The sequence below is a fragment of the Caldalkalibacillus mannanilyticus JCM 10596 genome, from assembly GCF_000615945.1.
Taxonomy (GTDB): domain Bacteria; phylum Bacillota; class Bacilli; order Caldalkalibacillales; family JCM-10596; genus Bacillus_AT; species Bacillus_AT mannanilyticus.
Window position 1 is genome coordinate 1 of sequence record NZ_BAMO01000004.1, and the last position, 57,671, is coordinate 57,671.

The following is a 57,671-nucleotide window of genomic DNA, read 5'->3' on the forward strand; positions in this document are numbered from 1 at the left end:
AAACCTTATCTCGTGAGCTGCCTCAGTATATGATCCCAGCTTATTTTGTTCAACTAGAGCAGATGCCGTTAACGCCTAATGGTAAGATTGATCGTAAAGCTCTTCCAGAGCCGAAAGATAGTATTCTATCAGGAGTTGAGTACGTTGCGCCACGAACGGAAACGGAAGAGAAGCTAGTTTTAATTTGGAAAGCCGTATTGAATCTAGATACCATAGGAGTGAAGGACAACTTCTTTGAACTCGGAGGTCATTCTTTAAAAGCAACCACTCTGGTATCAAGAATTCATAAGGAAATGAATATCGACCTACCGTTACGAACGGTGTTTCAATCTCCTACTATAGAAGATATGGAGGAAGTAATTTCAGAGATGGAACATCAGCAACATGTTTCCATTCCTTTGGCAAATAAAATGGATGTGTATCCCGTTTCATCTGCACAAAAGAGATTATATATCTTGCAACAACTAGAAGGTGCTGAAATAAGCAATAATATCCCAGCAACGCTAATCGTTCATGGTGCATTAGATGTGGAGCGCTTTGAGCATGCCTTCAGACAATTGATTGCTCGACATGAAATTCTGCGTACTAGTTTTGAAATGGTAGATGGAGAACCTGTGCAACGGATACATTCAGAAGTTTCCTTCTCAATAGAACATACTCAAGCTGGAAAGGCAGATGAGGAGCAGGTAATTGGTAGCTTTGTCCGTGCCTTTGATTTAGAACAAGCACCATTACTTCGAGTCGGACTACATGAATTAGAAGAAGAACGTCATATCTTAATGTTGGATATGCATCATATTATCTCGGATGGCGTTTCTATGGAAATTCTAATTCAAGAGTTTGCCCAGTTCTATGAAGGGAAAGAATTGCCTCCACTATCTATTCAATATAAGGATTACGCTGTTTGGCAGCAATCGGAGGTACAAAGTCAACGAATGCAGAAACAAGAAGCCTATTGGTTAGATACTTTTGCTGGGGAAATTCCAGTGTTAGAAATGCCAACAGATTATTCGCGTCCTGCTGTACAAAGTTTTGCAGGGGAAACCATTGAGTTTGTCATAGATTCGTCAATCAGCAAGAGCTTGAGAGAAATAGCTAGCAAAACCGGAACAACACTCTATATGGTCTTTTTAGCGGCATATAAGTCCTTATTATACAAATATAGTGGGCAGGAAGATGTGGTCGTAGGAACCCCGATTGCTGGAAGAACAAATGCAGATTTAGAACCGCTTATTGGGATGTTCGTAAACACATTGGCTATTCGAAGCTATCCATCAGGGGAAAAGACGTTCATGGAGTTTCTTGAAGAAGTCAAGAAAACAACATTACAAGCCTATGAAAATCAAGAGTATCCGCTGGAAGAGCTGATCGAAAAGTTAAATATCGAACGCAGCTTAAGCCACAATCCATTATTTAGTACCATGTTTGTTCTGCAAAATATGGAGCAGGATGAAGTGGAACTTAAAGGTATAGACCTCCAGCCTTATCCACATGAGCATCATGTTTCAAAATTTGATCTGACTCTTAATGTAGTCGAAGAGGAAGAACAATTTGTATGCAGTATTGAGTACGCAACGGCTTTATATAAGAAAGAAACCATTGTTCATATGGCGGAACATTTTATTCAATTGGTTCAGAGCTTGGTCAATCATCCACAAGAGAAGCTGATGTCCTTGGAAATGATCACAGCAGATGAGAAGAAGCTGCTTCTATCAGAATTTAATGATACAGCAACTGCATATCCAAGAGAAAAGACCATCTATCAGTTGTTTGAAGAACAAGTAGAGAGAACTCCAGAGGCGATTGCTCTTGTCTTTGAAGGACAACAACTAACCTATCGTGAACTTAATGAACGAGCGAATCAGCTAGCTCACAACTTAAGAGAATATGAAATACAAGCGGATCAACTCGTTGGAATTATGGTAGAACGTTCGCTAGAAATGGTCATTGGAATTTTCGCCGTTCTAAAAGCTGGAGGAGCTACTTACCAATTGATCCAAGCTATCCTGAGGATCGTGTGCGTTATTTACTCGAAGATAGCCAATGCAGTTATATGTTAACTACATCCAAGTGGAAGGAAAAAATAGTTGGTGAAGTGACAACAATTGATCTTCATTCATTTGATTCTAGTAAATATAGTACTAGCAATTTAGAGTCGATTAACACTTCTGAACATTTGGCTTATGTCATTTATACATCGGGTACTACAGGTAATCCAAAAGGGGTTATCGTAGAACACCAAAGTGTAGTGAATTCTCTACTATGGAGGAATACAGAACTAGGATTAAACGAGAAAGATAGAGTATTGCAGCTGTTTTCTTTCTCATTTGATGCTTTCGTTGCGAGTTTGTTTAGCCCGCTGCTGTCAGGAGCAAGTGTTTATTTGCTTGGAGAACAAGAGGCACAGGACCCCATAGCTTTAGCTGGGACCATTACCAAGCAAGGGATTACTCTTTTCTTAAGTGTACCTAGTCTCTATACTGCCTTATTGGATATTTTAGATCAGAAACAGGCACCAAATCTTCGAGCTATCATTTTAGGAGGAGAAGGCATTAGTCAGTCATTAATCGAAAAGAGCCATCATTTCCTACCACAGGTACAATTGGTTAATGAATATGGACCGACAGAAAATAGTGTCGTCACAACCTTTGTTCGCAATATCAGTCAAGGTGAAAAGCAAATCATTGGTACTCCAATCTGGAACAATCAAGTCATGATCATGAGGGGACATAAAGAGCTGCTGCCTGTCAATATCCCAGGTGAGTTGTGTGTAGCTGGTGTAGGTTTAGCCAGAGGATACTTAAATAAACCTGAATTAACTGCGGAAAAGTTTGTCGAGCATCCATTTAATCAGGATCAGCGTATGTATCGTACTGGTGACTTAGCACAATGGCTGCCAGATGGGAGCATTGAATATTTAGGTCGTATCGACCATCAAGTAAAAATTCGAGGATATCGTATTGAACTTGGGGAAATCGAAGCACAGCTATTAAAAATAGGCGTATTAAGGGATGTTGTTGTCACTGATTTAGAAGATGAAACAGGTCAAAAGTATCTATGTGCCTACTACACTCTGAATCAAGAATACAGTGTGAGTCAATTGAGATCAACCTTGGCACGAGATCTGCCAAACTATATGATCCCATCCTACTTTGTACAGCTTGAGCAGATGCCATTAACTCCTAATGGAAAAATTGATCGTAAAGCCCTGCCAGAACCAGATGGAGCGATCCAAACAGGTGCGGAGTATGTAGCACCTCGAACGGAGGTAGAAGAAAAGCTCGTCGAAATATGGAAAACAGTGCTTGGTCTACAGATGATAGGAGTAAAGGATCATTTCTTTGAACTCGGAGGGCATTCCTTACGAGCTACGAACTTGGTTTCTAAGATTCACAAAGAAATGAATGTGAATCTGCCACTAAGAGTCGTCTTCCAATCACCTACTGTAGAAGCCATGGGTGAAGTCATTACAGGAATGGAGCAACACACACATATATCAATACCAAGCGCAGAGATAAGGGATGTCTACCCTGTTTCTTCAGCACAAAAACGCTTATATATCTTGCATCAACTAGAAGGAGCAGAATTAAGCTATAATATGCCATCTCACATGATTCTAAAAGGTTCTTTAGATCGTGAACGCTTAGAAGAAGCATTTAGGAAATTGATCGTCCGTCATGAAACCTTACGAACGAAATTCGAGATGGTAGGTGGAGAACCCGTACAAAAGATTCTTTCAGAAGTTCCTTTTCACGTAGAATATCTTCAGGCAAGTGAAGAAGAGGCGGAAGATTGGTTGATCGCTTTGTTAGAGCTTTTGACTTAGAAAGAGCTCCATTACTACGAGTAGGAGTGATTCAGCTTGAAGTAGATCGGCATATCCTGATGCTAGATAAGCACCATATCATTTCCGACGGTGTATCGATGGAGCTTCTTACTCAAGAATTTATGCGCTTGTACGCCGGAGAAGAATTGCCATCTCTTAAAATTCAGTATAAAGATTATGCCGTATGGCAGCATTCGCAGGTACAAAGCGAACGTATGAAACGTCAGGAAGCCTACTGGTTAAAAGCTTTTGCTGGAGAGCTTCCGGTGTTGGAATTGCCTACAGATTATGTGCGTCCAGCCGTGCAAAGCTTTGCTGGAGATCTATTCGAATTTACAATTGACTCAACCATTAGTGCGGGGCTTAAGCAGATCGCCACAGAAACAGGGTCAACCTTGTATATGGTCCTATTAGCCGCCTATAAGTGTCTATTGCATAAATATAGTGGTCAAGAGGATATTATTGTGGGGACCCCCATTGCTGGAAGAGCTCATGCTGACCTTGAACCATTGGTCGGAATGTTCGTCAACACCTTAGCGCTTCGAAGCTACCCATCTGCTGAGAAAACATTCATGGAGTTCCTGCAGGAAGTGAAAGAAATGACACTGCAATCATATGAGAACCAAGAGTATCCATTTGAGGAATTAGTAGAGCATTTGAATGTAGAAAGGGACTTAAGTCGAAATGCCTTGTTTAACACGATGTTTACACTCCAAAATACGGGTCAGGAAGAAGGAGAGCTCCAGGGATTGCGATTACAAGCATATCCACAAAAGCATACCATCTCAAAATTTGATCTAAACATTAATGTAGTAGAGTCAGAAGAAGGAATGTTGTGTAGTATTGAATACGCCACTTCATTGTATATGAGAGAAACAATAGAGCTTATGGCGGAACATTTCACTCAATTAATGAAGGATGTTATCAACGATCCACAAGAGAAGCTATTAAATCTGGAAATGATAACAGCAGGAGAAAAGACTCAAATTCTGTCTGTATTCAATGATACAACAGCAGATTATCCAAGAGAGAAAACCATTCATCAGATGTTTGAAGAACAAGTGGAACGAACTCCTGACGCTATAGCTATCGTCTTTGAAGATCAAGAAATGAGTTATCGAGAGTTGAACGAAAGAGCCAATCAGCTTGCACGAACCTTAAGAGCGAATGGGGTATGTGAAGACCAACTGGTGGGAATTATGGCAGAACGTTCTCTAGAGATGATGATTGGAATCTACGCTATCTTGAAGGCAGGTGGAGCGTATGTTCCTATTGACCCGACACATCCAGAAGAACGTATTCGCTACATTATGGGGGATGCAAATGCCGATATCCTACTTGTTCAGAAACACTTACTAAATAAAGCGGCATTTGATGGACTTTGCATCATCTTAGAAGACGAAGCATCCTATCATGAGGATCGCTCAAACTTGGGTACTATGAATCTTTCAAGCCATCTTGCCTATGTCATCTATACTTCTGGGACCACAGGAAATCCAAAAGGAGTTATGGTGGAGCATCATTCTGTGATAAACCGAATTTTGTGGATGCATGAGCAATATCCAATTTCAGCAAGTGACACGATTCTCCAAAAAACAGCGATCACCTTTGACGTATCTGTTTGGGAATTGTTCTGGTGGTCAATGGTCGGTTCCAAGGTCTGCTTACTCTCTGTCGGAGGGGAAAAGAATCCTAAGGTCATTCTAGATACCATTGCTCAGCATAAGGTCACAACGATGCACTTCGTCCCTGCTATGCTTCATGCTTTCTTAGAATATCTAGAGCAACAAACAGGACAAGAACTGCAAGAAAAACTGATTTACTTACGCCAAGTGTTTGCTAGTGGAGAAGCTCTAACGCCATCTCATGCAAATCGCTTCCAGCAGCTTGTCACACCGATCAACCAAACCAGATTGATCAATTTATATGGACCTACAGAGGCGACAGTGGATGTTTCCTTCTTCGATTGTCCATTAGATGAGAAGGTGGAGAGTGTTCCAATAGGGAAACCAATTGACAATATCCAGCTCTATATTGTTAACGCGAATAATCAATTACAGCCGTTTGGTGTTGCCGGTGAACTATGTATCGCTGGGGTGGGACTTGCACGTGGATACTACAACCGTCCAGAGCTTACAGCGGAGAAGTTTGTACAGAACCCGTTTGTTCCGGGAGAGCGTATGTACCGTACGGGAGACTTGGCTCGTTGGTTATCAGATGGAAACATCGAGTATTTAGGACGGATCGATCATCAGGTGAAAATTCGTGGATTTAGAATTGAACTTGGAGAGATCGAAGCCAAAATCTTAAACCTAGCAAGCATTCAAGAAGCGATTGTGACTGACCAAGCAGACAATACAGGGCAAAAATATCTTTGCGCATACTTCACTGCTACCCATGAATGGAATGTCAGTGAGCTTAGAGCGGCATTGGCTCAAGAACTACCAAGCTACATGATCCCATCCTATTTTGTACAGTTGGAGCAAATGCCATTATCACCAAATGGGAAGATCAATCGTAAAGCCTTGCCAAAACCAGAGGGAAGCATACAGACAGGAACTGAGTATATGGCTCCTCGTTCAGCGGTAGAAGAAAAACTAGTTCAAATCTGGCAGGACATACTAGGAGTAAAAACGGTAGGGATCAAGGACAACTTCTTTGATTTAGGAGGACATTCCTTACGAGCAACCACTCTAGTAACTAGAATGCATAAAGAGCTTAATGTAGATGTACCGCTTAGGGTCATTTTCGAATCACCAACTGTGGAAGCCCTAGCGAAGGTGCTTCCAGCAATGGAACACCATGCGCATATATCCATTCCAATTGCTGAAGAAAGAGAATTCTATCCGGTATCGTCAGCACAGAAACGATTATTTATTCTTCATCAGCTTGAAGGAGCAGAATTAAGCTACAATATGCCAACCATTATGAAGATAGAAGGGGCATTAGACCGAGCAAGATTGGAAAAAGCATTCCGTCAGTTGATGGTACGCCATGAAACATTACGCACTGGCTTTGAAATTGTAAGTGGAGAACCGGTACAACGTATCCATTCAGCGGTATCCTTTGAGATTGAATATGTAGAAGCTAGAGAGGACGAAACCGCAGAAATTTTTGAACGTTTTGTCCGTGCATTTGATCTAGAGAAGCCACCATTACTAAGGGTAGGAGTGATTGAAGTAGGAGAAGAGTATCAGCTTCTCATGCTGGATATGCATCATATTATTTCCGATGGGGCTTCTACAGATCTTCTGGTTCAAGATTTTGTTCGCTTTTATGAAGGGGAAGAGGTTGCACCACTACGTATCCAGTACAAAGATTATGCAGTATGGCAACAGTCTGAGGAGCAAAGTGAGCGGTTGATAAAACAGGAAGGCTACTGGTTGAATGCTTTTAGCGGAGAGCTCCCGGTCTTAGAAATGCCTACAGATTATGCTAGACCAAGCGTGCGTAGCTTTGAAGGAGACACCTCTAAGTTTGTCATTGATGCCGAACTCACAGAACAAATAGAGAAATTGACAGAGAGTCATGGGGCGACAATGTATATGACGCTTCTAGCCGCCTACAACATCTTGCTTGCTAAGTACAGTGGTCAAGAAGATCTTGTCGTAGGAAGCCCAATTGCCGGTCGAACACATGCAGATCTAGAGCCGATTATCGGAGTATTTGTCAATACGTTAGCCATGCGCAATCAGCCATTGGCTGAAAGAGCCTTTCATGAGTTTTTAATGGATGTGAAGCAGAATGCCTTACTAGCTTACGAAAATCAAGAATATCCATTTGAAGAACTTGTAACGAAACTAAATCTACAACGTGATGTTAGTCGCAACCCATTGTTTGATACCATGTTTTTATTGAACACTACTGATGAACAAGAAGTACAAGCTGAAGCATCGCTTTCCGTTGTTCCATCCTATAATCAAACCTTTGCTAAATTTGATCTTTTACTAGGGATGAGCATAGAGAATGGAGAGATTAACGGAGAATTTGAATATTGCACTAAGCTGTTCAAAAAGAATACAGTAGAAAAAATGTCCCAAGATTTGTTGTTCATATTAACGCAAATTGCTCAAGATCCACAAATCAAATTAAAGGATATCAAACTAAGTGGCACTGAAAACAATAGTGAAGATTTAGTAGAGTCAGTTGAATTTATGTTTTAGATAGTAGAGTGTGTAAAATAGAAAGAATTACAGGAGCGAAATCAATGCAATGTTATAGTTGCATAGGTTTCGCTCCTTCTAGTTTCATTACTCTGTCTACCTGCTTATGCTGAAGAAACTGGAGAAGGTGTTTCATTTCTAAGAAAATCGTAGTCATTGGATCATAGAGTAGTATTTTCTCATGTTATAATTGTAGATAGTCAAACATACTAAAGATAAAACATGTATAGGAGTTGTTAGAAACCGTGTGGGAATTATTAATAGTGATGATTGAACGTTTAGGGTTAATTGTCGCTGTAGCCTTTATAATGACTCGTTTTAAATCTATTCGCGACTTAATTGAATACAGGGAGATTTCGAAAAGACACCAAATAAGTGTTATTATTATGTTCGGAATATTTGGTATCATCGGAACTTACACAGGTTTAACTGTTAACGTAGAAACTGGAACATATAGCCGATGGGTTTTAGAATTAAGTCAAGAAGAGGCCATAGCCAATGCCCGTGTTATTGGAGTTGTAGTCGCAGGCTTATTAGGCGGGTGGAAGGTAGGCTTAGGGGCAGGGTTAATCGCTGGGGTTCATCGTGCTTTTTTAGGTGGTTTCACAGGGATTACTTGTGGCTTAGCTACAATTCTATCTGGAATTCTGGCTGGTTACTTTTATAAAAAAAATAAAAAGAATAATCGGATGTTATCATTACAAACAGCCTTATTTGTTGGAATGCTTGCGGAAACATTACAAATGGGATTAATTTTACTCATTTCAAGACCGTTTGAACAATCATGGAAACTAGTTGAAAGCATAGGGTTACCCATGATTATTGCCAATGGGATTGGGGTGGCCATATTTATATTGATCATCCGTAATGTCATTAATGAGGAAGAAAGAATGGGTTCACTTCAAGCACAAAAAGCACTTAAATTAGCAGATTTAACGTTAAAATACTTACGAGGTGGATTAACAGAAATGTCTGCCCAACATACGTGTGAAATCCTATTGAAGGAAATTAATGTTGTAGCTGTTTCTTTTACAGATAAAGACAGAGTATTAGCCTTTCTAGGCATAGGTGCAGATCATCACTTGAAAAGTGAAGTAATAAAAACAGAGGCCACTAAAAGAGTGTTGAGAAATGGACAACTAGTGATCGCTAACTCTGAGGAAATTAATTGTTCGTTTAATGACTGTCCGCTACGAGCAGTCGTGATTGCCCCTTTAAAAATTAAAGAGGAAACGATAGGAACCATTAAATTTTATTTTAAGTCGGAAAAAGAAATTTCACCTATGATTGTCGAATTTAGTAAAGGGCTCTCTACGTTATTAAGTCATCAGCTAGAACTTTCAGAAGTTGACCGTCATTTAGAACTAGCCAAACAAGCAGAAATTAAGGCGTTACAAGCACAAGTAAGCCCTCATTTCTTATTTAATGCTTTAAATACAATCGTTGCTTTAGTACGGACCGATCCCTTGAAAGCTAGAAAGCTATTAATTTCGCTTTCCCATTTCTTTAGACAAAACTTGACTGGGACGGATGTTACTGAAACCACCTTAGAAAATGAATTAAAACATGTTAGCGCGTATTTAGAAATTGAAGAAGCCCGCTTTTCTGATAAATTAACTGTTCAGTATAAGATTGATCAAGGAGCATTATCTTGCAAGGTTCCACCCATGACATTACAACCTATAGTAGAAAATGCGATCAAACATGGAGTGAAAAAATTAACTGATCAAAGCAAAATCGTGATAAAGATCATAAAAGAAGAAGAGAATGTGTGTATTTCTATCATTGATAATGGCATCGGAATTGATCATGAGCGTTTACGTCATCTTGGAAAAGAGAAAGTAGCTTCACAAACTGGGACTGGGATTGGCTTGTATAACATCATTCGCCGCTTACAAATGATGTATGGTGATGAGGTGAAATTAGAAATTAATAGTGACAAAGGGATAGGAACAACAATTTTCATTCAAATTTCTCAAAAGAAGGGGGCTTAATCTGATGAAACAAAAAATTACTACAGTCATTATTGATGATGAGCCATTAAGTAGAGATGAATTGAAGTTTTTACTAAAACAATATAGTGAAGTAGAGATTGTTGCTGAAGGAGATTGCGGTGAAAAAGGATTAGAAAAAATTATTATTAATGAACCAGACGTTGTTTTTCTTGATATTGAAATGCCTCAGATGTCAGGGATCGATTTAGCGAAAGCGATTCAAAATATGAAGAAAGTGCCGTTAATCATTTTTGCAACGGCCTATCCAGCGTATGCTGCCACAGCCTTTCGTGTCCAAGCTCTAGACTATTTACTAAAACCATTCGATGAGCAGCAGGTAGGGGATACCATCAAGAGAATTAAGGAGCGATTACAAATTACGGATACAAAAGAGCCTCCCCCTTCGATAATAGCCAAATTAGCCGTAGAAGATGATGGTCGAATTGTTTATTTATCTCCTAAAGACATTACCTACCTCTTTCGTGAGGAGAGGGAAACAGTCATATGTACTGAAGATGGAAATTTCAGTTCAAAAATGACAATCAAAGATTTAGAAGAAAAGTTAAAAGGATATCCTTTCTTTCGCACCCATAAAAGTTATCTTGTAAACTTGGACAAGGTAGAGCAGCTCATTCCTTGGTTTAACCGAGCTTATCAATTGAAGGTTATTGGGAAAAAAGAAGTGATTCCAGTTAGTCGTAATTACGTAAAATCATTAAGAGAGCACTTGGAATTATAAGATAATTATGAAATAAAATTGTGCATGATAAACAGAGCAAAGAGCATGTTAGCAACCACTTCATACACGTTGACACGAAAACGTCACATTTCAGCTGTGTAATGCTACAATGTAAGCGTATTCAATTCATGTATTGGAAGAGGTGCTGGCTAATGATAACGTTTTTAGTTTCAATTGTACTTTTAATTGTTGGTTATTTTACGTATGGCAAGGTAATTGAGAAGCTTTTTGGTGTAAAAGAGGCTAGGCAAACACCGGCATATTACATGAAGGATGGAATTGATTATATTCCTATGGGAACAAATCGAAACTCGCTCATTCAACTTCTAAATATCGCGGGTGTCGGTCCGATTTTTGGTCCAATTATGGGGGCTCTATATGGTCCAGTAGCCTTTATTTGGATTGTTGTAGGCTGCATTTTTGCCGGGGCTGTCCACGACTATTTAACCGGAATGATATCTATTCGTAATAACGGAGCCCACTTACCACAGCTTGCGGGCAGATTTTTAGGGGCTACTATGAAGCATGTTGTGAATGCCGTTGCTGTTTTACTTTTACTTCTTGTTGGAACCGTATTCGTAACGGCTCCTGCGGGACTTTTATTTAATTTAATGAATGGTGCAGTTGCTTTAGCTATTATTGTAGGTGCTATTTTTGTTTATTATATTCTTGCAACCCTATTACCAGTTGATAAAATTATCGGTAGATTCTATCCGATTTTAGGAGGACTTCTATTAATTAGTGCTGTTGGTATTGGAGGAATGCTTGTCATTACCGGAGCTCCTATTCCTGAATTAACGTTACAAAACATGCATCCCACAGGAGCGGCAATCTTTCCATTGTTAATGATCACCATTGCTTGCGGAGCGATTTCAGGCTTCCATGCAACACAATCACCCATTATTTCACGAACACTTCAAAATGAGAAGAATGGAAGAAAAGTATTTTATGGCATGATGATCGTCGAAGGAGTTATTGCTATGATTTGGGCAGCAGCTGCCATGAGTCTTTTCTACGGAACAGACCTGAGTGCTCTTATCGCTCAAGGTGGAGCTGGACTTGTTGTAAGGGAAGTTTCATTCACATTACTAGGTGCCATCGGTGGAACGTTAGCTATTCTAGGAGTCATCGTACTTCCGATCACTTCAGGAGACACCGCATTCCGTTCTGCACGAATGATTATTGCTGAGTATATCAACGTACCACAAATGAAATTAGCAAGTCGCTTATGGATTGCCTTACCTTTATTTGCAATTTCATTCGTCTTGACAAAAATGGATTTCACCATGCTCTGGAGATACTTTGGAGTAACAAATGCGGCAATTAGTGCAATCGCTTTATTTGTTGGAGCTATGTATTTAGCCATTCAATATAAAATGCATTGGGTTGCTACTATTCCTGCTACGTTCATGACAATGGTTTCCTTAACCTTTATTTATAATGCGCCAATTGGTTTTGGGTTGCCAATGTCAACAGCATATATGGCTGCAGCAGTAAGCACAGCTGTGATTCTGGCGTTATTCGCTTACAAAGTTAAATTAAATCGTCAAGAAGCAAACTTTAAAATTGATGCAGATGAAAAGAGAGCCGCTTAATAAATAGAAGTATTATATTTGGAACATCTTAGCTTTAGATTAAATCTTATAGATTTGTTTGCTGTAATCCTTTCAGTATGAAATAATATGTTTTATCTCGATACTTGAAACAAAAGAGCGCATGAAGAGTTATTCTGTCTTATTTTGCGCTTACCCAGGAAATGATAAAGGGAAATGACATGATAGGAGTCAAACAATCATGATTGTGATTCTAGCAGAAAAACCAAATGTAGCTGAAATGATAGCAGCAAGTCTAAAAGAGATCCGTCTATCCAATGGGGAAATTCTAGAGAGTAAACATTTAGATCAGCCTAAATACCAAAAACTCATCAAAGAAGCTAGAAAAGAAGGGTACTTTAGAGGCACTAAACACATTGTGACTTATGCTTATGGACATCTTCTTACCTTAAAGGAACCAGATGAAATTGATAGAAACTTAGCTAAATGGCAGATGGATACCCTTCCATTCCATTTTAATGAGATTCCCATTAAAGTGAATTACGGTCCAAGAGGAATAAGTAAAAAGCAATTGGATATTATCAAAAAGCTACTGAATGATCGAAGTATTACGAAAATCTTTGTTGCCACTGATCCAGATCGAGAAGGGGAGAATATCTTTCGTTTAATCTATCAGTACACGAAATGTATAAAGCCTTTTGAAAGACTTTGGATCAAGGATTGGAACGAATACGGTATCATCGAAGCGTACAAAAACCGTAAACATGGGCAGGATTATCATGGTTTAGCAGATGCGGCAAGATGTCGACAGGAAGCAGACTATCTAGTAGGAATGAATCTGACACGTGCTATGACTCTCAAATACGGAGGATTTAAGAATGTTTTAAGCATTGGAAGAGTTCAGACCCCAACCTTAGCGATTCTAGTTAACCGTGAAAAAGAGATCCAACATTTTATTCCAGAAGACTTCTGGACCATTAAAGCTGTTTTTCAACATCCTCATGGCAAATATGAAGGAGGGTGGTTTAAGGGAAAAGAGGATCGTTTTACTGAAAAGGAAAAGGGGGAAGCCGTTCTTCAGCAATTGAAAGGGAAGGATGGAATCCTAACAGAAGTGAAGGTAAAAGAAGAGCGGGAGAGAAATCCACTGCTTTTCAACTTAACAGGCTTGCAAAAGGCTGCTGGTAAGGTAACCGGGTTATCACCTGCCAAGGTACTAGAGGTTGCACAAAAGTTATATGATGAGTATAAACTCATTACATATCCACGTTCTTCTAGTAATTACATTGCGACAGGTACAGGAAAAAGTCTGCGAAAGAGACTCGAAGTCCTTGCCACCGCCTTTCCACACTACACAGATAAAGCTTTACAAAATAACTGGAATATGCAGGCTTATTTTATAAATGACAGTAAAACAACGTCCCATGAAGCGATCATTCCAACTCTTCGCTCACCTCAATTAGCGAAGCTTTCCAAACAAGAGCTTGCTGTCTATGAAGTGATTGTAAAACGTTTTGTGTCAAGCTTTTATCCAGTCTGTATCTGGGAGCAAACAACCGCAACGACAAGTGTAGGTAGTGAAACCTTTAAATCTAGTGGAAAAACACTAAAACAAGCAGGTTGGCGAGAAATAGAAGGAATCCCTAAATCCAATGTCTTACCTTCGATACAGGTACATGATGCAGTAAAAGCTATAAAATTTAACTTAGAGGAGAAAAAAACACAGCCACCCAAAAGAATTCTGGAAGAGGACATGCCTAGCATTATGGACAATGCTGGGAAGTTCATTAACGATGAAGAGTTAAGAGAGCAGTTAAAGGGAACAGGAATTGGCACAGAAGCTACTCGATCCTCTATTATTGAAGAGCTTGTAAAACGTGGATACGTTCGGCGAGAAAAAAAATACCTGGTTCCCACCGAGGAAAAAGGAATGGCATTATTTAAAGTTCTACCAGTAGAAATTCTAAAATCTGCTGAAATGACGGCAGTCTGGGAACAAAAACTAGCAGATGTAGAAGCAGGAAAAATAACCAGAGCTCAATTTATGGAAGAGATGAAAACAGCCATTTCTCAAATGGTTAATGAAGTCAAAAGTTCTGAAGGAAGCAAGCTGTCTAGTGTAACCTCCACCTATACAAAAAGAGATGTAAAGGCTGGTAACAAGCCACCCTCCAATAAAGGGACAACGACTCGCACACCAAAATCACCTACTGAGAAAAACACGCTTTGTGTCTGTCCCAGCTGCGGAAAGCAAGTTCTAGAACTAGAAAAATCGTTCTCTTGTACAGGCTGGAAAGAGGGATGTAAAGTAACGATTTGGAAGAATGCAATGGAAAGGTTCGGGAAAAAGAAGATAACGAAAACAGAGGCCAAGCAGCTGCTAACGAAACAGAAAACAACAAAAAAAATAAAGCTCCATTCTCCTACAAAAAACAAGGATTATGAAGCCTATCTTATTCTGGATCAAGACTACCGTGTGAAGCAGTCCTTTGATTAAAATATAAACAATGCTAGTCATATGAATATTGGACCTTATCACAGCAGAAATGTTCAACTCACCTGCTTGAATAGGAGGGAGGGCGCTTTCTAATTGAAAGGATGCTGCTTGATATGGGACTGGTCCAATCCTTGGAATTTCCTCTTCTACTTTCAGTGGATATCTATGGAGAGTTCCTCCTAATGAGGTTGCGATCGTCATGGCTTTATTTCTTGCGTTTTTTACAGCTAGAGAGAGGGCTTGATGATAGTAACCATCAGAATTCGAAACTTTAAATTGAATCATAGACACGGAATTAGCCCCACTATTGACTGCTGTATCAATTACCAGTCCTGTTTTCTCCATATTGTCTATCGTTACTTGAAGAAGATGTGTTACTTGATAGCCTATTAAGCTAGATTTTCCTTCCTCATAGTGATACTGTGGCTCGATTCGATAAACCGCGGTTTGAATTTGTTCCTTCGCTATGTTTAACTTGAATAAGGATTCCAGTACATTTGCTATGATCTTTGAGTTTTCTGCTTGAGCTATGCTTAGTCTTTGATTCTCAGTAATGGCTCCAATCATAATTTCAGCTAGGTTTGGAGTAACCGCAATGCTTCCTTCGCCAGTTACCTCAATCACCTTTTCTTGATTATGTATCATAGAAGGATTTGATCTTGATTTAAATGAAGAGTGTTGTTGAAAATACATATGTGAAGCACTCCTTTCTAGAACGAAAGTAATAGGTAAATCACACTGACATATCTGATGTTTCAGATTGGACAACATTCTTATCTACTTCTGGGACAAAGGACAGAATAGCAAAACCTATAATGAACAGAATGACTAGACTAAATACACCGCTGCTTGAATGACCAGTAAGCTGAGCGGTCATGGCAACCAATAAAGGCCCCATGATGGAAGCGAATTTGCCAAAAATATTATAAAACCCAAAATATTCACTAGACTTTTCCTTAGGAATCAACTTGGCAAAATAAGACCGGCTTAACGCTTGAATCCCGCCTTGTGAGGTGGCTACAAGCATGGCTAATATCCAGAAATCTAGAGTTGTTTTTAAAAAGTAAGCATAGATACAAACGCCAATGTAAACCAATATTCCGACATACAGCATGATCTTGCCACTAAATTTCTGAGCTAATCTCCCATAAAGGATAGCGAAGGGAGCAGCAACAACCTGTGTAACAAATAAGATAATCAGCAGATTCGTCGCACTGATTCCTAAATCACTGCCATATGCTGTTGACATCGTAATAATCGTGCCCACACCATCAATATAGAAGAAATAGGCTAACAAAAACAAAAATAGGGCACGTTGTTTTCTAATTTCTTTGAAGGTTTTAGCTAAGCGTTTAAAGCTATTAACAATAGGTTTAGCTTCTCGCTCGATATAGTACTTCTGTTGAACGTTTCTTAGCATTGGAATGGTAAATAGCCCCCACCAGACAGCGGTAATAAGAAAAGCAAGTTGACTAGCTAGTGTTGTTGAAATGGGGATCATCCATTCTGTGCTAAGATGATAATCAAAATACTTATAATAAAGGGGATGGTACTTCCTATATAGCCGATGCCATAACCGCGAGCTGACACTTGATTCATTCGTTTTTCTGACGATACATCAACAAGAAAAGCATCATAGAAAACGTTAGCACCAGCAAAGCCAATCGTCGAAAAAGTATAACAAATGAGCAATAAGATCCACTGATCACTTGGAATAAAAGCTAAGGAAGCTGTAGATAAAACTCCCAGTATCAGAAAGAATACAAAAAACTTCTTTTTATAGCCTCGATAATCCGCAATAGTACCTAATATGGGCCCAAGCATAGCCAAAATAAAGGTAGCAATTGCAATGGTGTAGCCTAAGTAAGCAGTCGAATTCGCTGCACTCACACCGGCACTAGTTGCAGATGCTTTATAAAATAGGGGAAAGACAGCAGTAGTAATAATAATTGAATAAGCTGAATTTGCCCAATCGTAAAGCATCCAACTATTCTCTTCTTTTGTGTATCCTTTCATCAACATAGCCTCCTTAGAGAAAACAAGTATATCTAACATTGTACTAGAAAAAAGGGGAGAGTGATTGAAAATTCTAAATTTTAATGGATTCTTTACAAATAATGAATGGACTTGTTCTTGACTAGAGGTAGGCTACATGATAAGTATAGTGTAAGAATATGATCAATTTTTCGATAACAGTACTCACTTGCTTTCTTTATTTATCTAAAAGCTTGTATTGAATGGATTTTTACTAGTATGAAGTTATAGGAAGGGGAGAGTTAGACATTAAACATATGCATTCACCTTTTAATAAAGTGATAGAATCAGAACAAGTGCTGAGAGAATTAGTAGGATTTCCTAGTGAGATGGTCAGTAAGAAAGTCATTTCCAAAATAGATGAGCATTGCCGCCGTTTTATTTCTTTATCTCCATTCGTAACCATGGCTACATCCGACCAAAATGGATTGTGTGATGTTTCTCCACGCGGGGATGGACCAGGCTTTGTTTATGTTATTGATGAACAGCATCTTGTCATTCCAGAAAGACCTGGGAACAAGCGAATGGACTCCTTAGTAAATATTCTAAAAAACCCTCATATTGGACTCTTATTTTTCATCCCTGGTTTAGGAGAAACCTTAAGAATCAATGGAGAAGCAACTTTAATTCAAGATGAAGAGTTCCTGAAAAAGATGGAAGTAAAGGGGAAGCGCCCTTTATTAGGAATTGGTGTAACCGTGAAGGAGTGTTATATTCATTGTGCAAAAGCTATTTTGCGCTCCAATTTATGGATTCCAGAGTCTTGGTATAAAAAAGAGCAACTACCCTCAGCAGCACAAATATTAAAGGATCATGTTAAACTTACTGAATATAAAACGGAAGAAATTGAAGCCATGCTTCAAGAAGGGTATAAGAAGAATCTATATTAGTCAGTATTTAAACATTTGTTTAAATTGAAAGATATCGTTTCTATGCTTAATCGATTGAGTAGAAAGAAAATAATCTTGCGAATAGGTGAATATCAGGTAATAAGAAGAGGGAGCACTGATTTAGTATTAGTGCTCCCTTTATGGTGCTATATAGAAAAAATATCATTTAGCTTAGGTAAACTTACTTGCAGGATAGTGACACTCTACGGAGCGTTTATTGAGTAAGTCATGATGAACCGGTACTCTGGTAATGAAGGAGAGATATAAAATTTAGAACCATAGGAGGTTTGTCAAAAGTGAAAAAGGCTCTAGTGATTATTGACATGCAGGTAATGCCTTTTGTCTGGAAAAAGTACGGTGGAAAAACTCTTTATCAGGAAGAAAAATTAATAGCTAATACAATGCTCCTAATTGAAAAGGCTCGAAAAAGTCATTCTCTAGTAATATATATAATGTTTACGGAGGCGGAGGGATCTTTACGGTCTGAAAATCAGCCATTATGGCAAATAATAGACCAGATTGCACCTGCTGCACAAGATCATCTTATTATCAAACATCATGCGGACTCATTTCTTGAATCTGAACTCAATATATTACTACGCAAACATGCTATCGACACTTTGGTTATGTGTGGAGTTCAAACTGAGTATTGTGTGGATACTACTGTAAAAAGTGGGTTTTCACATGGTTATAAAGTGGAATTAGCATGTGATTGTCACAGTACCTATGATTCTGAGGTATTGACTGCGGAGCAAATAATACGCCATCATAATAGCATTCTTGCTCAATTTGCTACTATACTTCACACCAATGAAGTTCTGTTTTAAAAGACCAGATTATAATTGTTGTTGGAATTAACGGAGCATATTAGTTCAACAAATAAGCGGCAGTCTTGGACCCCATCATCAAGTCCTAGGCTGCCGTTTATTTTAAGTACTGGTCAGATTTTTGTAAAAAAACAAATTTTTTTACGGTGAAATTTTACCTATTTTACCTAACTGAAAAGCTCGTAGTTCCCGAACTTCCTGAATAACCTGACTTGGACGATGTCGCTTGAACTTGGTACGTTCCTATTGCCGTATAGAACGATGTACTTACTGTCCAAGAAGCCACTCCCGATGCATTTGTCGTTGCTGAGCCCGATAATGTCGTTCCATTTGGACGAGTAATGGTAAATTGTACGGTTGCTCCCTGCAATGCCTGATTGTTATGATCTTTTACTGTAGCAGAGAGTGTCACGTTTTCTCCTCTCGTATAAGAGCTTTTATTTGTCGTCGCGGTAGTGGTAGTAGTATTAGGATCTTCATTATTACCTCCCGCGGCTAGTACTGCTGCATGAGCATCGACAATCCCATAACCATACTCGTTGAATGACCCTGCATTTTGAGCCGTATTTCTTAAAATATTGCGTGCGTCATTAACAGAAATGCTAGGGTTTACTGATCTAATTAATCCTGCTACACCTGCAACATGTGGTGTAGCCATCGAAGTACCAGAATAGGTTCTGTATTGGTTATTTGGAAATGTGCTGTAAATATTAGAACCTGGTGCCATTACTTCAAGTCCTGTGCCATAGTTAGAGAAGGAAGATCTTGTTCTATTAGATGTTACAGATCCTACGGCAATTACACTGCTATATGCAGCTGGATAGGAAATGGTGCCTCTTGAATCATTTCCAGATGCTGCTACTACAATCGTTCCTCTTGCCACAGCCGTAGCGCAAGCCTCATCCATTCCTTGATTATAGCCGCCACCGCCTAAAGACATGTTGATCACATCTGAGCCAATGCTGGAAGCATACAAGACTCCTTGTTGAACCCCATACGTTGATCCTCTACCGTCGTCCCCTAAGACCTTTACAGGGATTAATGTTGCATTCTTCATCACTCCAGAAACAGAGCCATAACTAGCAATCGTTCCAGCTACATGCGTTCCGTGCCCTTGAACATCCATTGTTGTACCGCCTACAAAAGTTCTTCCTAAACCTGTATTAACAAAGTTTCTTAAGTCAACATGATTATGATCAATCCCAGTATCTAATACAGCTACTTTTACATTGCTAGATCCTTGATTAATGGTCCAAGCTTGAGGGGCTTTGATCATCTCATAATGCCATCTTTGGTTGTTGTGCATTTCCATTCCAATTTCTGATGTTGTGATCTCATCTGTTACTTGGTCTAAAGAAGTAAGCACTTCATAAGCCTCCATCATGTAGTTCTCAGATACATATCGAACCTTGTAACCTAAATCTTGTAAAACATGTGTTAAGTATTTTTTTGCTTCTTCGATAGATTTATATTCTTTATGAGAGTACTCTACTAAATAGACTAACCCCATATTCTCGATAACTTCAGCCTGAAAATCATTACTGAAAGCTTGAACGGAGAAATCATCTCCTTCTGCTAGAAGAGAGTCTACTATAGCAAACCCTTTATCTTTTAAGGTTGTCGCTTGCATAGTGACATCGCCTGTACTAGCCAGTGAGAAACTAGCATCTGCCTCTACTGAAAAGATTAACTGGCCTTCAACAAAATCTGCATTCTTTAACTCTGAGGATAATGTCGACTCATTAGCAAAGGAAAATCCCGTAAACATGGATAGAATAAGAGTAGCGATCAAAACAAATGAAAACCATTTTTTCATTTATATTTCCTCCTCAAATTAATTAAATTATTTTGCTCTAGCCGCTTGGACTGCTGCATAAGCATCGACAATCCCATAGCCATATTCATTGAAATTACCAGCATGATGCGCCGTATTTCTTAAAATAGTGCGTACATCGTTAACAGATATATTTCGATTCACAGACCTCATTAATCCAGCGATCCCAGCAACATGAGGAGTAGCCATGGAGGTTCCAGAATCTGTATAGAATCGATTATTTGGAAACGTACTATAGATATTTGAACCTGGTGCCATTAATTCTAATCCAGTACCGTAGTTAGAAAAATCAGATCTTGTTCTATTTGCTGTTACTGAACCTACAGCAATCACACTGCTATAAGCTGCTGGATAAGAAATACTGCCTCTATATTCATTTCCAGTAGCTGCAATGACAATGCTTCCTCGAGCTACAGCTGTACGGCAAGCTTCATCCATTCCTTGATTGTAGCCACCACCACCTAGAGACATGTTAATGACATCTGAACCTATGCTAGAAGCGTGTAAAACTCCTTGTTGGATTCCATATAATGACCCTCTGCCATCATCACCCAATACTTTTACCGGAATTAGGGTCGCATTTTTCATCACTCCCGATACAGAACCATAACTAGCAATCGTTCCAGCTACATGCGTTCCATGCCCTCGAACATCCATGGTCGTTCCACCTACGAAGCTTCTTCCTAAGCTCGTATTGACAAAGTTTCTTAAGCTTCCGTGATTGTGGTCAATCCCGGTATCCAATACAGCGATTTTAACAGCACTTGAGCCTTGAGTAATGTTCCAAGCTTGTGGAGCCTTGATCATTTCATAATGCCATCTTTGGTTGTTATGCATTTCCATCTCAATTTCTTCAGTTGTTATTTCTTTCGTGATTTGGCTTGCTCTATCGACCGCGGGACGAGCATCAAAAGCCTGCATCACATAGTTTTCAGATACATAACGGACCTTGTAACCTAAATCTTGTAAAACATTGGTTAAATACTTTTTTGCTTCTTCAATAGATTTGTAATCCTTCTCTGAATACTCCACTAAATAGACTAATCCCATATTCTTGATAACTTCAGCCTGAAAATCATTACTGAAGGCTTGAACGGAGAAGTCATCTCCTTCTGCGAGAAGAGAGTCTACTATCGCAAAGCCTTTATCTTTTAAAGTTGTCGCTTGCATGGTTACATCGCCCGTACTAGCTAGTGAGAAACTAGCATCTGCTTCTACTGAAAAAATCAATTGTCCTTCAACAAAGTCAGTATCTCTTAACTCTAAAGAAAATTCAGATTGATCTGCATAAGAAAATCCTGTAAACATTGTCACAACTAATGCCATAATAAGTACTGTACTGAACCATTTTTTCAATGACACAACCCCCATTGTTAATTAATAGTTAACCCAATCGCGAAGAACACCACTCAACACGGATTAAAACCTGTTTCGTTACCCATATGTCCCACGGTGTTGAAAGAACTCAAACATGCAAATCCCTCCTTTTGAATAATTTAGAAAATATGAAATATACTTTCAACTAAATTTTAACAAAAGTCGATGGATTTCGTTATTGGGAAAATATGTGACTTTTCTACTTCAAAAAACATTATCACAAATCCAAATTTTCGCAACATTTGTTAAAAAAGAAGAAGAGCACTAACTTTAGGTTAGTGCTCCGTGTAAAAAGCAGGAGTAGATTAATATCCTCTTGCTCCTCGTACAGCAGCTTGCGCATCAACGATACCATAGCCATATTCATTGAAGTTACCAGCATATTGAGCTGTATTTCTCAAAATCGTACGCGCATTAGCAACAGAAATGTTTCTATTTACTGATCTCATTAATCCTGCAACTCCAGCTACATGAGGTGTAGCCATAGAAGTACCAGAAAGTGATCTGAATTGATTATTTGGATAGGTGCTATAGATCCCTGATCCTGGAGCCATGATTTCAAGACCTGATCCATAGTTAGAGAAAGCTGATCTTGTTCTATTAGATGTTACAGATCCTACGGCAATAACACTGCTGTATGCAGCTGGGTAAGAAATGCTTCCTCTATAATCATTACCAGTAGCTGCCACAACAATGGTTCCTCTAGCAACAGCTGTACGGCAAGCTTCATCCATTCCTTGATTATAACCGCCACCGCCTAAAGACATGTTGATAACATCTGATCCAATGCTAGAAGCATATAGAATTCCTTGTTGAATTCCGTATAATGATCCTCTACCGTCATCTCCTAATACCTTTACAGGGATTAATGTAGCATTTCTCATAACTCCAGATACGGAACCATAACTAGCAATTGTACCAGCTACATGTGTTCCGTGTCCTTGAACATCCCTTGTTGTACCACCAACAAAACTTCTTCCTAGGCTAGTATTGACAAAGTTTCTTAAACTACCATGGTTAGCATCAATTCCAGTGTCCAATACAGCGATTCTTACAGCACTTGAACCTTGAGTCATAGTCCAAGCTTGAGGAGCTTTAATCATCTCATAATGCCATCTTTGATTGTTATGCATTTCCATTTCAATGTCTTCTGTTGTGATTTCATCTGATACTAGGTCTAACGCTGGAGCAGCCTCAAAAGCCTCCATCATATAGTTCTCAGATACATAACGAACCTTGTAACCTAAATCTTGTAAAACATTGGTTAAGTATTTTTTTGCTTCTTCAATAGATTTATAATCTTTGTGAGAATACTCTGTCAAATAGACTAATCCCATATTCTCGATCACTTCAGCCTGAAAATCATTACTGAAAGCTTGAACTGAGAAATCATCTCCTTCTGCTAGAAGAGAGTCTACAATAGCAAAGCCTTTATCTTTTAAAGTGGTCGCTTGCATAGTGACATCGCCTGTACTAGCCAGTGAGAAATTAGCATCTGCTTCTACTGAAAAGATTAACTGTCCTTCAACAAACTCATAATCTTTAAAATCTATCGAAGCTTCTGGTTGATTCGCATTCGAGAATCCTGTAAATAATGTTAATACCAATAGAATACTTAGCGCTGTACTGAACCATTTTTTCATGTCATTTCCCCCTAATAATTAATAGATTGATAAATCTACAAAATAAAACAAGACATTTCTACAAGACTTTCTTCTAGCTATCCAAAACCAAAAATATGAACAATCAAACTATTCATATAGATCTCTCCTTTTGAATAATTTTGAAAATATGAAATATACTTTCAACTAAATTCTAACAAAAGTCGATGGATTCCGTTATTGGGAAAATATGTGCTTTTTTTATATTAATAAATATTAAAAACAATCCAAATTTTCACAACTTTTTACATTAAAATATTTGTGTTGCTAGACATTACCATTTTACTTATGATTAATTTATAGATCTCTGTAAATTTCAAATCTTAAGAAATAATAATCTAAAATCTATGATGGAGGTTCCTATGTTTGGACAAAAAATTCATTATTTTAGGAAATTAAAAGGACTGACTCAGGAACAACTAGCTCATGGTATATGCTCTGTATCACACTTAAGCAAGATAGAAAATGGACATGAAACACCTAGCCCTCATATGTTAGATCACCTGTGTAAGCGACTGAATATATCTCCAACAGAAATAGATTCTCAGGGGGATATAGAAACTATTACACAGAAGCTTCAAGAATGGTATATTTTCCTAGGCAATAGAGATCTTAAAGAGGCTGCTCACAGATATCCACTTCTAAAAGAACAAATCTATCAGATTCAAGACCCAAATCTCTTGCTTAAATTCAAAATCTTCACATTACACTATCAACTTTTGCTGCGTGATATCAAATCAGCAAGGAGAATCGTTAAAGAAATCGAGCCATTTGAAAAAAAGCTTAATTCTGACCTCAAGTACTATTACTACCTATTCTATGGATTTTACTCATTTCTGAACGAAAATTATTTTGAAGCTCTCAAATTATACAAGCTGGCAGAGAAAATACGTGATGAACAATTCATCCAAGAGCCCGAGGTATATTACTACTTATCTCTAATTAATATGCAGCTGCATAGGACCTTTCAGTCGTTCAAATATGCTGAAATGTCACTAAATATTTTTCAGAGAGATTGTAATTATATTCGTAGCATCGATTGTCAGATTTTATTAGGAGTAAATATGACTCGTACTCATCAATATGATCAAGCTGAGAAATATCTATCTAATGCCTTGCAGATGGCTGAAAAGCTAAGTAACTGTGAATTGATGAGCTACAGCTATCACAATCTGGGTTACATGTATTTAAGCCAAGGCAACTATCAAAAAGCTATCCATAATTTTCTGAAAAGCTCTGAATGCTGGGAAGAGGAGCATTATGAAAAAAAAGTGAGGACCTATTATTGCTTAGCCAAAGCTTATATTGAATTGCATGATTACCCTAAAGCAATGAAGTGGATTGATCGGGGGGTAACAACAGCAAAGCAAAATAATCTGAAAGAATTTGTTCTTCATTTTAAATACTTAACCTTCAAAATCTATCCCACACACCATATTCAATTGGAAACCTTGCTGAAGAATGAATTGATACCATATTTTGAAGCTAAAAAAGACTGGTATAATGTTGCCAATTATGCAGAAGTTCTTGCTGAATATTATTCTAAGAAGTTTAAATACAAAGATTCTAGCTACTATTATTTCTTAGTAAATGAATCCAGAAAAAAGATGTATAGCGAGGAAAGCTAATCATTGCTACAGATTAAATTTTTGAATGGAGAACAATGAAACTGTAAACTTCCTTTTTGTAAGCCGATATTATTTAGAGAGTCAAAGTATCTCTAATATAAATAAAGAAGGTGAAGCTATGAAAAGTCATCCAGAAAAAAATATAGGCTTAAGGAAAGGAAGCTTGAAAAACCGAATTATCGCTGTCACACTCATTTTATTTTTAGCTATCATTACCATTAGCACGTCCATCAATATTATGACAGTCCAAAGCAACGTTTCAGAAGCGGTTCTAGATAAAAGCATCAATCAGGTTCATGAGATTGCCAGACAAGCAGAATTTTTACTCAAATATGGAAGTCCTGCTGAACTCCAATCTTTTGTCGAACAAAAGACAGAACAGGAAGAAGTAGCTTATGCCATCGTTATCGACAAAACAGTTACAGCAGTCGCACATAGTGATGCAGAAAGAATCGGAAGAAATTATCAAGATGACGCCTACTCGGTGGATGGTGCACAAAACGGAAACATTATGACCTCTAAATTTTTTGCCGATCTACAGAATAGTTGGACATACGATATTATGGTTCCTATCTATATTGACGGACAATTATATGGGGCAATGGATGTAGGAATTTTTGAAGGAAACATTAATCAAGTCACAAATAGTATTCTCCTCAGACAAATTACTTCTGTGGCTATCGGCTGTATTCTATTTATTATATTTATGTTTGTATTTCTAAGTAGAATGTTTAAACCACTATCATTAGCCGTGGATAAATGTAATGAGATGGGGGAGGGACGTTTTACTGATTTCATTGATTCAAAGTATACAGAAAGAAATGATGAAATTGGAAAGATGGCACTTGCCTTAAACAATATGCAAGAGAATTTCATGGCCCTTATCACTGACATTGGAAGCACTTCGAAAGCAGTGGCTTCTTCATCTGAAGAGCTAAAAGCAAGAAGTCAAGAATCATCCTATTCTTCAATTGAAGTAGCAAAAGCTATCGAAGAAATTGCTAAGGGAGCAAGTGAACAAGCAACAGATACTGAACAAGGAGCCACTAGTATTGGAGATCTTGGAGAATTAATTGAGAAAAATCAAGAATATATTCGCACGCTTAATACTTCTGCGGATGAAGTAAGCAAAATCAAGGATGAGGGCTTACTGATTCTTTCCGATCTTGTGGAAAAGACAAAAGCTAATAATACAGCGGCTAAAAAAGTTCATGAAATCATTGTTTCAACAAATGAAAGCTCAGAAAAAATCGAGAATGCCAGTCAGATGATTGGAAACATTGCAGAGCAAACAAACTTATTAGCACTTAATGCAGCTATTGAAGCTGCAAGAGCAGGTGAAGCTGGAAAAGGATTTGCCGTTGTAGCAGGCGAAATTCGTAAGTTGGCAGAACAGTCTAATCAATTTACCAAGGAAATTGCGGAGGTTATCCAAGATTTAACGGATAAAACAGGACATGCGGTAAATACTATTCAAGAAGTGAACGAAATTGTTACTTCTCAAACAACAAGTGTTGATACAACCAATGAGAAGTTTGAAGGAATTGCTAACTCCATCGAAAGAATTAAAGAAATTATTACTGACTTAAATCGATCAGGTAGCAATATGGAAACCAAAAAGGATGAAATGATTCAAATCATTCAAAACCTATCTGCCATCTCTGAGGAAAATGCAGCGGGTACTGAACAAGCTGCCGCTTCAGTCCAAGAGCAAACAGATTCTGTTGCTGAAATTGCTAACGCGAGTGAAACGTTAAGTGATTTAGCGAAGAAAATGGAGGAGAGCGTTTCTAAATTTAAGTATTAATTTTTGATTTATATTAATAAAAAGCCTAATTTCTTAGAAAAATTAAGAAATTGGGCTTTTCCTTTACAATGTTACAATTCTATCGTGGCATTACTCCATTTTCGAGACAGTGGTCTATAAATGTTTCTACAATAATAAATGCTAATCCTATTTTTATGCAACAAATCCACCCATTATAAATTTTTGAATGGTCAAAAATAAGCCCCATACAACAATTCCTAATAAAATCGAAATAGATACATGAAGAGAATATTTTATCCCAATATAAATCACCAGCAGCATGGCAGCAGTAGCCGGAAAACCAGCTAGAACTCCCATGGTGAAGCGGGTTATACTCTGAGTGGATTCCCCTTGAATGGTTAACCATATGATACTTAGTATGCTGATTAAAGGCAGGGCAGCTATAATGCCTCCGTATAAGGGGAAGCGCCTGGCTAATTCAGTAACAAGACCGATAATCACTGCAGAACTAATAATTTTTATGATCAGATACATTATTTTGAAACCTCGCTTAATAAGCCTAATGCTTTAACTACCTCTTGCTTTTCACTAGTGGTCAATTTACTAAGGGCACCTTGTAGTTTTTCCTCATCTAATTCCGTGTTCTGTTTTAATACGGCTAAACCTGCTTCTGTTAAATGTAAATACACTTTTCGTTGGTCTTCTTCGGACCTCTCTTTATACAGCCATTTCTTATCCACTAGTTTTTTCACATGTTCGGAGGCTGTATTGTGCGAAATCGATAAATGCTCGGCAATGTCACGTATCATGACATATTGCCTTTTTTGTACTATTTGTAAAATACGGACACCTTGGTGTGAAATACTTTCCTCCTGTGAAGGATGTAGATTGAAATAAATATCAGTAAAGTATTGATTAATTTCTTTAATCATGAAGACACCTCCAATAGATCGATTAAACAGATTATATCTTATTTAACGATATATATTCAACAAAAATATGTTGTAGATCCTAGTTTAGTTGGAGGACTTCTTTGAAAAAATCATAGAAGTATCCTTAAAAATATTGTAAGATAAGGGTTATGTTACTATTTATTTAACAGATGAGGTGTGTCATGTTCTATTTATCCAAACTAATGAGGTTTTTGAAACAATGAAAATGAGAAAAGTAACTCTAGCATTGTCAATCGTCATTGTGACTATATTATTCGCTGTCCTGATCTATAAAAAGGGGATTATTTTAGACCATATAGGGATTCATTTTGAGTCCCCATTTACCAAGAAAGTTCATGTTCCACAAATCTACTCTACAATCGATAACAATCATAATGGCATTCCAGATCCTCTTGATATTGTCAATGCGGCTAGGAAAGAGGTCGAACAAAAAACAAACTATAAAAGTGTTTATTATGATGGGGGTTATCCTCCTGATTCTGAGGGTGTATGCACAGATGTAGTTTGGCGTGGGCTTCTTGGGGCAGGAATTTCATTCAAAGACCTCATTGATCAAGATATTGCCGAAAATATTGATCTATATCCAAGAGTAGGGGGAAATCCTGATCCTAACATTGATTTTCGACGTGTACCCAATCAATACGTCTATTTTGAAAGATTCGCTGACTCTTTACCAACAGAACTCATCCCTGGTGATGTCGAGAATTTAAAAGAGTGGCAACCAGGAGATATTGTTGTTTTTTTAGCTAAAGGCTTTCATCATGTAGGAATTGTTTCAGATAAACGAGCAAAGGACGGAACTCCCTATTTTATTCACAATATTCATCCCTTTGCTGCAGAAGTGAAATTAACTTCCTTCAGCACCCCAATAAAAGGACATTATCGTTGGAGATATAGCGGGGTTGAACCAGAAAGGAGGTGAATGGCTATTTCTACTATTAACCTTAAGTTTATGCTGATCGCAATATTTTCAAGTTTCTTTGTGCATAAAACATTAGGATCATTAGGGATAATAAACCTAAATTCTTTAGTGGTAGACTTTCTAAGCTATGTCATTATTCTTTTCGTCATCTACGCTGCTCTAGACTTTCGCAATGTAAAGAAGATGTTAATAAAGAGTAACTAAGCATACCATATGAAATCTGCTGGCGAGTTTGTGTATATTACAGTAAACGATACTGTGTTATAACTCTGAAAATGAAAGCAAGATGGAAAACCGAATTGTTTTCCATCTTGCTTTTTTTTTCAACTATTCTTTACACTGTAATACTTTTCACAGCAAACATAACACATAAAAAAATAAATGTAATATACTATATTGCCAAATTCGGTTAATTAGTATAACATATTAATAAAATTATGATGTTAAAAAATAATTGTGGTGGGAAGAGGGAGAGTGTAACAGATGAAGAATAAATATGTTTTTTTATTTGATGAAGGTAATCAGCAGATGAAAACAATTTTAGGGGGCAAAGGAGCAAATCTAGCAGAAATGACTCGTGCTGGATTACCTGTACCCGAAGGATTTACTGTTAGTACGGACGCTTGTAAAGCCTACTATGAGTTTGAACGTCAACTAACGGCAGATATTCTCCAGCAAATGAAAGAGGCTTTACATCAACTTGAAATGCGTTCTGGAAAAAAGCTTGGAGATCAATCCAATCCATTGTTAGTATCTGTACGCTCTGGTTCCGTGTACTCAATGCCCGGGATGATGGATACTGTATTGAATCTTGGTCTTAATGATGAAACGGTAGAAGGGCTAGCCCAATTAACAAATGATAAACGTTTCGCCTATGACTGCTACCGGCGTTTCTTACAAATGTTTGGTGATGTAGTGCTAGGTATCCCACACTATTTATATGACAACGCTCTATTAGAAATAAAAAGAGAGGCAGGAGTGACCTCTGATCCGGAGCTGACATTTGAACACTGGATGAGAGTCATTACAGCATATAAAAACATTACAATAAAAGAAACGGGAGAGGGATTTCCTCAAAATCCATTTGATCAGCTAGAATTAGCTGTTAAAGCTGTATTCGATTCTTGGAATAACCAGCGCGCTAAGGTGTACCGTAAAGCTCATCAGATTCCTGAACATCTAGGTACAGCTGTCAATATTCAGCTAATGGTCTTTGGTAACATGGGCAATGATTCAGGAACAGGTGTTGCCTTCACCAGAAATCCCTCAACAGGTGAAAACACATTATATGGAGAGTACCTCATCAACGCACAGGGAGAAGACGTCGTGGCTGGAATCAGAACTCCTGAACCAATTGAACGTCTTCAAGAACAGATGCCCGAGGTATATCATCAGTTCCAGAACATTTGTCAACAACTAGAAAATCATTATTTAGATATGCAAGACATTGAATTTACTGTAGAAAAAGGAACTCTATATATTTTACAAACAAGAAACGGAAAACGAACGGCTAAGGCGGCGGTGAAAATTGCAGTGGATATGGTTCAAGAAGGACTTATTACACGAGATGAAGCGATCATGCGTATCGACCCAAATAGTCTAGATCAAATTCTGCATCGCGGGTTAGATCAGAATGCTCACATGAATATCATTGCGAAAGGATTACCTGCTTCACCAGGAGCCGCAACAGGGAAGGTAGTCTTTGATGCGAATCTGGCTCAAAGACTCGCACACCAAGGGGAAAGCGTCATTTTAGTTCGACCAGAAACCACACCGGATGACATACATGGAATTATTGCCTCAGCTGGTATATTAACAAGCCGTGGGGGAATGACTTCTCATGCCGCTGTCGTTGCTCGTGGTATGGGAAAATCATGTATATGTGGCTGTGAAGAAATAAAAATAGACCTGCAAGCTAAACAATTTAAGGTGCACAGTTATACAATTCATGAAGGGGATATCATCACCATCGATGGTGGAACAGGGCGAGTCATTTTAGGAGAAGCTGCTCTTGTTGATCCAGAGTTCACAGACGAGTTCAAAACCTTATTACTATGGGCTGAAGATATAAAAGAAATTCATGTTCGTGCCAATGCCGACAATCCTCAAGATGCAAAGATTTCCAGAGGATTTGGTGCTGAAGGAATTGGTCTTTGTCGAACCGAGCATATGTTCATGGACAGCACACGTATCCCGATTGTACAAGAAATGATCCTAGCAGAATCAACTCCAGAGCGTCTCAAGGCTTTAGAACGATTATTACCTATCCAGCAAAATGATTTCTATGGCATTTTTAAAGAGATGCAAGATTTACCTGTTACGATTCGTCTCTTAGATCCTCCATTGCATGAGTTTTTACCTAGTGTCGAGGACTTATTGGTTAAAGTCACCTTATTGCGTGAAAGAAAAGAGAATCCATCTGATCTTCTGCAATTAGAAGAATTATTAAGGAAAGTACAAACGTTGCATGAGTTTAATCCCATGCTTGGTCATCGAGGATGTCGTTTAGGAATCATTTATCCAGAAATCTACTCTATGCAAGTAGAAGCCATTCTTCGAGCGGTCATTCAATTAAAGAGAGAAGGGATTCAATGTTTTCCAGAAATCATGATTCCTCTAGTGGGGCATGTCAAAGAATTAAGTATCATGAAAAGAGTCGTACATCAAACTGCTCAAAGATTGATGGAGGAGGAGAAAGAGCATGTAGAATACACAGTTGGAACGATGATCGAGGTTCCACGCGCAGCATTAACGGCTGATGAAATTGCCTTAGAAGCTGACTTTTTCTCTTTTGGCACAAATGATTTAACGCAGACTACGTTTGGATATAGTCGGGATGATGCAGAAGGGAAGTTTCTAAGCTACTATGTAGATAGTCAAATACTAGACCATAACCCATTTGAAATCCTTGATCAAAGTGGTGTAGGAAAATTGGTGAAAATGGGAGCAGAATTAGGAAGGAAGACGAAGCCGAATCTAAAACTAGGAATTTGTGGAGAACATGGTGGTGAAAAATCCTCTATCCGTTTCTGCTATGAAACTGGCTTGGATTATGTCAGCTGTTCTCCCTACCGTATACCAATTGCTCGCTTAGCCGCGGCACAAGCGGTGCTTCAATCAGGAAGAGCTAAAACAGAAACATCTCAGCTTTAGTATATTGTGAGATCAATCCCTTTTAAGTAGAGAGGCATGAAAGCATTCCCTTAAGATGAATGTTACTCTTCTACTTTAAAAGGGATTTTCTATTCATTGTCGAAATTAAAAAAGTAATGAGAACATATCATACTTTTTCGGGTAAAATAGTAAGATAAACAAATGAAACAGAGGAAGAAAGGTGTTTATGATTTTATGCAGACATATATTGTAGTGGGCGCAGGGATACTCGGGGCTTCTACTGCTTATCACTTGGCAAAAGCAGGAGCACAGGTCACATTAGTAGATCGACAAGACCTTGGTCAGGCTACCGATGCAGCTGCAGGAATTATTTGTCCTTGGCTGACCCAACGTCGAAACAAAGCATGGTATCAATTGGCGAAAAACGGGGCAAAATTCTACCCTTCTTTGATCAGAACATTGGAAACAGAGGGGATTGAAAACACTGGTTATGCTCGAGTTGGGGCGATCAGTCTGCACACCGATCCAGAAAAGTTAGATAAAATGGAAGAAAGGGCGAACCTTCGACGAGAAGAAGCTCCAGAAATAGGTGCGATAAAACGGCTATCAGCGAAGGAAACAACTCAGATGTTCCCACCATTAGATCCTAAGTTCAGTTCCTTATATGTTAGTGGGGGAGCGCGGGTAAATGGTCGAGCATTAAAAAATGCTCTAGTGAAGACAGCTCAACGGTATGGAGCTTCTCTAGTAAAAGGAAGCGCTTCCCTCATCTATAATAATGATCAAGTTAGCGGGGTAGAGGTAGAAGGGAGAAGGTTAGAAGCAGATCAAGTCATTGTAACCACTGGTGCTTGGGTAAAAGAGTTATTACAGCCTTTAGATGTTCACTTCTTAATTACACCTCAAAAGGCTCAGATTATCCATCTTGAAATACCACAAGCGGATACAAGTCACTGGCCTGTTGTCATGCCTCCCAATAACCAGTACATCCTAACCTTTGATCATGGTCGCGTTGTGATCGGAGCCACCCATGAAGACGAGATGGGATTTGACACAAAAGCTACAGCAGGAGGAATGTATGAGGTCTTACATAAAGCATTGGAGGTTGCACCTGGTTTAAAGGATAGTACTTTTCTTGAAACAAGGGTTGGCTTTCGCCCAGTTGCACCGGATTTTCTCCCTGTGATAGGTTCCCTTCCTAAGGTAAAAGGTCTCATGTTGGCCAATGGATTAGGTGCCTCAGGTTTAACAGTGGGGCCTTACCTTGGCTTTGAATTGGCTAAGCTAGCTCTAAATCAAGCAGTAGACATCGAGCTTACAAACTATGCAGTAGATACCGCCATAAAAACAGAAGAAAATTAATTTCTAGGTGTCATAATTCATCAAATTTTTCAGGATTTATTTGCTATAGTAAAGTCATTAATGATATTTTGCATGACTTAAGATCACTGCTATTAAATTAAATCCACAATCAAGTTTCGTGGTATTTAATAGAGAGGCACCTTTATTTCCTAAACATCAGAGTCTAGACTCATAGGATGTACTATGTCTGAGGAGGAAACTGCTTTGGAAGTAAATCTTGAAGAACAGAAAAGAATACTAGCTATGTGTCAAACTGTCTTTGAACAATTTATGCATGCTTATTTAACAGAACGAGATTTAAAGAAGTGCTGTGAAATGGCTTCTGCAATAGGAATTACTAGCTTTGGCACTGGACGTGACGAGAAAATTTGGAATCAAGATGATTTTATCAAGTTTTATACAAGAGATATGGAAAGTGTACCCGATCCGATCCCTTTTCATATAAAGAACCACCATTTGTATATGCCTGCACCTGGTTTGGTTATTGCACAATCTATCATTGATCTCCATCCTTACATTCAGGGATATGAGGTTACTCTTCGTGATATTAGACAAACGATGGTTTTCGGATTTGAAGAGGGCAAACCAGTGATTTGTCACATACATACTTCCTTACCAACCAATGTTCATGAGGATGAAGAATCTTATCCTCTCAAAGAAATCCAAGCTGTTTCAGAGGTGGTCAATCGGCTAGTGTCTGAAAAAACGCAGGATTTAAAAGAAGCCTACCACGAATTGGAGGAGGTTGTTGTACGTGATTGTCTGACGGGTTTATTTAATAGAAATAAATTTGATGATGTCTTATTACAGGAAATAAAACGTTCAAATCGTTATCTTTCAACATTTAGCCTTATTATCTGTGACATTGATCATTTTAAGCATATTAATGATACTTATGGGCATTTAAAAGGGGATCAAATCCTGAAATTATTGGCACAAATAATCTTGAATCATACCCGCGAAACGGACCTTTGCTGTCGATGGGGAGGAGAGGAATTTGCTATCATCTTGCCTGAAACGGGGCCTAAAGAAGCCCAGATTATTGCCGAAAAAATCCGTTTGTCTATTTTCAGAAATCAATGTATAGAGTCCGAACATATTACGGTTAGTCTTGGAATCGCTTCATTCCATTCTGGGGATTGTCCTAACACACTTTTTAGCCGCGCAGATTGTGCACTATATCGAGCAAAGCAGAGTGGTCGAAATAAAAGCGTGTTTATAGATGAGATTAAAGTAAAAGAGAATTAATCTACCGTAATAATATTATGTAAACTAAAGGAGATCCATCACCTACATGAAAAAACATACATTCATCGCCTTAATTTTTACATTTATTTTTCTTCTTTCTGGTTGTGGGGAGGGGAGTAAATCTGGAAAAAGCTATGAGAAAGACATTCTTCGTCACTTAAGCTATAGCTACAATGAAGATTTTGAAGTGGTAGACCGAATAGGGGAAAATACTCAAGGCTACGAAAAACTAATTCTATCACCAGTCAATAATGCAAATATAACGTTTCATGCAGAAATCGGATATTTTGCTAGATTAGGTGACATCATGAAATCACGTCATGTTAGTCATAACTATATTGAAGCTATTTTCTATACCTATTCTCCTGAACCATATCGTACTTATTTGGGTCAAGCCATTTCAGACGATCTGATAGCTGAAATGAAGGCAGTCGGATTCAGTGTTCTTACTAAATATGATAAGGCAAGGGACAACCCTTATTTAATCGCAAATATTACAGAAGATGATCTTATCCCTCTATCTCAAAGCCTTTTTAACATCATTTGTGAGCTTTATGAATATAAACCGCCGAAAACAAGCTTTGGTATGTTAGGAGATCGTTTTGTGATCCCTATTCAATTTGAACAAAGTACTTATATCTATCATTATACTTTTGAATTAGCTGGTAAATTACCTTACGATTCTTATGAAGTATATAGCAAGCTTAGAAGAGAGTATGAGAGTCAAGAAAGGAAGCGCAATGATGAAAAAGAATAACTTCTTAGTATGCTTAAGTCTTTCATTGTTACTTCTTCTCGCTGGATGTATGGATAGCAAGCCAAAATCAGGAGAAACCTATCAAAATAAGACAAAAGATTTACTCAAGTCTATCTATGGTATCGAATTTACCTTTTCAAAAGTGGTAGGAAAAAATGAAGACGGCTTCGACATTCTAGAATTTTATCCAACTATTAATCCAGATATTACCTTTAGATACCACTCGTTTGTAAATGAAGACTATCCAAATTCAAGTTCAAAATATCATTACGGTGACAATTATCTTGGAACTTTAGCTATTATTAAATATCCTGAACTTTATACAAAGTATTTTGGAAAAACAGTAGATTCTTCTGCTATATTAGAAGAGTTTCAAGCCTACGATACGCGAGAAGTTGATCTGCGAGATTTTATGAGAACAACGGATTATGTTCTTGTCATTACAGAGGACAATTTGCTACAAATAGCGGAGGGAATGGCAGAGATTATTAAAGAGGTTTGGGGATTCCCTGAGTTAGCTCGTTATGGCGGTTATAAAAGAGCCATTTTACCCTTCCGGTTTGCCAATCAAAAAAATCAAGATGCAGCATTCTATCTCTCAGATTTCATTTATGGTGTTCATTCAGATCAATTAACCACTGAAATTATGAACGACATCACCCAACGATACGATTATATGAAAGCAATCGGAGAGATCTCTGAAAGCAACTAACTCTTTTTAACATCAAAACCCCACCTGTTATCAGAAAATAGGTGGGGTTTCGATCCTTTATGGCGAATCGTCTTTCGTTTCGGTTTCGCTGTGAAAGTTAAGCCTGATCCAAATCGACAGCAGGTCCAAAAAACTCAAAATGAATGTTTTCTTGAGGCACGTTCCAATCAAGCAAAGCTTGACGAATGGCTTTCATGAATGGAAGCGGACCACAGAAATAAAAATCTGCTTCATTTGATGGTAGAATTTCCTTCAGCCAAGCAAGATCAATATACCCCTCCTTATCGAATTTTCCATCCACACGATCCTTTTCCGTTGGTGCCTCATAACAGAAGAAGGATTTCACATTTTTATGATCAACGGCCAGGTTTTCCACATCATCCCTCATAGCATGGTAATCTCCATTAATCGCAGCATGAATAAATGTAACTTCGCGTTCAGATTGACTTTCTACTAGTGTCTGCAACATACTCATCATAGGAGTAATACCCACTCCACCACTTATAAGAACAACAGGCAAACGACTACTCATATCTAATGTAAAATCACCGGCTGGGGCACTTATCTCTAAGGTATCTCCTTCATTTATTTGATCATGCAAATAATTAGATACTTTACCATCTGGAAGATCCTTCCCCTGCTCACGTTTTACACTAATACGATAATGGGATTTACCAGGAGAGTCAGATAAACTATATTGACGAATGTGTGTGTACTCATCGTTAGAATCTTTGATTTTCACACTAATATATTGACCAGGAAGAAAAGAAGAAACCATCTGACCATCCCGAGGCTTGAGATAAAAGGAAGTAATTACCTTGCTTTCTTGTACCTTCTTATCGACAAAAAAAGTACGAAATTCAGCCCAGCCCCCTTCTTGATGTTCAGTTTCTTCATACATTTCTTTTTCTACATCAATAAACACTTGAGCTATAACACCATAAGCCTCAGCCCAAGCCTGAATAATCTCTTCTGTAGCGGCATCTCCTAATACATCCTTAATCGCCATTAATAAATGTTCTCCAACAATCGGATAGTGTTCCGCTTTAACTCCAAGGCTTCGATGTTTATGACCAATTTGTTTTACTACTGGCAGAATTTTTTCTAATTCATCAATATGTTTGGCTGCTGCATAGACCGAATTAGCAAGTGCCGTTTGTTGTCTACCTTGTTTTTGATGGGCATGATTAAAAATATTCAAGAGTTCGGGGTGGTTCGAAAACATCATTTCATAAAATCGTTTTGTAATAGCTTGACCGTGAACTTCCAATACTGGAACAGTTGACTTGATCACTTTAATCGTTTGAGCGCTCAGCATAATAATAACCTCCATAAGCTGTTTAAATTCAGCACTAGATATTCTCGTACTGATATTAAAAGTGGTATTTTAAATACTACTTTATTGTAGACCCAATTTTTCACTGAAAGCAATATGTAAAATGCATCTTTAATAAAGATGTCACAATTGTGCTAAATATCATTGACAAAACGAATCATTTGCTTTCTTTTTTGGGGAGGCAAAAAATATGATAGAATAGAGGCAAGATCCTAAGCAATTGAAAGAGGTATAGGAGATGCGTTTAACATTATATACTGATTATTCACTAAGAGTACTCATTTATTTAGCCGCTCAAGAAAGCAACCGTCTCGTTAGTATTCAAGAAATTGCAGAAAGCTACAGCATCTCAAAGAATCATTTAATGAAAGTAATCTATGGATTGGGAAAACTAGGATACATTGAAACAATAAGAGGGAGGCAAGGTGGAATTCGGCTTGCCTTAAAGCCAATGGACATTTCCATAGGACAGGTCATTCGAAATACGGAGGAAGATTTCTATCTTGCTGAATGCTTCGATTCTGATAAGAATGCTTGTATTATTAGTTCGAGCTGCCGCTTAAAACATATCTTATATGATGCATTACAAGCTTATTTTAGCGTTTTAGATCAATACACTCTTGCTGATGTAGTCATAAATGAAACCAAATTGAGACAGCTATTCCAGTTCTCAGAGGAGCAGAATAAATGACCTCAATAGCTATGATGACGTAGCTGAGCAGCTTTTTTGTTGTATGCATCATCACCCATTACTACATAATAATGGGTGGTGATGTTTTTATTTTTTTTAAAAAAGTGGTTTAGAAATGACGATCGGTTGGGAACATTCATAGTGCCGTACCACAATTTCCCACCCGTCAAAAAAGTTTGACTAAGCATGAAGAAAACATGAGTTTTAACTTGAACATTTAACAAAAAGAAAGAGGAGAGAGATAAAATGACATTACTAGAGATTATTTTATTTGCATTGACAACAGTGTTGATTTACAACTATGTTTTTGGCTCAATCGTAAGTAGAACAAAAATAATTCGTCTTATTCCCATAGCTGGTATCGTCTTGATTCTCCATTTCATAATGGAAGGCTACAGAATTCAGATGATTCCTGCATACTTATTGTTTGCAATAACTGCAATAAGCTACATCTATTCACACTATCGATATAGTCAGTTAAGCTCAGGTGAAAATTCTAAAATGTGGAAAAGAATGACTGTCGGTATCCTAGGTACTCTTAGCATTGCTGCTGTATTTTTTGTCACCTTTTATTTATTCCCAATTGTCAAGCTAAAGGAACCAACTGGTCCCTATGCAGTTGGTACGGTAGACTATCATTGGGTTGATCCAGAAAGAAAGGAAACATTCACTTCAGATCCAAACGACCTACGTCAGATTATGGTGCGTGCCTGGTACCCAGCCGAGCTAACAGAAGACGCTGTAAAAGCACCTTATGCTTATGAAACTGATGTGATCAAGCAAATTCGAAAAAATGAAACGTCGCTAAAAGATCGAATCTTAGTACAGTCATTAGAAAAGGCTAAAAATTACTCATATACAAATATACCCATCTCCAATGAAGAAGAACAGTATCCTGTTTTAATTATGTCCCCAGGGTATGGCCTATCTCATTTCATGTACTCAAGTATGATAGAAAATTTGGCGAGTCACGGCTATATTGTATTCAGTATAGACCACACATACTACACGGACCTGCCGACAGTATTTCCCGATGGAATGATGTCAGAAGGTCAGGTAGAGATTGATTTAGATATGGACATCGATGAAGAAATCAAGGTTTGGATTGGAGATGCCTTACTAGCTATCGAAAATATTCACAAATTAGCTGAAAACGACCCTCATCATATCATGACTGGTAAACTAGATACATCTAGAATAGGAATGCTTGGTCACTCTTTAGGTGGCGCAGTAGTCGCTCAAATCATGCACCATCATGCTAAACTTGACGCAGGAGTTAATATGGATGGGTTCTTATTTGGAACTCCCATTGAAAACGGCTTAAATAATCCTTTTCTATTCATGAGAGGTTCTGAGGAAGCTGATGCGGGTGTTCCTCCGGAAGAGTTACCACAGGACATGATCGAATTAATAGAAGAAGATAAGAAACGAACTCAAGGTGTACTCAAGAACGGCGGGCAGCTTGTCGTTTTAGAGGAAGCAGATCACGATAGTTATTCAGATATCATGCTATACTCACCTCTGCTGACAGAACGCAACCCCCATTTATTAGATGAGATTAACGAGATCCTGCTCGAATTTTTCAACAAAAATGTGAAAGCTACCAATCCAACAACAACTTTATTAGACACTCGCAAAAAATGATACACTTGATGTATAATATGAGTTAGTCATTTTCTATAGATATAAAGTTGAAAGCGAGTGGGACAAATGGGTCGTAAATGGAATAATATTAAAGAAAAAAAAGCGTCAAAAGATAAAAATACGAGTCGTATTTATGCTAAATTTGGACGCGAAATTTATGTTGCTGCAAAGCAGGGAGAACCAGATCCAGAATCAAACCGCGCTTTAAAAGTGGTTCTTGAACGTGCGAAAACCTACAGTGTACCAAAAACGATTGTAGATCGAGCACTTGAGAAGGCAAAGGGTGGGGTTGAAGAAAACTATGATGAGCTCCGTTACGAAGGATTCGGCCCTAATGGTTCAATGGTAATAGTCGATGCACTAACCAATAATGTAAACCGCACAGCAGCAGAAGTACGTTCAGCCTTCACAAAAAATGGAGGAAATATGGGAGTAAGTGGTTCTGTAGCCTATATGTTTGATTCAACCGCTGTGATTGGAATTGAAGGCAAGACGGCTGAAGAGGTTCTCGAGCTTTTAATGGAAGCAGATGTCGATGTACGTGATATCCTAGAAGAAGATGAGGGTGTTATTGTCTATGCTGATCCAGAGCAATTCCATGCAGTACAAGAAGCCTTCAAAAATGTAGGAATTACAGACTTCACTGTCGCAGAATTAACCATGCTCGCACAAAACGATCTAACCCTACCCGAAGAGGCTCAGGCACAATTTGAGAAGTTAATTGATGCCTTAGAAGACTTAGAGGATGTTCAACAAGTATATCATAATGTTGATTTAGGAGAATAATCTTGCAACTCAGACCTCATGTTTTAGTGAGGTCTGTTTTTTATCTCGTTCTAATCGTCGGTAAGACTCCATCTGTTGGAAGTCTACTTATTATACAAGGGGAGAGTAAAATGCTTAATGTGAGCTCTCTATCTACATTCATTGCACAGTTGAATCAGAAAAAAGAGAATCATGTTGGATATTGCGGGGCTAGAGAAGAAGAGATCATGAATACCTTACTACATGATTTTTCTGACCTAGATCTAGAAACATCTTTTACTGTCATTTATGAAAACAACGAAATCATCGCAGCTTTAGGTCTGGATATCGATACCGAGCAAAAAAGTGCAGAAATTTGGGGACCTTTCATTGATCCAAATCAACCAAATTGGATCGATATAGCTCATACGCTATGGGCTGCCGCTATAGCTAAACAAGAAATACATGTTCACACTTATCACGGATTCTATAATGAAAAACATCAATACGCTAAACAGTTCATGAACCAACTTCATGCAAAGGAAAAAGATAAACACGCTATTCTCAAAGCCAATCATTCTGTATATAAGCATGAATTAAATCACTGTATCCAGGAATTTTCATTAAACTATTACGATGCTTTTGTTGAACTACATGAATCATCTTTTCCTAACACATATTATAACGGTCCTAATATAATAGAACGGATCAATGATCAGCGTAGATTGTTTATTTTAACTGAAGCAAGGAATTTAATAGGATATGTCTATGTAGAAGGAAATCGTGAATGTAAGGAAGGAAGCATTGAGTTTATAGCCGTTGCAACAAACGCAAGAAGGAAAGGAGCAGGAACATCGTTAGTAAGAACTGCCCTACATTTTCTTTTTTACCAAATAGGCCTTGATGAGATCTCGCTCTGTGTAAGTGCTAAAAACGAGCAGGCGATCCGTTTATATGTAAGAGCTGGATTTCAAGTTGAACATTTGTTAGATCACTACGTACTTGAGCAATAAGGGGATGAAAACGGGATTTGAGTAAATAATACCAAATCTTTCACTATTTCTTCACAAGAATAGCTCTAATGAGTCATAGTGAACCTGCAAAGGAAAGAATATACTAATTATTATTTCTATTTTTGGAGGATTACTATGTCAAAAAAGCCTTGTTATTCAGTACTTTGATCATTTTGTTATTTAATTTCATTGCCGTTGCTTGCTCAACTTCAGAAAATGAAACGATTTCTCACGAGCAGCCTGAAGAGGAAACACTCAATCCAGAAAGGAAAGAAAAATCGATTACGCTATTGTATGGGATTGTACCAGCAAGTTTAGATCCACATCTTGAATGGATTCCAGTTCGCGCTGGAATTACAGAAACGTTAGTAAGAGTAGATGAAAACCTACAAATTCAACCATGGCTTGCTGAAAGCTGGCAACAAGAGGATGAGAAAACTTGGATTTTTAAGCTGCGAGAAAATGTATTGTTTCATGACGGTTCAACCATGGATGCCGAGGCAGTTAAGCGTTCATTTGAACGTGCTTTAGAAGTAAGCAAGGCATTGCAAAGTTTATTGAAAATAGAGAAGATGGAAGCGGAAGGCTTAGAAATAACTTTTAAGACACTAGATGCAAATCCTGCCTTTTTGTCAGAGCTAGTGCATACCCATTCATCCATAGCACAAGTAGATTCAGACAAGATTGATCAAGCCCCAATAGGGACAGGACCTTTTAAGGTAACCTCTTACACACAAGATGTCGAGGTACATGTGGAGCGTTTTAATCAATATTGGGATGGTCCTGCTAAATTAGATAGAGCTACTTTTAAATTTAATACAGATGGGAATGTACGTGCACTTGCCCTACAAGCAAAAGATGCAGATATTGCCTATCATATTCCCGTAGAAAGCTTACAATCTATCTCAAATAATGAACAATTGCACTGGGAATCCATCCCTAGTTTACGTGTCCATTTTGTACTATTCAACTCAAAGAAACCTGAGATGCAAGATGTCAACGTCCGTAAAGCAATAGATGCGCTTATCAATCGACCTGTGATTGCCTCTACGATAATGGATGGACATGCAACACCGGCAAATGGTCCTTTTCCTTCAAATCTATCTTTTGCTAGCCAAGATTCATATACCGCATTTGATCCAGAACACGCTAAAAGCTTGTTAGAAAAGGCTGGATACATAGTAAACAATTCTGGCAAGATGGAAAAAGAGGGGAAAGTCCTGTCTTTCAAATTAGTTACCTATGCAGTACGTCCCGAGCTTCCTCTTATTGCTCAATATTTGCAAGCAGAAGCGGCTAGAATTGGAGTCAATCTCGAAATCATGACAGTAGAAAATGTGGATAGTTATTTGAATGAACATCTCGATGAATGGGATATGGTTACATACAGTAATCTAACAGCACCACGTGGAGACGGCGGATACTTCTTTAATGTCGCCTTCTTACCTGAAGGAACACTTAATCTTGGACAAATCAATCTTCCAGAATTGAACACACTGGTTGAGGAGATTAATAAAACAAGTGACAAGGAACAAAGAATCAAGTTAAAGAAAGAAGCGGTTGATATGATGCGTGACAAAGTCCTCCATTCCTATATTGTCTTTCCACATATCATAGTCGGAATCAACGATAGAGTAACCAATTGGAAACCCGGAGCAGAAGAAATTTACATGCTAACAAACAAATTAGATGTAAAATAACTCAAGTAAAGTTGAAGTAGAATTAAAATATGCAAAAATCATTCTTGAAATCTATGCTCATTTCAGCTAATATAAACAACATATAGTGATTACGAGCTTAATAACAACTAAATATGGATAACCTTGGAATAATGGGTGTCAAATTAGACTTAATAGGGAATCTGGTGAAAATCCAGAACTGTCCCCGCAACTGTAAGTGTGGATGAAATGAGAATACCACTGTATAAGTAACTTAAACGGTGCTTATATGGGAAGGCTCAGAGTAAATAGATGCACAAGTCAGGAGACCTGCCTGTTTTTCCGAAAGTTTCATTTCTTCGGGGGATGAGAATCTGAAACGGTGCAGGAAAATGATGTTTTTTACATACTTTTTGTGCCGTTTTATGGTTAAAAACTCTTCCGTTAGGAAGAGTTTTTTTATTTATCACGTCCATCTGATAGAAGTCTACTTATCCATATAGAAATTTGGTGTCGATTGCTATAAGAAAGAACGATGAAAAAAGAACTGGATAGCTTGAAAGGAGATCAAGATGAATACACAACTAAAATCAGAATTATCTAGCGTTATAGATATTATAAATGAGGTGTCTGCTCAATACGGTATTGATGCCACTGAGTTAATCAAGCGGATCGAACATTTAGATGTCTCCGAGATCGAAGCTAACCAACAAGCTTTATTCTATTCGTTAAATCGAATTGCTATTGACGAGCCTAATTGGACATTTTTAGCAGCTAAACTCTACCTACAGGATCTATACACAAAGGTAGCTGAACGTCGTGGATATTCCCATATTCAAAAATACGGAGATTTTTTTCATCTTATTCAGACTTTAACGGATAAAGGGATCTACTCTAGCCATTTGTTAAAGTCCTATACACAGGAAGAAATTAAGGAACTAGAACAAGAGATTGTTCCTGAACGTGACCATTTATTTAATTTTATTGGCTTGTTCCTGCTCGCAGACCGCTATTTGGCTAAGGATCATGACAAGCAGCTTTATGAGCTTCCACAAGAGCGTTTTATGATTATTGCGATGAGCTTAATGATACAAGAAAATAGAGAAAAACGACTTGATCTTGTCAGAGAGGTATACTGGGCACTTAGCCATCTATATATGACCGTAGCCACTCCAACGCTTTCTAATGCTGGGAAGAGCTTTGGTCAATTATCCTCTTGCTTTATTGATACTGTAGAGGATTCACTTGATGGGATCTATCTAAATAATTGGGACATTGCTAGATTAAGTAAAGATGGCGGAGGAATTGGAGTTTACTACGGTAAAGTACGTGCCCTAGGTTCCGATATTAAAAAATTTAAAGAAAACTCATCTGGTGTCGTTCCTTGGATTCGATTAATTAATGACACAGCTGTAAGTGTTGATCAATTAGGACAACGTCAAGGAGCAATTGCTGTCTATCTTGATCTATTCCATAAGGATATTATGAATGGATTTCTTGATTTAAAAACCAATAATGGAGATGAGCGACGCAAAGCTCATGACATTTTTACAGGAGTAACTGTTCCTGACCTGTTTATGCAAAAATTAGAAGAGGTAGATGAACAAGGAATAAGTATAGGTGATTGGCATACTTTTTGTCCTCATCAGGTCAAGCAAATCATGGGTTGGAGGGACGAAGAAGGAAATCCTCTAGGATTAGAAGATTTTTATGATGAAACAGATCAGAAATATTTTACTGAAAAATATGAGGAAGCCGTAAAACATCCTATGCTTCCACGTAAAACCTATCGGGCAATGGATATTATGAAGCGAATCATGGTCGCTCAATTAGAAACAGGAACGCCGTATATGTTCTATAGAGATGAAGTAAATCGACAAAACCCTAATAAGCACCTAAAGGGAAAAGGGCGTACGTCTATTTATTGCAGTAATCTGTGCACTGAAATCGCTCAAAATATGTCGCCTTCACAAATCATGAAGGAGTATATAAATGATGAAGGACATATTGTCATGGTCCGTAAGCCTGGAGATTTTGTTGTTTGTAATTTATCATCGATTCATTTACCTAATGCGACCAAAGCCAATGTGTTAGAACGACTTATCTCCATTCAAATGAGAATGTTAGATAATGTGATTGATCTTAATACCATTTCCGTAGGACAAGCACAGATCACGAACCAAAAGTATAGAGCCGTTGGATTAGGGACGTTTGGCTGGCATCACCTACTGGCAACCCAAGGAATGGACTGGGAGTCTGAAGAAGCGGTAAACTATGCCGATGAATTATATGAATCTATTGCTTACTATACGATCAAATCATCGATGGAGCTGGCAAAGGAAAAAGGAGCCTATTCTCACTTTGAAGGGTCTGAGTGGCAGACAGGGGAGTATTTTAAACGCAAAGGATATGAATCCGATCGTTGGCAGGAATTATTAGAAGGTATACAGAAGTGGGGAGTTAGAAATGGATGGATGATGGCCGTTGCTCCCAATTCGTCTACGGCAAAAATAGGGGGTTCAACTGATGGCATTGATCCATTATTTGCAGTTGAATACGCAGAAGAAAAGAAAAATTTTAAATTCAAAGTAACAGCTCCTGATTTAACCCATATAACGTATCCATTTTATCGAAAGGTGCGCCATGAACTAGATCAGGTCTGGAGCATCCGACAAAACGCTGCTCGTCAGCGCCATATTGACCAAGCGATCAGCTTCAACCTCTATGTACGCCATGATATTAAAGCGAAAGAACTCTTAAACCTTCATCTAGAAGCATGGAAACAAAAATGTAAAACAACCTACTATGTTCGAAGCACATCACAATCGGAGATCAAAGAGTGTCAGGCTTGTCATAGCTAAGAGAACGAAGACGAATGTAAGAAAATGAAATAGATATGGAGTGTTGAAAGTGAATACAAATAAACCAATGGCTAAAATAAAATTATTAAACCCTTCGTATCCTAATAAATCAACGGGGATCATTAATGGACATTCATCAGGAATCTTAAATTGGAATGATATTGCTTATCCACAAATGTATGATTTTTACCATGTGTTGCTTTCAAATTTCTGGAAGGCTCAAGAAATTAACATGCAGGACGACATTAAACAATGGGATCAATTGACGGCAAAAGAAAAGGATGTCTTCTTGCGTATTAATACACAGCTCGCTTCATTAGATAGTCTGCAAACGCCAACCATGACACAGGTCATGGACTATGTCACTGATTCTAGTTTTAAAGCTATATTTGCCGTTATTGCCCAACAGGAAGCTGTGCATAACGAATCCTATTCTTATGTACTAAGTTCTCTTGTTCCTCTTAGCGAACAAATCATGCGATTTAATGAAGCAAAAAATGATCCGCTGGTACAAAAACGGAATGAACTAATTTTAGAAGCTTACGATTCCTTTTGCAGAAATCCTACACCGCAAAATCTGTTTTATTTGGGAGTTAATTCTATCATATTGGAAGGAATCTACTTTTATGCTGGTTTTGCTTTCTTCTACCATCTTGCTCGTCAGCAGAAAATGGTCAAGACCAGTACAATGATTAGCTATATTCAACGCGATGAAATGCAACACGCTTATTTTGTTTCTCAATTTATTAGGATTCTCTTAGATGAAAATCCAGAGCTTAACACAAAAGAAAACATCCAATATATTTATTCTACGTTGAGTCGTGCAGTTGAACTAGAAAAAGAGTGGGCTCATCATATCTTAAAAGACATTGAGGGAATAGACTTAGAAGAATATGATGCTTACGTCGAATACTTAGCCAATAAGCGCTTGCGTCAGCTTGGTCTAGAAAACCACTATGAAGAACAAATAAATCCTATGCCCTGGATACAAGTCTTTAGTGATGAGATGATGAATGAAACCAAGTCAGATTTCTTCGAGCAGAAGTCAAGAACATATTCTAAAGTAACCCATTCAAACGGGTTCGATGAATTATAAATGAACGTTGCTATCATCTACACCTCAAAAACGAGGAACACCGAAGCCCTAAGTTATCTTATCTATGATTCCTTTAGGGCTTTCTCTCTTTCTGTTACTATTTTCACGATCGATGAATTCTCTCTTTCTACACTAGACTATTATGACGGGCTCATTATAGGAAGCTATACGTGGGGCAATGGTGAGATCCCCAAAGAAATGGACGCTCTCTATGCAGAACTTGAAGCAAGGAATCTGAAGCATCTGACCACTGGGGTATTTGGGACCGGAGACAGCTTTTATCCCCATTTTTGCGGGGCAGTTGATCATTTTCGAGATATGTTATTTGTTCGTACTACTCTTGCTGTCACCTTAAAGGTAGAGTTACACCCTCAACCTCAAGACCATCTACGTTGTCAAGAATTCGCTCGGCTTTTTTTGAAACGCTTGATTTCTCTGAAACATTAAAGTACTATAAGTCCTATATGTCTATTTGTGACAAAACTACTACGACGCCAATGATACATTTCTCCCAGATAGTAGTATGTCTACAAAAATGATTAACATTATAGGAGGGGCAAAAATGAAAAAAAGCGTAAGGCTAATTATCATCTTATTTCTTGTATTCTCTATGTTTTCATCAATGGTACAAGCAACTACTTCATTATCAGATAAGTACTGGGTAGGTTATGAGTACGACTATGAAAAGGGTGGAACTTTATATAGAGTGGATAAAATCGCAAATACCAAAGAAGTGATCGTCAATGATATGATGACTACCTTCAAAGTACAGGGAGACTGGGTTTATTATATGTACATCGATGGATACGAAGGCCATACATTTGCTATGCAAGTAGGTCAAATGTATAGGGTTAAAATTGATGGAACAGGCAGAGAAAAACTATCAGGTAATGACCTGATTACCTCATTTGATATCTCCAAAAATCATATTTTCTATGGGGTAGCTGGCTCTATCAAACAAGATGGTACACAAATGATCAATCCTGGTAAGATGATTAAAATGAATCTTGATGGATCAAATAAAACGACTATTTCTGAGGATTCTATAAAATCAATCATTATTCATGGGGACACCGTATACTATATTAACTCAACAGATAATGATAGAATTTATAAAATGGATAGTAACGGAAAAAACAAAAAGAAATTAACAGACGGAATGGTATTTTACGATACTCTTTGGAGTATAAAAGATGGTTGGATTATTTTCTACGCGGGGGATCTCGAGGCTAACTATTCATCTTATATGATGAAACTAGATGGTAGTGGAGAATTCAATTTAAAAGGAACAGCTAATTTTAATGGACATGCCTTTGTTGTAAAGATTACTACAGAGTGGATCTATTATTCAGCATACGACAACTCTTCAGAAGTCTATGTCTTATACAAAATAAAAACAAACGGACAAAATGCTACAAAGATAGATGACCTATCTAAGGACAAAATGCTAAATGTTGCTTCTACTTATATTGAATACACAAATGTAAAAGGGGAAACGAAAAAAATTCCATTAAGTGAAGAAAAAACACCAACCACTCAGCCTAAAGTAACAAGCAGCATTAAAGTTACCTTTAATGGGGACGAGGTTACCTTTGACACTGAACCCATGATCAGGAATGGAAGAACATTACTACCTATGAGAGCAGTATTTGAATTACTAGGAGCAGATGTTAAATGGGACCCTAAGTTATCCTTAATTACAGCGACTACAGAAGATACATCCATTGAGCTAGTAATAGGCTCCAGAACTGCTACTGTCAATGGAAAGAAAGTAGAACTAGATCAACCTCCTATTATTAACAATAGCAGAACATTGGTACCGATTCGATTTGTAGCTGAAACCTTGAATGCAGAAATTAATTGGGATAGTAAAACAAGTACCATCACTATTACAAAATAGTTAAATTTATCATATAGATACGGTTTCAAACCAGTTCCCTTTTTGGGGATCTGGTTTTTTTTGAATAGTCAAATATCGAACTGCTCTGATCATTTTTTCTCACGTGATATTTCATCTCAAAACCATAGAAATTAATGAGTAGGGAGATGTACAATAGAGAGAGAAGGATATACTAAGGATAGTGAAAGAAGAAATACCTATTCTAAAGGAGTAGAGGGAATGAAAATCGGTATTCGTACATTAAAAACAGCAGTGGGGGCAGGGCTTGCTATTTGGCTCGCTCAACTTTTACATTTAGAGTTTTATGTTAATGCTGGAATTTTGGCCATTCTTAGCATAGAAACTACTAAAAAAAGATCCCTTCATGTAGCTACAACTCGATTCATTGCCAGTATATTAGGCTTATTCTTATCGGGATTTGCCTTCGAAGTACTCGGATACCATATTATCGTCATCTCTCTTTTCATTTTATTTTTTATTCCCTTATTAATTTATTTCAATATTCAAAGCGGGTTTGTCACTAGCTCCGTTATTATATTGCATGTTTTTGTTTTAGGAGAATTCAATACCGCTGTGATCATGAATGAATTACTCCTGATCATTGTAGGGATCGGGGTTGCTCTACTTATTAATAGTTATATGCCTGAGCTAAAAAATGACCTAGAAACATATCGTTCTAAGATAGAAGAAAAAATTAAGAAAATCTTATATGAATATGCTACATACATTGAAAAAGGGGACCAGGGCTGGACTGGAAGCGAGTTATTAGAATTAGAGCAATTCATTAATGAGGCAAAAAGTATTGCGATCCGAAATGTAGAAAATCATCTCCTGCGAAAGAGAGATAAATTTTATTCCTACTTCGAAATGAGGGAAAGACACTATGAAATATTAGAGCGCATGCTGCCCATCGTGTCAAATCTCCAACAGGAAGTACCTCAGAGAAAGCTATTTGCTGATTTTCTATACCAATTGAGCGAAAGCGTTCATTGGGGGAATACGGCAGAAACCCAGCTTCACAAATTACATGAGAAAAGAATGGAAATAAATCAACTAGAATTACCTCAAACCAGAGCTGAATTTGAAACAAGAGCAAGGCTCTTCCATCTAATCAATGAGATACAACTATACCTAGAGATTAAGAATCAGCTAAAAAATGACTTGATAAAAACGGACACAAATGAAGAATAATGATTTGCTATAATGAAATCGAAAAGGGGGAGATCTTACGTGAGCCATTCAAGAAAAGAAGATATTTATCCATTGTTTAATTCAAAAGGGTATAAGCCCGTGAGTTTACCAAGAGCTTTTAAAGTTTTACAGGGAAAAACAGGAGAAGAAGAAAGGACGGGAAAAGAAATGAACGAAAAAATGAAAACAAGCCCGGTAAAAAATAAAGTAAGCGGGATTTTCATCCCTGTTCGCCGGATCAAAGAAGCTCAGGAATGGTATTGTCAATTGCTAGGTCTACCTAATGATGGTGAAATTCAGTTTGGACATTTAGTTACACTCCCCTTAGATGGAATTAATCTTGTCTTAGATGAAATGCCCATGTGGGGAGGCAACACATCAGAGGGACCTCCAGCCTATCAGACGCCAGCCTTCATGTTTCACACAGATGATCTTCCCGCAGCCTATCAATTTATGAAGAGTATTGGAGCTGAATTGGTAACAGAAATCAAAGACAACCACTGGTTTGCCTTTAAAGATCCTGATGGGAATTTATTGATGATGTGTCAATCATGAATTACATTGCAAGTATTCAAAAAGCGATCGATTACATCGAAAGCGATCTATCTATTCAATTTGACCTCCATGAGATTGCACATGTCGCCTCTATGTCAGTCCCACATCTATATCGAGTCTTTTATTCCCTTACAGGACACCCCATTAAAGAATACATACGAAAAAGAAGAATTAGTTTAGCAGCTGAGCATCTCAAAAATTCCAAACGATCCATTCTAGAGATTGCCTTAGAGGTTGGCTTTGAGTCGCATTCATCATTATCAAAAACATTCAAAAAATTAGTCAGAATGACACCAGGTGAATATAGAAAAACAGAATGGTTCTACTGCTTTGAACGAATGAATTTATTTGAAAGGGTCTATTATCTGGAAAATAAAGAGCTTTCCGAACGTTTTCCTGATGTAAAAGTCATGAATATAGCACCCATGAAGGTACTTAGATACAAGCATCGAGCAAGCAAAAGCGAAGGTTTGGAAAGAGAGGCATTACAGAAGATCATGAAGCTGTTATCTGAACAGGGCTTTATGTCCGACAACCCAAGATATTTCGGGTATAATATGGATTCAGAGGCAACGAATGATGCAGTTGACCCATTTTTTGAATACATGATTCTTGTGCCTATTTCCGAAGATGTAGAACACGATTCCATTCCTAAGCCATTGGAAACAACAACATTTCCTGGCGGGCTATATGCCATCGGGGTAACCACCAGCGATTCTGATAAAACCGTTATCTCATCCTGGAATAGATTGCTCTCCGATTGGTTGCCAAAGAGCGTCTTTCAAAAAAGAAAGCAGCCCTATGTAGAAGAGTTTGTCACCTATAACAATCAAATCGTTCGAATGAAGCAATACCTACCCATCGAACGTAAAATAAAACCAGAAATGATTAAAATAATGCATGTTGAACCGTTTTTCTTCACCTATTACCGAGCTTATGGACCAGAGGCAGAGGAGAGAGCAGACCAATACTTATCCCAGTGGCTAGAAGTAGAAACTTTCTCAATAGATCAAGAATATACGAAGCTATATGTGTCTTATCAATATGGGAATGAAGATAATCACGATCATTGGCATGAATACGGAATTTCTACTCCACAGAAGCTGGAAACCACAGATCCTAATATGAAGATAAAAACATTAGGCGGTGGAGAGTACGCTTGTTTAGAAACCAAAGCATATGGTTCACTAAGCGGTGTTCTGGAGCTGATGCATCGTTGGATCATCTATCAAGGGATTTATCTATTTGATGAAGAGCGACAATGGTTTGCTGCCTATCATACAACAAACACTCTCTTGTCAGAAGAGGAAATCAAGGTTACCTGTTACATTCCAGTAATAGTACAGTCAATAGAAAGGAGTTGATTTCATGACTGCTCAACCAAATCATTCACGTCATGATAGGACACATACTGAAGGGTATAAGCCGCAATCCGCCCCCAATGCATTAAAAGTGCTACAAGAAAAACATAGGGAGGTAGGTGAGAAGAAAGACCCTACACCCGAAGTGGTAACTTTAGAGGGATTTACAATGATAGCTGTAAAAGCAGTAGGGAGTATGCATCAGTTTGAATTAGGCAAAGCCGTGCGAAAATCTTGGGGTATATTACAAGAGAAGCTCAATTCGAACCATGAGTGGAAAATAGATCAGGATACAGGTTTTGTCTTCTACAATCATGAAAGGATGCAACGACCAGATGGACAATTAGAACTAAGAGTTGGAGTGAAGGTTCATTCTTACGATACGCTTCCTTATGATGTTGAAGTTGTAGACATTCCACGAAGAAAATATGCCAAGATTTCCTGTTTCTGTGATGGACGTGAAGTAATGGAGAATAGATATCAACTGTTAAACCAATGGATTGAAAAAGAAGGATTTGAAATAGATACGGAACTAGGCTCCTATACTTTAGAACCTAATCGACTTACACAGTTTAACCCATTTGACATCCCTGCTGATGAAATACAAACATTTGATTTTGATATTCTATATCCGATTAAATAGTTCAACTTAAATAGTCCAGCCAATAGCTTCTTGACTCAGAAAAAACTAAGTTGCACATATTGGCTATCCTTAAAGTTACTAAAGCGTACACCAAACAACCAAAGTGGGACTTCATGCAAGTGTTTATCATACAATTTTTCCACAACAGAATAGATAAGATCGGGGTCAGAGGTTGCTTCTTGTAAGGTCATACTTTTAGAGTGGCTTCCTTCGTCCCTTTTTATTTTATAGACGATAGAAATGGTACCAGCTCTTATTTTCTTCTCTTGCAATCTTTCGCATAGAACATGGATCATATTCCTAGCAAGATTCATAAGAACGTCCATTTCCACAGTAGGCTGAGTGAAGGTTCTTTCCTTACCTATCGTTTTATCTCCCTTTACTCTTTCTGCATTTACTTTGTCTGAGCCAATCCCCAAAGCAATCTTCTGAAGCATCTCTCCTCTAATTCCGATGACCATTTTCAGTTGAAGGGGGTCTGCTTTTGCTAGATCCCCAATGGTTAATATATGATGTTTATTTAGCTTTTCTTCTGTCTTCTTACCACAGCCATGCAGCTTACTCAACTGTTGAGGATGAAAGAAACTACAAAACTGCTGGCGTTCCAAGTGAACAAATCCAAACGGCTTTTTTATATCAGCTGCCATTTTGGCTGATGTTTTCGTATTGCTGCACCCAATACTACATCCAAGCTTCAACTTATTCCAAAGTGTTTTCTGAATATACATCCCTATTGATTTAGGGGTAGCTCCTTGCTTTACTCTGTCTGTAATATCGACATAAGCTTCATCGATACTAGCTACCTCTGTTGGACCAATCAAGCGCAAAAATTCCATTATTTTTTTTGAGTATTTACGATATAACAGGTGGTCTGGCGTAACGACAATGGCTTCTGGACACTTTTTTACAGCCTTATACATGGTCATCGTCGTATAAATCCCTTTATTTTTAGCTTCATAGCTGGCTGCTAATACCATCCCTTTGTTTTTATTGTTAGGATTCCCTCCAACAATGACAGGCTTATTTAATATGGAGTGATCTTCTGCTTGATGAACACTAGCGAAAAATGAATTCATATCTACAAGAAGAATGGTTTTATGGGACATTTCGATTCCTTCCTTTAATGACAAAGAGTTCTTGTAATTGCACTAAGAATATAATATCAAATAAACTGGAGCAAGGGAATGTATGTTCTTTTTTCGTTGTTTCAAGCCAACACTCTTTATAAAATATATAAGTCAAACCATAATGTTAATATATAATTATTTTGTTGACTGTTCACCATTCATAACAGTAAGCTTAGGTTAATTCACTAGCAAAAGGAGAATGAAATATGAGTGTTGTAAATAGATTATCTATAACTACTGAGGTGATAAAAAACGAGTAAATAAAAGGAGTAACCAAATGACATTAAATAATTCTCAACTTTTTCATGGTAAATACGTACGACTTGCACCATTCTATCCAAATGATACAGTCATCATTGCCAAATGGCATGAAGATGCCGAGTATCTTAGAATGGTAGATACCGACATTGCTGTCCTCAAGTCCATTGAATCTTTCAACGACTTTAGTAGATCACAGGAAGGTTCAAATACCAATATATGCTTTGGACTTCGATCACTTACGGACGATAAACTAATAGGATTTGTCGCATTGCTCGGCATAGAATGGAATAATCGCGCCTGCATATTAGCTATCGGCATTGGCGACCGAAACAACCAAAACAAAGGCTATGGCTCAGATGCATTGCAGCTCATTCTAAAATATGCTTTTCACGAGTTAAATCTGTTTAGAGTAGGACTAGATGTCACAGAATATAACAAACAAGCTATGCGCGCTTATGAGAAAGTTGGATTTAAGGTTGAAGGTAGCATGAGAGCGGCTGTTTTAAGGGACGGTAACAAGTATGACCGGATCATCATGGGGATTCTATACGATGAATGGTTGAACATGAATAACTAAAGAGAACAAGTAAAAAACTTAGAGATCTTCTCTAGGTTTTTTTCATGTTATGATATATGATAAGACAAAAAAAGCTACACCTCAGATGTAGCCCTTGCCGTAAAGATAACGAGAGAGTATCAATTCCCGATTCTTTGTATGTTGAATAATGAATTGTTTAAGGGTGAATAGCCTCGTTTAATAAATGAACAGCTTGCTCTTGGGCAATTCCTTTTACAAGCATAAGTTCACTAATAAAGATTTGCTTGGCATTATCCAACATCATCTTATCTCCAGTGGCAAGTGTTCTTTTTTTACCCATGCGAATTAAATCGCGGATCACCTGCACTCCTTCATAAATATTCCCGCTCTTTATCTTATTCATATACATTCGAGATCTAAGAGCTGGATTAGGGATTGGATCTGATTCTTCTTGAAACAAATTAAGCACATCTTCTAATATATTGGAATCCACAACTTGTCTAATTCCCAAGTTGGATTCCATAGGAAACATCAAACGCATGTTGTTGAGGTTTATAACAAAATAACTCTTTTTTTGACCAAGTATTTCCTTTTCTTCAATAGCTTCAATTACGCCAGCACCATGCATAGGATAAACAATCCTATCACCAATTTGAAACATGAAGCCCACCCCCTATTAGAGTAACCTAATAAGTGTAACACAAAAAGGATCAAATGGCAAATAATAAATTTTATCATATGTTTTTTCAGTTTGTCAATATTTTTTTATCAACATAACAACCGATAAAAAAAGCAATAAAGCTATAGTTCCAATAGTCTAGAAACCAAAATAAATAATAAGATTGGAAGTTGAATTATAATGAAAATTTTGTTAGTAGAAGATGATAAGACCATTGCCTCTGGGCTTGAATATTCCCTGCAACAGGAGCAATATACAACGATACTATGCCATGACGTTGATTCGGCAAAAAAGGTACTAGCTGAAGAACTAAATCATTTAACTTTATGTATCTTTGATTTATCGTTGCCTGATGGAAGCGGTTATGACCTGTGCCGTCTAGTCAAAGAAAAAAGTGATATTCCTGTTATTTTTCTAACAGCGATTGATGATGAAGTTAATGTAGTAATGGGGCTAGATATGGGGGCCGATGATTATATTACAAAGCCCTTTCGGATTCGGGAGCTGCTCTCGCGAATCAATTCAGTGCTGCGGCGTTACCATAAACAGTTCCAATCAAAAAGCGTGATCAACATAGAGAATATTCGGGTTCATACGCTAGAAGGAAAAGTATACAAGAACGGGGAAGAAATCTTAATGACAGCCCTTGAATATCGGTTATTTCTGATTTTTGCCACTCATATGGGTCAGGTTCTTTCTAGAAACCAGCTATTGGAACAGATATGGGATGTAGCAGGGGATTTCGTCAATGATAATACTTTAACGGTCTATATTAAGAGGCTCAGAGAAAAATTAGAGGATGATCCTCAACATCCAACACTGATTAAGACCATTCGAGGACTAGGCTATAAGGTGGGTGAGTAACTACTATGCTTCGCAATAAAGAAATCCAAGTATTTATCCTCATCATGTGCTTTATTACAATCGTAGCGACAGTTTTTGCTGCTGCTTTGTTTTCGTTTCAAGCTGCTTTACTTTTGCTCGTCACAGCCGCTTTGTTGATTGGATGCAGCCTTGTCTTTACAAAATGGCGATACAACGAAATGAATAAACTCTCAAGCTATTTACGCCAGATTACGAGTGGTGATTATAGCCTCGATGTGCGGGATAATCGTGAGGGAGAGCTAAGTATTTTGAAAAACGACATCTATAAAGTCACTCTGATGCTATCTGAGCATAGCTCACTTCTCCAAAAAGAGAAAAATCAACTAACAAATGCAATCTCAGATATCTCTCATCAACTCAAAACCCCTCTAACATCCATGCTCGTTATGGTCGATTTGTTACGTAATCCAGAGCTAAATGCGGGTAAAAGAGCAGAATTCACTCATAATATACGTATTCAGCTAGAAAGGATCGAATGGCTTGTTTCATCACTACTTAAACTCTCCAAAATAGATGCAGGTTCTGTGCATTTCAAACGAGAGAAGATTGTAGTTGAACAGTTAATTCAAAAAGCAATTGAACCCCTTTTGATCCCGATGGAAATAAAATCGATAACGTTGAGGGTGGAAGGAAAGAACGATGATTCCTTTATGGGGGATCTAAATTGGACCACTGAAGCTCTTATTAATATATTGAAAAATGCTGTTGAGCATACGCCTGAAGGAGGAGAAATCACCATTTCCTTCGCAGAAAACACACTGTTTACTGAAATCAACCTATCAGATAACGGAAAAGGGATTCCCAAAGAAGATCTACCTTATATCTTTAAGCGCTTCTATAAGGGAAAGAATGCATACGAAGAGAGTGTAGGTATTGGACTTGCTATGGCTCATAGCATTATTACGAACCAAAGAGGGGCTTTGCATGTTAAAAGCGAGCAGGGGAGAGGAACACAATTTAGCCTGAAATTTTATAAGCAAATTATTTAATATTGGGGGAAAAGCTAAGTGACTAAATTGTCATTTTACAGTCACTTGAACGTCATACAAGACAGATATACTGAACCTATCATCAAATTCATGGAGGTTTACTATGGAAATACTCAAAATTGAAAATCTGTCTAAAGTCTACGGTAAAGGAGACACAGCTGTAACCGCCTTAGATCAAGTTTCTTTCACCGTAAAAAAAGGAGAGTTTGTTGCCATTATCGGTCCTTCTGGATCAGGCAAATCAACACTCCTGCATATGCTAGGTGGGGTAGATCGACCCACCAGCGGAAAAGTTCTCGTGGATAACACAGACATTTATAAGCTGAATGAAACGCAACTTGCTATCTTCCGTCGCAGACAAATCGGCTTAATCTATCAATTCTATAACCTAATACCGGTGCTAACAGTAGAGGAAAACATAACACTTCCTTTACTGCTTGATCAGCATAAGGTTGATCAAAATCAGTTCGAAAATATTGTCAAGATCTTAAACTTACAAAACCGGCTTCACCACCTGCCGAATCAACTTTCTGGTGGACAACAACAACGGGTTTCTATAGGCAGAGCCTTATCAGTCATCCTGCTATTATGCTGGCAGATGAACCAACAGGGAATTTAGATAGTAAGAATAGCACCGAAA

40 protein-coding genes, 5 pseudogenes and 1 riboswitch (1 of these 46 running past the window's edge) are annotated in these 57,671 nt (G+C 37.9%); of the genes and pseudogenes, 35 read left to right on the top strand and 10 right to left on the bottom strand.

All coding sequences use genetic code 11. From position 1 onward, the window contains the following. The 8 genes and pseudogenes from JCM10596_RS31610 to JCM10596_RS03110 all read left to right on the top strand — a co-directional run. Nucleotides 1-1,700 (top strand): annotated as a pseudogene (locus JCM10596_RS31610) (condensation domain-containing protein); the annotation flags it as partial. A gap of 129 nt (nt 1,701-1,829) precedes the next feature. Next, a pseudogene (locus tag JCM10596_RS31615) lies at nt 1,830-2,962 on the top strand (non-ribosomal peptide synthetase); the annotation flags it as partial. Between the two features lie 69 nt (nt 2,963-3,031). Then, nucleotides 3,032-3,826 (top strand): annotated as a pseudogene (locus JCM10596_RS31620) (condensation domain-containing protein); the annotation flags it as partial. After that, nucleotides 3,793-7,989, top strand: coding sequence for a non-ribosomal peptide synthetase (locus JCM10596_RS27415; RefSeq protein ID WP_051541154.1), 4,197 nt, complete (start codon nt 3,793-3,795; stop codon nt 7,987-7,989). The pseudogene JCM10596_RS31620 and the gene JCM10596_RS27415, both read left to right, overlap by 34 nt. A gap of 245 nt (nt 7,990-8,234) precedes the next feature. Further along, a complete protein-coding gene (locus JCM10596_RS03095) occupies nt 8,235-9,983 on the top strand; it encodes a sensor histidine kinase (RefSeq protein ID WP_025025881.1) in 1,749 nt (582 codons plus the stop codon). A gap of 4 nt (nt 9,984-9,987) precedes the next feature. Continuing rightward, on the top strand, nt 9,988-10,722 hold the full coding sequence (locus JCM10596_RS03100) for a LytR/AlgR family response regulator transcription factor (protein WP_025025882.1): 735 nt from the start codon (nt 9,988-9,990) through the stop codon (nt 10,720-10,722). A gap of 152 nt (nt 10,723-10,874) precedes the next feature. Further along, a complete protein-coding gene (locus JCM10596_RS03105; protein ID WP_025025883.1) occupies nt 10,875-12,317 on the top strand; it encodes a carbon starvation CstA family protein in 1,443 nt (480 codons plus the stop codon). A 199-nt stretch (nt 12,318-12,516) separates the two neighbouring features. Then, nucleotides 12,517-14,772, top strand: a complete 2,256-nt coding sequence (locus JCM10596_RS03110; RefSeq protein ID WP_025025884.1) for a DNA topoisomerase — start codon at nt 12,517-12,519, stop codon at nt 14,770-14,772. Here JCM10596_RS03110 and JCM10596_RS28560 read toward each other — a convergent pair. Together JCM10596_RS28560 and JCM10596_RS23550 are read right to left on the bottom strand one after the other, a co-directional pair. After that, nucleotides 14,656-15,465 (bottom strand): SIMPL domain-containing protein, encoded by an 810-nt coding sequence (locus tag JCM10596_RS28560; protein WP_159102298.1) that lies wholly within the window; start codon nt 15,463-15,465, stop codon nt 14,656-14,658. The genes JCM10596_RS03110 and JCM10596_RS28560 overlap by 117 nt on opposite strands. Before the next feature lie 40 nt (nt 15,466-15,505). Then, nucleotides 15,506-16,788: pseudogene (locus tag JCM10596_RS23550) on the bottom strand (MFS transporter). Nucleotides 16,789-17,063: 275 nt separating this feature from the next. Here JCM10596_RS23550 and JCM10596_RS03125 point away from each other — a divergent pair. Then, a complete protein-coding gene (locus JCM10596_RS03125) occupies nt 17,064-17,696 on the top strand; it encodes a pyridoxamine 5'-phosphate oxidase family protein (RefSeq protein ID WP_025025885.1) in 633 nt (210 codons plus the stop codon). Between the two features lie 296 nt (nt 17,697-17,992). Then, entirely contained in the window at nt 17,993-18,523 is a 531-nt protein-coding gene (locus tag JCM10596_RS03130) for a cysteine hydrolase family protein (RefSeq protein ID WP_025025886.1), read from the top strand. Between the two features lie 163 nt (nt 18,524-18,686). Here JCM10596_RS03130 and JCM10596_RS03135 read toward each other — a convergent pair whose 3' ends face one another. The 3 genes from JCM10596_RS03135 to JCM10596_RS31010 form a co-directional block, all read right to left on the bottom strand. Further along, nucleotides 18,687-20,339, bottom strand: coding sequence for a S8 family serine peptidase (locus tag JCM10596_RS03135; protein WP_025025887.1), 1,653 nt, complete (start codon nt 20,337-20,339; stop codon nt 18,687-18,689). A 27-nt stretch (nt 20,340-20,366) separates the two neighbouring features. After that, on the bottom strand, nt 20,367-21,713 hold the full coding sequence (locus JCM10596_RS27420; protein ID WP_025025888.1) for a S8 family serine peptidase: 1,347 nt from the start codon (nt 21,711-21,713) through the stop codon (nt 20,367-20,369). Nucleotides 21,714-22,039: 326 nt separating this feature from the next. Beyond that, complete coding sequence (locus JCM10596_RS31010; protein ID WP_025025889.1) at nt 22,040-23,377, bottom strand: S8 family serine peptidase; 1,338 nt, start codon at nt 23,375-23,377, stop codon at nt 22,040-22,042. Between the two features lie 380 nt (nt 23,378-23,757). Here JCM10596_RS31010 and JCM10596_RS03150 point away from each other — a divergent pair, with 380 nt between their 5' ends. Both JCM10596_RS03150 and JCM10596_RS27430 read left to right on the top strand, forming a co-directional pair. After that, entirely contained in the window at nt 23,758-25,023 is a 1,266-nt protein-coding gene (locus JCM10596_RS03150; protein ID WP_025025890.1) for a helix-turn-helix transcriptional regulator, read from the top strand. Nucleotides 25,024-25,141: 118 nt separating this feature from the next. Then, entirely contained in the window at nt 25,142-26,830 is a 1,689-nt protein-coding gene (locus tag JCM10596_RS27430; RefSeq protein ID WP_159102299.1) for a methyl-accepting chemotaxis protein, read from the top strand. A 153-nt stretch (nt 26,831-26,983) separates the two neighbouring features. Here the strand turns inward: JCM10596_RS27430 and JCM10596_RS03160 are convergent, their stop codons facing one another. Then, nucleotides 26,984-27,325: a DUF3147 family protein gene (locus JCM10596_RS03160; RefSeq protein WP_025025892.1), complete on the bottom strand. Its 342-nt coding sequence runs from the start codon at nt 27,323-27,325 to the stop codon at nt 26,984-26,986. Then, on the bottom strand, nt 27,325-27,723 hold the full coding sequence (locus JCM10596_RS03165; RefSeq protein ID WP_025025893.1) for a MarR family winged helix-turn-helix transcriptional regulator: 399 nt from the start codon (nt 27,721-27,723) through the stop codon (nt 27,325-27,327). The genes JCM10596_RS03160 and JCM10596_RS03165 overlap by 1 nt, the downstream gene beginning before the upstream one ends. 220 nt (nt 27,724-27,943) lie before the next feature. Here JCM10596_RS03165 and JCM10596_RS03170 point away from each other — a divergent pair, with 220 nt between their 5' ends. The 6 genes from JCM10596_RS03170 (at nt 27,944) to JCM10596_RS03200 (ending at nt 35,859) form a co-directional block, all read left to right on the top strand. Further along, nucleotides 27,944-28,666, top strand: a complete 723-nt coding sequence (locus tag JCM10596_RS03170; RefSeq protein WP_234410386.1) for a DUF1287 domain-containing protein — start codon at nt 27,944-27,946, stop codon at nt 28,664-28,666. A gap of 483 nt (nt 28,667-29,149) precedes the next feature. After that, nucleotides 29,150-31,819, top strand: coding sequence for a pyruvate, phosphate dikinase (ppdK, locus tag JCM10596_RS03180; protein ID WP_025025896.1), 2,670 nt, complete (start codon nt 29,150-29,152; stop codon nt 31,817-31,819). Between the two features lie 195 nt (nt 31,820-32,014). Further along, entirely contained in the window at nt 32,015-33,142 is a 1,128-nt protein-coding gene (locus tag JCM10596_RS03185; RefSeq protein WP_025025897.1) for an NAD(P)/FAD-dependent oxidoreductase, read from the top strand. Nucleotides 33,143-33,346: 204 nt separating this feature from the next. Then, complete coding sequence (locus JCM10596_RS03190) at nt 33,347-34,390, top strand: diguanylate cyclase (protein ID WP_159102300.1); 1,044 nt, start codon at nt 33,347-33,349, stop codon at nt 34,388-34,390. Nucleotides 34,391-34,436: 46 nt separating this feature from the next. Next, nucleotides 34,437-35,147 carry a hypothetical protein gene (locus JCM10596_RS03195; protein ID WP_025025899.1) on the top strand — a complete coding sequence of 237 codons (711 nt, stop codon included), beginning with the start codon at nt 34,437-34,439 and terminating at the stop codon, nt 35,145-35,147. After that, nucleotides 35,134-35,859, top strand: a complete 726-nt coding sequence (locus tag JCM10596_RS03200; RefSeq protein ID WP_025025900.1) for a hypothetical protein — start codon at nt 35,134-35,136, stop codon at nt 35,857-35,859. Before JCM10596_RS03195 ends, JCM10596_RS03200 begins: the two co-directional genes overlap by 14 nt. Nucleotides 35,860-35,956: 97 nt before the next feature. On the opposite strand, the gene hmpA is transcribed toward JCM10596_RS03200, so the two are convergent. Next, nucleotides 35,957-37,177, bottom strand: coding sequence for an NO-inducible flavohemoprotein (gene hmpA / locus JCM10596_RS03205; protein WP_025025901.1), 1,221 nt, complete (start codon nt 37,175-37,177; stop codon nt 35,957-35,959). Nucleotides 37,178-37,433: 256 nt separating this feature from the next. On the opposite strand from hmpA, the gene JCM10596_RS03210 reads away from it, so the two are divergent. From JCM10596_RS03210 to JCM10596_RS03270, 13 genes are all read left to right on the top strand, one after another. Continuing rightward, entirely contained in the window at nt 37,434-37,886 is a 453-nt protein-coding gene (locus tag JCM10596_RS03210; RefSeq protein WP_025025902.1) for an RrF2 family transcriptional regulator, read from the top strand. A 246-nt stretch (nt 37,887-38,132) separates the two neighbouring features. Beyond that, nucleotides 38,133-39,530: an alpha/beta hydrolase family protein gene (locus tag JCM10596_RS03215; RefSeq protein WP_025025903.1), complete on the top strand. Its 1,398-nt coding sequence runs from the start codon at nt 38,133-38,135 to the stop codon at nt 39,528-39,530. Nucleotides 39,531-39,596: 66 nt separating this feature from the next. Next, nucleotides 39,597-40,316 (top strand): YebC/PmpR family DNA-binding transcriptional regulator, encoded by a 720-nt coding sequence (locus tag JCM10596_RS03220; protein WP_025025904.1) that lies wholly within the window; start codon nt 39,597-39,599, stop codon nt 40,314-40,316. 110 nt (nt 40,317-40,426) lie between these two features. Next, nucleotides 40,427-41,287, top strand: coding sequence for a GNAT family N-acetyltransferase (locus tag JCM10596_RS03225; protein ID WP_034680387.1), 861 nt, complete (start codon nt 40,427-40,429; stop codon nt 41,285-41,287). A 149-nt stretch (nt 41,288-41,436) separates the two neighbouring features. Then, entirely contained in the window at nt 41,437-42,987 is a 1,551-nt protein-coding gene (gene nikA / locus JCM10596_RS03230; protein ID WP_034680423.1) for a nickel ABC transporter substrate-binding protein, read from the top strand. Nucleotides 42,988-43,103: 116 nt separating this feature from the next. Then, nucleotides 43,104-43,297, top strand: a riboswitch (cobalamin riboswitch). A gap of 220 nt (nt 43,298-43,517) precedes the next feature. Further along, on the top strand, nt 43,518-45,806 hold the full coding sequence (locus JCM10596_RS03235) for a ribonucleoside-diphosphate reductase subunit alpha (RefSeq protein WP_025025907.1): 2,289 nt from the start codon (nt 43,518-43,520) through the stop codon (nt 45,804-45,806). 67 nt (nt 45,807-45,873) lie between these two features. Further along, a complete protein-coding gene (locus JCM10596_RS03240) occupies nt 45,874-46,902 on the top strand; it encodes a ribonucleotide-diphosphate reductase subunit beta (RefSeq protein ID WP_034680425.1) in 1,029 nt (342 codons plus the stop codon). Further along, nucleotides 46,903-47,349, top strand: a complete 447-nt coding sequence (locus tag JCM10596_RS03245) for a flavodoxin domain-containing protein (RefSeq protein ID WP_025025909.1) — start codon at nt 46,903-46,905, stop codon at nt 47,347-47,349. A 115-nt stretch (nt 47,350-47,464) separates the two neighbouring features. Next, the gene (locus JCM10596_RS03250; protein ID WP_025025910.1) at nt 47,465-48,802 is read left to right on the top strand and encodes a DUF5050 domain-containing protein; all 1,338 of its coding nucleotides are present in this window, start codon (nt 47,465-47,467) and stop codon (nt 48,800-48,802) included. 219 nt (nt 48,803-49,021) lie between these two features. Continuing rightward, nucleotides 49,022-49,993 (top strand): aromatic acid exporter family protein, encoded by a 972-nt coding sequence (locus JCM10596_RS03255; protein ID WP_025025911.1) that lies wholly within the window; start codon nt 49,022-49,024, stop codon nt 49,991-49,993. A gap of 39 nt (nt 49,994-50,032) precedes the next feature. Then, complete coding sequence (locus JCM10596_RS03260) at nt 50,033-50,548, top strand: VOC family protein (protein WP_234410387.1); 516 nt, start codon at nt 50,033-50,035, stop codon at nt 50,546-50,548. After that, nucleotides 50,545-51,912 carry an AraC family transcriptional regulator gene (locus JCM10596_RS27435; RefSeq protein WP_025025913.1) on the top strand — a complete coding sequence of 456 codons (1,368 nt, stop codon included), beginning with the start codon at nt 50,545-50,547 and terminating at the stop codon, nt 51,910-51,912. The genes JCM10596_RS03260 and JCM10596_RS27435 overlap by 4 nt, the downstream gene beginning before the upstream one ends. 4 nt (nt 51,913-51,916) lie before the next feature. After that, a complete protein-coding gene (locus tag JCM10596_RS03270) occupies nt 51,917-52,552 on the top strand; it encodes a GyrI-like domain-containing protein (RefSeq protein ID WP_025025914.1) in 636 nt (211 codons plus the stop codon). Nucleotides 52,553-52,587: 35 nt separating this feature from the next. Here the strand turns inward: JCM10596_RS03270 and JCM10596_RS03275 are convergent, their stop codons facing one another. Further along, a complete protein-coding gene (locus JCM10596_RS03275) occupies nt 52,588-53,658 on the bottom strand; it encodes a Y-family DNA polymerase (RefSeq protein ID WP_025025915.1) in 1,071 nt (356 codons plus the stop codon). 298 nt (nt 53,659-53,956) lie between these two features. Between JCM10596_RS03275 and JCM10596_RS03280 the strand changes: the two genes are divergently transcribed. Then, nucleotides 53,957-54,517 carry a GNAT family N-acetyltransferase gene (locus JCM10596_RS03280; RefSeq protein ID WP_025025916.1) on the top strand — a complete coding sequence of 187 codons (561 nt, stop codon included), beginning with the start codon at nt 53,957-53,959 and terminating at the stop codon, nt 54,515-54,517. A 157-nt stretch (nt 54,518-54,674) separates the two neighbouring features. On the opposite strand, the gene JCM10596_RS03285 is transcribed toward JCM10596_RS03280, so the two are convergent. After that, nucleotides 54,675-55,139 carry a CarD family transcriptional regulator gene (locus JCM10596_RS03285; protein ID WP_025025917.1) on the bottom strand — a complete coding sequence of 155 codons (465 nt, stop codon included), beginning with the start codon at nt 55,137-55,139 and terminating at the stop codon, nt 54,675-54,677. Nucleotides 55,140-55,337: 198 nt separating this feature from the next. Between JCM10596_RS03285 and JCM10596_RS03290 the strand changes: the two genes are divergently transcribed. From JCM10596_RS03290 to JCM10596_RS23575, 3 genes and pseudogenes are all read left to right on the top strand, one after another. Next, nucleotides 55,338-56,021 carry a response regulator transcription factor gene (locus tag JCM10596_RS03290; protein ID WP_025025918.1) on the top strand — a complete coding sequence of 228 codons (684 nt, stop codon included), beginning with the start codon at nt 55,338-55,340 and terminating at the stop codon, nt 56,019-56,021. A 5-nt stretch (nt 56,022-56,026) separates the two neighbouring features. After that, the gene (locus JCM10596_RS03295; protein ID WP_025025919.1) at nt 56,027-57,031 is read left to right on the top strand and encodes a sensor histidine kinase; all 1,005 of its coding nucleotides are present in this window, start codon (nt 56,027-56,029) and stop codon (nt 57,029-57,031) included. Nucleotides 57,032-57,134: 103 nt separating this feature from the next. Next, nucleotides 57,135-57,671: pseudogene (locus JCM10596_RS23575) on the top strand (ABC transporter ATP-binding protein) (it continues 146 nt past the right edge of the window).

Coding starts and splice junctions, on each gene's coding strand:
- JCM10596_RS03100 (WP_025025882.1), top strand. CDS start 9,988: ATGAAACAAAAAATTACTACAGTCATTATTGATGATGAGCCATTAAGT.
- JCM10596_RS03105 (WP_025025883.1), top strand. CDS start 10,875: ATGATAACGTTTTTAGTTTCAATTGTACTTTTAATTGTTGGTTATTTT.
- JCM10596_RS03110 (WP_025025884.1), top strand. CDS start 12,517: ATGATTGTGATTCTAGCAGAAAAACCAAATGTAGCTGAAATGATAGCA.
- JCM10596_RS28560 (WP_159102298.1), bottom strand. CDS start 15,465: ATGTATTTTCAACAACACTCTTCATTTAAATCAAGATCAAATCCTTCT.
- JCM10596_RS03125 (WP_025025885.1), top strand. CDS start 17,064: ATGCATTCACCTTTTAATAAAGTGATAGAATCAGAACAAGTGCTGAGA.
- JCM10596_RS03135 (WP_025025887.1), bottom strand. CDS start 20,339: ATGAAAAAATGGTTTTCATTTGTTTTGATCGCTACTCTTATTCTATCC.
- JCM10596_RS31010 (WP_025025889.1), bottom strand. CDS start 23,377: ATGAAAAAATGGTTCAGTACAGCGCTAAGTATTCTATTGGTATTAACA.
- JCM10596_RS03150 (WP_025025890.1), top strand. CDS start 23,758: ATGTTTGGACAAAAAATTCATTATTTTAGGAAATTAAAAGGACTGACT.
- JCM10596_RS27430 (WP_159102299.1), top strand. CDS start 25,142: ATGAAAAGTCATCCAGAAAAAAATATAGGCTTAAGGAAAGGAAGCTTG.
- JCM10596_RS03160 (WP_025025892.1), bottom strand. CDS start 27,325: ATGTATCTGATCATAAAAATTATTAGTTCTGCAGTGATTATCGGTCTT.
- JCM10596_RS03165 (WP_025025893.1), bottom strand. CDS start 27,723: ATGATTAAAGAAATTAATCAATACTTTACTGATATTTATTTCAATCTA.
- JCM10596_RS03170 (WP_234410386.1), top strand. CDS start 27,944: ATGAAAATGAGAAAAGTAACTCTAGCATTGTCAATCGTCATTGTGACT.
- ppdK (WP_025025896.1), top strand. CDS start 29,150: ATGAAGAATAAATATGTTTTTTTATTTGATGAAGGTAATCAGCAGATG.
- JCM10596_RS03185 (WP_025025897.1), top strand. CDS start 32,015: ATGCAGACATATATTGTAGTGGGCGCAGGGATACTCGGGGCTTCTACT.
- JCM10596_RS03195 (WP_025025899.1), top strand. CDS start 34,437: ATGAAAAAACATACATTCATCGCCTTAATTTTTACATTTATTTTTCTT.
- JCM10596_RS03200 (WP_025025900.1), top strand. CDS start 35,134: ATGAAAAAGAATAACTTCTTAGTATGCTTAAGTCTTTCATTGTTACTT.
- hmpA (WP_025025901.1), bottom strand. CDS start 37,177: ATGCTGAGCGCTCAAACGATTAAAGTGATCAAGTCAACTGTTCCAGTA.
- JCM10596_RS03210 (WP_025025902.1), top strand. CDS start 37,434: ATGCGTTTAACATTATATACTGATTATTCACTAAGAGTACTCATTTAT.
- JCM10596_RS03215 (WP_025025903.1), top strand. CDS start 38,133: ATGACATTACTAGAGATTATTTTATTTGCATTGACAACAGTGTTGATT.
- JCM10596_RS03220 (WP_025025904.1), top strand. CDS start 39,597: ATGGGTCGTAAATGGAATAATATTAAAGAAAAAAAAGCGTCAAAAGAT.
- JCM10596_RS03225 (WP_034680387.1), top strand. CDS start 40,427: ATGCTTAATGTGAGCTCTCTATCTACATTCATTGCACAGTTGAATCAG.
- JCM10596_RS03235 (WP_025025907.1), top strand. CDS start 43,518: ATGAATACACAACTAAAATCAGAATTATCTAGCGTTATAGATATTATA.
- JCM10596_RS03240 (WP_034680425.1), top strand. CDS start 45,874: ATGGCTAAAATAAAATTATTAAACCCTTCGTATCCTAATAAATCAACG.
- JCM10596_RS03245 (WP_025025909.1), top strand. CDS start 46,903: ATGAACGTTGCTATCATCTACACCTCAAAAACGAGGAACACCGAAGCC.
- JCM10596_RS03250 (WP_025025910.1), top strand. CDS start 47,465: ATGAAAAAAAGCGTAAGGCTAATTATCATCTTATTTCTTGTATTCTCT.
- JCM10596_RS03255 (WP_025025911.1), top strand. CDS start 49,022: ATGAAAATCGGTATTCGTACATTAAAAACAGCAGTGGGGGCAGGGCTT.
- JCM10596_RS27435 (WP_025025913.1), top strand. CDS start 50,545: ATGAATTACATTGCAAGTATTCAAAAAGCGATCGATTACATCGAAAGC.
- JCM10596_RS03270 (WP_025025914.1), top strand. CDS start 51,917: ATGACTGCTCAACCAAATCATTCACGTCATGATAGGACACATACTGAA.
- JCM10596_RS03275 (WP_025025915.1), bottom strand. CDS start 53,658: ATGTCCCATAAAACCATTCTTCTTGTAGATATGAATTCATTTTTCGCT.
- JCM10596_RS03280 (WP_025025916.1), top strand. CDS start 53,957: ATGACATTAAATAATTCTCAACTTTTTCATGGTAAATACGTACGACTT.
- JCM10596_RS03285 (WP_025025917.1), bottom strand. CDS start 55,139: ATGTTTCAAATTGGTGATAGGATTGTTTATCCTATGCATGGTGCTGGC.
- JCM10596_RS03290 (WP_025025918.1), top strand. CDS start 55,338: ATGAAAATTTTGTTAGTAGAAGATGATAAGACCATTGCCTCTGGGCTT.
- JCM10596_RS03295 (WP_025025919.1), top strand. CDS start 56,027: ATGCTTCGCAATAAAGAAATCCAAGTATTTATCCTCATCATGTGCTTT.